The 57,146-nt window shown below is 38.5% G+C and carries 62 protein-coding genes (1 of these 62 running past the window's edge); 19 read left to right on the plus strand and 43 right to left on the minus strand.

Annotated elements, in window-relative coordinates:
• Positions 1–486: 486 nt before the first annotated feature.
• The 5 genes from ADH02_RS08065 to ADH02_RS09610 form a co-directional block, all read right to left on the minus strand.
• Positions 487–690 (minus strand): hypothetical protein, encoded by a 204-nt coding sequence (locus tag ADH02_RS08065; RefSeq protein ID WP_048784025.1) that lies wholly within the window; start codon positions 688–690, stop codon positions 487–489.
• A gap of 29 nt (positions 691–719) precedes the next feature.
• Positions 720–959, minus strand: coding sequence for a hypothetical protein (locus ADH02_RS08070; RefSeq protein ID WP_048784026.1), 240 nt, complete (start codon positions 957–959; stop codon positions 720–722).
• Positions 956–1,255 (minus strand): hypothetical protein, encoded by a 300-nt coding sequence (locus tag ADH02_RS08075; RefSeq protein WP_048784027.1) that lies wholly within the window; start codon positions 1,253–1,255, stop codon positions 956–958. Before ADH02_RS08075 ends, ADH02_RS08070 begins: the two co-directional genes overlap by 4 nt.
• 478 nt (positions 1,256–1,733) lie before the next feature.
• Entirely contained in the window at positions 1,734–1,916 is a 183-nt protein-coding gene (locus ADH02_RS08080; protein WP_048784028.1) for a helix-turn-helix domain-containing protein, read from the minus strand.
• A gap of 37 nt (positions 1,917–1,953) precedes the next feature.
• Positions 1,954–2,097 carry a hypothetical protein gene (locus tag ADH02_RS09610; RefSeq protein ID WP_192831713.1) on the minus strand — a complete coding sequence of 48 codons (144 nt, stop codon included), beginning with the start codon at positions 2,095–2,097 and terminating at the stop codon, positions 1,954–1,956.
• 81 nt (positions 2,098–2,178) lie between these two features.
• Between ADH02_RS09610 and ADH02_RS08085 the strand changes: the two genes are divergently transcribed.
• Complete coding sequence (locus ADH02_RS08085; protein ID WP_048784029.1) at positions 2,179–2,643, plus strand: hypothetical protein; 465 nt, start codon at positions 2,179–2,181, stop codon at positions 2,641–2,643.
• On the opposite strand, the gene ADH02_RS08090 is transcribed toward ADH02_RS08085, so the two are convergent.
• Together ADH02_RS08090 and ADH02_RS08095 are read right to left on the minus strand one after the other, a co-directional pair.
• The gene (locus ADH02_RS08090) at positions 2,633–2,860 is read right to left on the minus strand and encodes a hypothetical protein (protein ID WP_048784030.1); all 228 of its coding nucleotides are present in this window, start codon (positions 2,858–2,860) and stop codon (positions 2,633–2,635) included. The genes ADH02_RS08085 and ADH02_RS08090 overlap by 11 nt on opposite strands.
• A gap of 35 nt (positions 2,861–2,895) precedes the next feature.
• The gene (locus ADH02_RS08095; RefSeq protein ID WP_053087885.1) at positions 2,896–3,096 is read right to left on the minus strand and encodes a helix-turn-helix transcriptional regulator; all 201 of its coding nucleotides are present in this window, start codon (positions 3,094–3,096) and stop codon (positions 2,896–2,898) included.
• Positions 3,097–3,633: 537 nt separating this feature from the next.
• On the opposite strand from ADH02_RS08095, the gene ADH02_RS08100 reads away from it, so the two are divergent.
• Both ADH02_RS08100 and ADH02_RS08105 read left to right on the plus strand, forming a co-directional pair.
• Positions 3,634–4,347 carry a helix-turn-helix domain-containing protein gene (locus ADH02_RS08100; RefSeq protein WP_048784031.1) on the plus strand — a complete coding sequence of 238 codons (714 nt, stop codon included), beginning with the start codon at positions 3,634–3,636 and terminating at the stop codon, positions 4,345–4,347.
• 10 nt (positions 4,348–4,357) lie between these two features.
• A complete protein-coding gene (locus ADH02_RS08105) occupies positions 4,358–5,488 on the plus strand; it encodes a tyrosine-type recombinase/integrase (protein WP_048784033.1) in 1,131 nt (376 codons plus the stop codon).
• A 112-nt stretch (positions 5,489–5,600) separates the two neighbouring features.
• On the opposite strand, the gene rplS is transcribed toward ADH02_RS08105, so the two are convergent.
• The 8 genes from rplS to rpsP form a co-directional block, all read right to left on the minus strand.
• Positions 5,601–5,948 carry a 50S ribosomal protein L19 gene (gene rplS, locus ADH02_RS08110; protein ID WP_048784034.1) on the minus strand — a complete coding sequence of 116 codons (348 nt, stop codon included), beginning with the start codon at positions 5,946–5,948 and terminating at the stop codon, positions 5,601–5,603.
• Between the two features lie 167 nt (positions 5,949–6,115).
• Complete coding sequence (locus ADH02_RS08115; protein ID WP_053091414.1) at positions 6,116–6,463, minus strand: ArsR/SmtB family transcription factor; 348 nt, start codon at positions 6,461–6,463, stop codon at positions 6,116–6,118.
• Positions 6,464–7,204 carry a tRNA (guanosine(37)-N1)-methyltransferase TrmD gene (gene trmD, locus ADH02_RS08120; RefSeq protein ID WP_048784035.1) on the minus strand — a complete coding sequence of 247 codons (741 nt, stop codon included), beginning with the start codon at positions 7,202–7,204 and terminating at the stop codon, positions 6,464–6,466.
• Position 7,205: 1 nt separating this feature from the next.
• Positions 7,206–7,721, minus strand: coding sequence for a ribosome maturation factor RimM (gene rimM, locus ADH02_RS08125; protein WP_005606733.1), 516 nt, complete (start codon positions 7,719–7,721; stop codon positions 7,206–7,208).
• A 12-nt stretch (positions 7,722–7,733) separates the two neighbouring features.
• Positions 7,734–8,075, minus strand: coding sequence for a hypothetical protein (locus tag ADH02_RS08130; RefSeq protein ID WP_048712340.1), 342 nt, complete (start codon positions 8,073–8,075; stop codon positions 7,734–7,736).
• Positions 8,075–9,367 (minus strand): DUF1576 domain-containing protein, encoded by a 1,293-nt coding sequence (locus ADH02_RS08135; RefSeq protein WP_048784037.1) that lies wholly within the window; start codon positions 9,365–9,367, stop codon positions 8,075–8,077. Before ADH02_RS08135 ends, ADH02_RS08130 begins: the two co-directional genes overlap by 1 nt.
• A gap of 523 nt (positions 9,368–9,890) precedes the next feature.
• Positions 9,891–10,136, minus strand: coding sequence for a KH domain-containing protein (locus tag ADH02_RS08140; protein WP_048784039.1), 246 nt, complete (start codon positions 10,134–10,136; stop codon positions 9,891–9,893).
• 39 nt (positions 10,137–10,175) lie between these two features.
• Positions 10,176–10,448: a 30S ribosomal protein S16 gene (gene rpsP / locus ADH02_RS08145; RefSeq protein WP_048711556.1), complete on the minus strand. Its 273-nt coding sequence runs from the start codon at positions 10,446–10,448 to the stop codon at positions 10,176–10,178.
• A 200-nt stretch (positions 10,449–10,648) separates the two neighbouring features.
• Here rpsP and ADH02_RS08150 point away from each other — a divergent pair, with 200 nt between their 5' ends.
• Entirely contained in the window at positions 10,649–13,171 is a 2,523-nt protein-coding gene (locus tag ADH02_RS08150) for a transglycosylase domain-containing protein (RefSeq protein WP_048784041.1), read from the plus strand.
• A gap of 112 nt (positions 13,172–13,283) precedes the next feature.
• Here the strand turns inward: ADH02_RS08150 and ccpA are convergent, their stop codons facing one another.
• Positions 13,284–14,285, minus strand: coding sequence for a catabolite control protein A (gene ccpA, locus ADH02_RS08155; protein WP_048784044.1), 1,002 nt, complete (start codon positions 14,283–14,285; stop codon positions 13,284–13,286).
• A gap of 155 nt (positions 14,286–14,440) precedes the next feature.
• On the opposite strand from ccpA, the gene ADH02_RS08160 reads away from it, so the two are divergent.
• Positions 14,441–15,544 (plus strand): aminopeptidase P family protein, encoded by a 1,104-nt coding sequence (locus tag ADH02_RS08160; RefSeq protein ID WP_048784046.1) that lies wholly within the window; start codon positions 14,441–14,443, stop codon positions 15,542–15,544.
• A 54-nt stretch (positions 15,545–15,598) separates the two neighbouring features.
• Here ADH02_RS08160 and ADH02_RS08165 read toward each other — a convergent pair whose 3' ends face one another.
• Both ADH02_RS08165 and ADH02_RS08170 read right to left on the minus strand, forming a co-directional pair.
• Positions 15,599–16,051, minus strand: coding sequence for a YtxH domain-containing protein (locus tag ADH02_RS08165; protein ID WP_048784047.1), 453 nt, complete (start codon positions 16,049–16,051; stop codon positions 15,599–15,601).
• A gap of 18 nt (positions 16,052–16,069) precedes the next feature.
• Positions 16,070–16,474, minus strand: a complete 405-nt coding sequence (locus tag ADH02_RS08170; RefSeq protein ID WP_048710581.1) for a DUF948 domain-containing protein — start codon at positions 16,472–16,474, stop codon at positions 16,070–16,072.
• Positions 16,475–16,621: 147 nt separating this feature from the next.
• Between ADH02_RS08170 and ADH02_RS08175 the strand changes: the two genes are divergently transcribed.
• A complete protein-coding gene (locus tag ADH02_RS08175; RefSeq protein ID WP_048784050.1) occupies positions 16,622–17,491 on the plus strand; it encodes a mechanosensitive ion channel family protein in 870 nt (289 codons plus the stop codon).
• Between the two features lie 317 nt (positions 17,492–17,808).
• On the opposite strand, the gene cbpB is transcribed toward ADH02_RS08175, so the two are convergent.
• The 10 genes from cbpB to zapA form a co-directional block, all read right to left on the minus strand.
• Positions 17,809–18,285 (minus strand): cyclic-di-AMP-binding protein CbpB, encoded by a 477-nt coding sequence (gene cbpB, locus ADH02_RS08185; protein ID WP_048784054.1) that lies wholly within the window; start codon positions 18,283–18,285, stop codon positions 17,809–17,811.
• Positions 18,275–18,823, minus strand: coding sequence for a YfcE family phosphodiesterase (locus ADH02_RS08190; RefSeq protein WP_048784056.1), 549 nt, complete (start codon positions 18,821–18,823; stop codon positions 18,275–18,277). Before ADH02_RS08190 ends, cbpB begins: the two co-directional genes overlap by 11 nt.
• A gap of 2 nt (positions 18,824–18,825) precedes the next feature.
• Entirely contained in the window at positions 18,826–20,268 is a 1,443-nt protein-coding gene (racE, locus tag ADH02_RS08195) for a glutamate racemase (RefSeq protein WP_048784058.1), read from the minus strand.
• Positions 20,269–20,725: 457 nt separating this feature from the next.
• Complete coding sequence (locus ADH02_RS08200) at positions 20,726–21,451, minus strand: hypothetical protein (RefSeq protein ID WP_048784060.1); 726 nt, start codon at positions 21,449–21,451, stop codon at positions 20,726–20,728.
• Between the two features lies 1 nt (position 21,452).
• Complete coding sequence (locus ADH02_RS08205; protein ID WP_048784061.1) at positions 21,453–22,304, minus strand: ATP-binding cassette domain-containing protein; 852 nt, start codon at positions 22,302–22,304, stop codon at positions 21,453–21,455.
• On the minus strand, positions 22,304–22,669 hold the full coding sequence (locus ADH02_RS08210) for a GntR family transcriptional regulator (RefSeq protein WP_048713660.1): 366 nt from the start codon (positions 22,667–22,669) through the stop codon (positions 22,304–22,306). Before ADH02_RS08210 ends, ADH02_RS08205 begins: the two co-directional genes overlap by 1 nt.
• Positions 22,670–22,849: 180 nt before the next feature.
• Entirely contained in the window at positions 22,850–23,161 is a 312-nt protein-coding gene (trxA, locus tag ADH02_RS08215) for a thioredoxin (RefSeq protein ID WP_048784063.1), read from the minus strand.
• A gap of 76 nt (positions 23,162–23,237) precedes the next feature.
• A complete protein-coding gene (locus tag ADH02_RS08220; RefSeq protein ID WP_048784065.1) occupies positions 23,238–25,595 on the minus strand; it encodes an endonuclease MutS2 in 2,358 nt (785 codons plus the stop codon).
• A gap of 55 nt (positions 25,596–25,650) precedes the next feature.
• Positions 25,651–26,187 carry a CvpA family protein gene (locus ADH02_RS08225; RefSeq protein WP_048784067.1) on the minus strand — a complete coding sequence of 179 codons (537 nt, stop codon included), beginning with the start codon at positions 26,185–26,187 and terminating at the stop codon, positions 25,651–25,653.
• A gap of 6 nt (positions 26,188–26,193) precedes the next feature.
• On the minus strand, positions 26,194–26,550 hold the full coding sequence (zapA, locus tag ADH02_RS08230; RefSeq protein ID WP_160312874.1) for a cell division protein ZapA: 357 nt from the start codon (positions 26,548–26,550) through the stop codon (positions 26,194–26,196).
• A 138-nt stretch (positions 26,551–26,688) separates the two neighbouring features.
• Between zapA and rnhC the strand changes: the two genes are divergently transcribed.
• A complete protein-coding gene (gene rnhC / locus ADH02_RS08235) occupies positions 26,689–27,603 on the plus strand; it encodes a ribonuclease HIII (protein WP_048784071.1) in 915 nt (304 codons plus the stop codon).
• A gap of 382 nt (positions 27,604–27,985) precedes the next feature.
• On the opposite strand, the gene ADH02_RS08240 is transcribed toward rnhC, so the two are convergent.
• The 3 genes from ADH02_RS08240 to ADH02_RS08250 form a co-directional block, all read right to left on the minus strand.
• Positions 27,986–28,888 carry a magnesium transporter CorA family protein gene (locus ADH02_RS08240; RefSeq protein ID WP_048784073.1) on the minus strand — a complete coding sequence of 301 codons (903 nt, stop codon included), beginning with the start codon at positions 28,886–28,888 and terminating at the stop codon, positions 27,986–27,988.
• A 121-nt stretch (positions 28,889–29,009) separates the two neighbouring features.
• Entirely contained in the window at positions 29,010–31,121 is a 2,112-nt protein-coding gene (locus tag ADH02_RS08245; protein ID WP_048784075.1) for a pneumococcal-type histidine triad protein, read from the minus strand.
• A 135-nt stretch (positions 31,122–31,256) separates the two neighbouring features.
• Positions 31,257–32,297, minus strand: coding sequence for a M42 family metallopeptidase (locus tag ADH02_RS08250; protein WP_048784077.1), 1,041 nt, complete (start codon positions 32,295–32,297; stop codon positions 31,257–31,259).
• 166 nt (positions 32,298–32,463) lie between these two features.
• Between ADH02_RS08250 and ADH02_RS08255 the strand changes: the two genes are divergently transcribed.
• The 10 genes from ADH02_RS08255 to ADH02_RS08300 all read left to right on the plus strand — a co-directional run bounded on the left by ADH02_RS08255 (position 32,464) and on the right by ADH02_RS08300 (position 38,340).
• The gene (locus ADH02_RS08255; protein ID WP_048784079.1) at positions 32,464–32,904 is read left to right on the plus strand and encodes a DUF1307 domain-containing protein; all 441 of its coding nucleotides are present in this window, start codon (positions 32,464–32,466) and stop codon (positions 32,902–32,904) included.
• 97 nt (positions 32,905–33,001) lie between these two features.
• Positions 33,002–33,445 (plus strand): DUF1307 domain-containing protein, encoded by a 444-nt coding sequence (locus tag ADH02_RS08260; RefSeq protein WP_048784080.1) that lies wholly within the window; start codon positions 33,002–33,004, stop codon positions 33,443–33,445.
• Between the two features lie 72 nt (positions 33,446–33,517).
• Positions 33,518–34,090 (plus strand): DUF1307 domain-containing protein, encoded by a 573-nt coding sequence (locus ADH02_RS08265; protein WP_048784081.1) that lies wholly within the window; start codon positions 33,518–33,520, stop codon positions 34,088–34,090.
• Positions 34,091–34,162: 72 nt separating this feature from the next.
• A complete protein-coding gene (locus ADH02_RS08270) occupies positions 34,163–34,717 on the plus strand; it encodes a DUF1307 domain-containing protein (RefSeq protein WP_048784083.1) in 555 nt (184 codons plus the stop codon).
• A gap of 71 nt (positions 34,718–34,788) precedes the next feature.
• A complete protein-coding gene (locus tag ADH02_RS08275) occupies positions 34,789–35,322 on the plus strand; it encodes a DUF1307 domain-containing protein (protein ID WP_048784085.1) in 534 nt (177 codons plus the stop codon).
• 29 nt (positions 35,323–35,351) lie between these two features.
• On the plus strand, positions 35,352–35,966 hold the full coding sequence (locus ADH02_RS08280) for a DUF1307 domain-containing protein (protein WP_048784087.1): 615 nt from the start codon (positions 35,352–35,354) through the stop codon (positions 35,964–35,966).
• A gap of 30 nt (positions 35,967–35,996) precedes the next feature.
• Positions 35,997–36,590, plus strand: a complete 594-nt coding sequence (locus tag ADH02_RS08285) for a hypothetical protein (RefSeq protein ID WP_048784089.1) — start codon at positions 35,997–35,999, stop codon at positions 36,588–36,590.
• Positions 36,591–36,658: 68 nt separating this feature from the next.
• Positions 36,659–37,105: a DUF1307 domain-containing protein gene (locus tag ADH02_RS08290; RefSeq protein WP_048784091.1), complete on the plus strand. Its 447-nt coding sequence runs from the start codon at positions 36,659–36,661 to the stop codon at positions 37,103–37,105.
• 26 nt (positions 37,106–37,131) lie between these two features.
• The gene (locus ADH02_RS08295) at positions 37,132–37,749 is read left to right on the plus strand and encodes a DUF1307 domain-containing protein (protein WP_048784092.1); all 618 of its coding nucleotides are present in this window, start codon (positions 37,132–37,134) and stop codon (positions 37,747–37,749) included.
• Positions 37,750–37,782: 33 nt separating this feature from the next.
• Positions 37,783–38,340, plus strand: a complete 558-nt coding sequence (locus ADH02_RS08300) for a DUF1307 domain-containing protein (RefSeq protein WP_048784094.1) — start codon at positions 37,783–37,785, stop codon at positions 38,338–38,340.
• Positions 38,341–38,739: 399 nt separating this feature from the next.
• Here the strand turns inward: ADH02_RS08300 and ADH02_RS08305 are convergent, their stop codons facing one another.
• From ADH02_RS08305 to ADH02_RS08350, 10 genes are all read right to left on the minus strand, one after another.
• Positions 38,740–40,077: an amidohydrolase gene (locus ADH02_RS08305; protein ID WP_048784097.1), complete on the minus strand. Its 1,338-nt coding sequence runs from the start codon at positions 40,075–40,077 to the stop codon at positions 38,740–38,742.
• A 160-nt stretch (positions 40,078–40,237) separates the two neighbouring features.
• On the minus strand, positions 40,238–41,323 hold the full coding sequence (locus tag ADH02_RS08310; protein ID WP_048784098.1) for an ABC transporter substrate-binding protein: 1,086 nt from the start codon (positions 41,321–41,323) through the stop codon (positions 40,238–40,240).
• Positions 41,324–41,350: 27 nt separating this feature from the next.
• Entirely contained in the window at positions 41,351–42,373 is a 1,023-nt protein-coding gene (locus ADH02_RS08315) for an ABC transporter ATP-binding protein (protein ID WP_048784100.1), read from the minus strand.
• 10 nt (positions 42,374–42,383) lie between these two features.
• Positions 42,384–43,163: an ABC transporter permease gene (locus ADH02_RS08320; protein ID WP_048784101.1), complete on the minus strand. Its 780-nt coding sequence runs from the start codon at positions 43,161–43,163 to the stop codon at positions 42,384–42,386.
• Complete coding sequence (locus ADH02_RS08325) at positions 43,156–43,992, minus strand: ABC transporter permease (protein ID WP_048784103.1); 837 nt, start codon at positions 43,990–43,992, stop codon at positions 43,156–43,158. The genes ADH02_RS08320 and ADH02_RS08325 overlap by 8 nt, the downstream gene beginning before the upstream one ends.
• 470 nt (positions 43,993–44,462) lie before the next feature.
• Positions 44,463–46,883 (minus strand): phenylalanine--tRNA ligase subunit beta, encoded by a 2,421-nt coding sequence (pheT, locus tag ADH02_RS08330; protein ID WP_048784105.1) that lies wholly within the window; start codon positions 46,881–46,883, stop codon positions 44,463–44,465.
• 13 nt (positions 46,884–46,896) lie between these two features.
• Positions 46,897–47,952, minus strand: coding sequence for a phenylalanine--tRNA ligase subunit alpha (gene pheS, locus ADH02_RS08335; RefSeq protein WP_048784107.1), 1,056 nt, complete (start codon positions 47,950–47,952; stop codon positions 46,897–46,899).
• A 315-nt stretch (positions 47,953–48,267) separates the two neighbouring features.
• On the minus strand, positions 48,268–48,549 hold the full coding sequence (locus ADH02_RS08340; protein WP_048784108.1) for a hypothetical protein: 282 nt from the start codon (positions 48,547–48,549) through the stop codon (positions 48,268–48,270).
• Between the two features lie 3 nt (positions 48,550–48,552).
• Positions 48,553–49,095, minus strand: coding sequence for an NUDIX domain-containing protein (locus ADH02_RS08345; RefSeq protein WP_048784110.1), 543 nt, complete (start codon positions 49,093–49,095; stop codon positions 48,553–48,555).
• A 129-nt stretch (positions 49,096–49,224) separates the two neighbouring features.
• Positions 49,225–51,309, minus strand: a complete 2,085-nt coding sequence (locus ADH02_RS08350) for a peptidoglycan D,D-transpeptidase FtsI family protein (protein WP_239681754.1) — start codon at positions 51,307–51,309, stop codon at positions 49,225–49,227.
• Between the two features lie 183 nt (positions 51,310–51,492).
• Here ADH02_RS08350 and ADH02_RS08355 point away from each other — a divergent pair, with 183 nt between their 5' ends.
• Complete coding sequence (locus ADH02_RS08355) at positions 51,493–54,072, plus strand: YfhO family protein (RefSeq protein ID WP_048784114.1); 2,580 nt, start codon at positions 51,493–51,495, stop codon at positions 54,070–54,072.
• 28 nt (positions 54,073–54,100) lie between these two features.
• On the opposite strand, the gene ADH02_RS08360 is transcribed toward ADH02_RS08355, so the two are convergent.
• Complete coding sequence (locus ADH02_RS08360; RefSeq protein WP_048784115.1) at positions 54,101–54,709, minus strand: superoxide dismutase; 609 nt, start codon at positions 54,707–54,709, stop codon at positions 54,101–54,103.
• A 174-nt stretch (positions 54,710–54,883) separates the two neighbouring features.
• Between ADH02_RS08360 and ADH02_RS08365 the strand changes: the two genes are divergently transcribed.
• Positions 54,884–56,188 (plus strand): DEAD/DEAH box helicase, encoded by a 1,305-nt coding sequence (locus tag ADH02_RS08365; protein WP_048784117.1) that lies wholly within the window; start codon positions 54,884–54,886, stop codon positions 56,186–56,188.
• Positions 56,189–56,494: 306 nt separating this feature from the next.
• Here the strand turns inward: ADH02_RS08365 and ADH02_RS08370 are convergent, their stop codons facing one another.
• A protein-coding gene (locus ADH02_RS08370; protein ID WP_048784119.1) for a DUF1189 family protein crosses the window boundary here: on the minus strand, positions 56,495–57,146 show its 3' portion. Its footprint extends 140 nt past the window's final position; the window shows 652 of its 792 coding nt (coding positions 141–792); the start codon falls outside the window, past its right edge; it ends in the stop codon at positions 56,495–56,497.

The following is a 57,146-nucleotide window of genomic DNA, read 5'->3' on the forward strand; positions in this document are numbered from 1 at the left end:
TCGATGGCATCTTCGATACTATCTAACGTGTCTTTCATTACTTCAGGATCTAAATCCATATTCTGTACGTCTTGAAACGCTAAACTTAATTCATATAAATTCATTTATAAAACATTCCTTTCTGTGTTCCTTGTGGTTCGATGTGGAATGATTTCACGTTGGGGATATTTTGTACTATCGCCATCGCTGCATCCTCCACTGTTTTTCCATAATCCATGTATTGTTCAAAAATTAGCGGATTTACAAAGTCCGCATCAATATCTAAAATTACTTTTGACTCTGTTCTTTTAATGATTTCGATACGCTTTTTAATATCTCTTCAACCTCCTCGTAGGTTTTAACCCTTGTTTTTCTTATTTGAGGTTCGTATAGATATACCTCGTATGAATCATTTTTCATTCTGATTTGTCCGATGACTTTGTTAGCGTATAAAACGTTTTGCAGTTTTGAATCCAGTAGGTCATCGTTTAAATACACATCTTCCATCTACTCACCCGCAATCTTGAGTGAAGTGGTTAAATACGCTTCTTTCAAAAATTCGTCGATATCATCTTCACCAACGTAATCCCCTTCAATCTCGTAGTAGGCATCACCTACGTATATTTCTTCACCTTTCCAGTCATATCCCCACACTTTTGGCTCTGGAGGGTCAAGGTAATTTGCATGTAAAGTTTCAAACTTATTGCACATTGTGTTATAATCTCCTTAGATATTATTAGTTAGTCAGCGTTACCGCGCTGGCTTTTTTTGTTCCACGAATCCTGAAAATCAGGTTCTACATATTGCCCACTTCTAATTAGATTCACTTTTGATTCGTGTTGTTCAACCGCCTTTCCTACCAAGAGCACAATGCTCATCATTGCGATAATGATTCCAAAAGCTAAAATGTACCATCCTAGCATCCATCTCATGAATGGGATGAATTGTACCCTCGTTTTTCTTCTTCGTTCCGTTCTCATCGTTTTCTCCTTCCGTCCCATATCTTTTGTATTTCATCAATCATGCTCGCTTGATATTTGTATGGGCGTGTATCTGTTCTTCTTGCTGCAACCACCACAGGATGGTTTCTAATCTCGCTTTTGTGCCACGAACTGGAACTTGTTCCAATCGCTTCACATAACTCTTCAGTCGTTATCCACCTTTGATTATTTCTTGAGTCAATAAACGGTTTTATTAATCCAACAAATTTTTCTGGGTTTCTTTTTACGACTTCGAAGAATATCGGTTCGTAATAATCAAGCGTTGATTGTTCCATGGTTTAAACTCCTTTCGTTTTTTTAGCGTTGGCATTCGTATCGTCTTCTTTTTCTTAAAAAACATTCCTTATTTATGAAACAAGTGTTATAATATCCTTGCCTACCTCTTTTGAAATCCTAGTAGGCAGAAAGGATGATGATGATGAAAATATTATTGTCAGAATTTTTGAAAGGTACTGTGTCTCAGTAGAGTTTGGATTCATTTGTAGGTTTACCTTTTGCCTACCGCACCTGGCTAGCAGGGTTCAATAGGGGGAGTTAGCTTTTTCGGTCGTCTTAGCTATACGACCAAACAGAACAATAAATTAGCTGCCGTTGAGAAAATGGCGGAAAAGCTAGTCTCTAAAATCGAGAATCAAAATCTATTTCAACTACAGTGCCAGGGGCGATACTGGCGAAGTGTTGTTGGTTACCGTTATTAACTTGAGCAGAACAATTTCCGTAGCGTGTCTTATATAACGGATAAGACGCGTTTTTTTATTTAAAAAGTTCATTCAAATTAATATCCTCTCCGTAGAAATCTTTTAACTTCTTCAACACTTTGTAACTAGGATTCATAAAATCATTTTCGATTTTCACGTAATACGATTTACTGATCCCTAATTTTTTCGCCAATTGTTCGTGAGTTAAACCACGTTCTTGGCGAAGTTTTTTTAACATTCCGCTTCCTCCTTTCGTGTTGTTTTCAAACTCAACACTAATCGTATTTAGGGGTAATTCTGACTCTAAAACCTTCTGCACTGTCAATATCATCTGCCGTGATGACTGCAATGGTTTTAGGGTCTTTTTCGTCTGTTTCTACAACGATTTTTGTAATATCTGATAATGTTTCGATACTCATTTTCTTTCCTCCTTTCTCTAATTTTCATATTGTTACCATCTATTTTCAGACTTATAATGTGTCTGAAGGGAGGTGTTTTATATGGGTCTAAATTTAAGTAACGTCCGTGCTAATGAAATTAGAGTTGAGTTTTTCAAACGAAATAAAAACAAAAACAATCTAGATTTTTCTGATTACAAACTCGTATATTCATTAAACGGACAATTAATTACTTTCTCTTGTTTTGAATCTTATACAGATTACGGTTATCCAGAAGGACCAATTCTGGAACGAGATTGTGTTACGATGGAATCTCTATTCGAATCAGATGCTAATTCATTAAAGAATACATTCTCCGATGAATTTAAATCTTTTTCATTTCTTTCCGATTCTCACAATCCAGTGAAATCGTATTTGTTAGATGAGTTAATTCAAAAAGAAAAAGTAGTGAACATTGATAGTGTTCCTTCTCAAATCCACGATGTGTTATTTTTAGAAACTGGCTTAAAACTTTCCGTACTTGCTGTAAAAGATACGGATGTTTTTGAGTTAGTTGCTATAATTTAACTCGTGTAGATTTTTCTTCTAGTACTTTGTGTACTAGGTCTAGCATGTTGTATGCACTAGCGTATGACATGCTTTTTTCTTCAAAAATGGCAATAATTCTAGAAGAAATTTCTTCTAATTCTTTCTTTATATCTTCTGGTATTTCTAATTCTTGGTTTAGTCTGTGAAGGTATCCTCCTTCAAGTTTAGAAAGTACTTTATTTAATTCTTTATCCATTTTGATTCCTCTCTTTCTGTTTAATGTATTAAACTTTATTTCAAAAAAATTTTCTGGATTGGAGTATCCAATGCACGAGAAATTTTTACAATCGTTTCGATGGTTGTGTTCTCAACACGCTTTCCTGATTCTAACTCTGAAATTATACTTCTGCTAACTCCAGATTTTAAGGACAGCTCTTCTTGAGACATATTCAACTCTTCTCGTCTTTGTTTTATATTGTAACTAACACTCATTTAATCCCTCCTCTCAGTTCGTTCTAAGTTTAATACATTAAACTAATCGTGTCAAGTGTATTAAACAAAATATTTTTATATTAAGCAGTCTTTCAACTGCTTAAATAAATTCTATCTTTTCTTGTCTCTACTAATCCATAGGAATACTAGTAGGCAAAATAAGAATGCACTTATACCATGTAGCATAATATCCTCATTCATGATATACTAGCAGTGAGGAGCTAAGCTCCTCGAGCTAGAACAGCTGAACAGCTTTTAATTTCTCTTATGCTTGCGTGCTTTTCGAGAATTGTTAGGCTGTTCTTTTTGTTTGCAAACTTTTATCAAGCTTGCAACTCCTACTAGGAATGTTCCTAGTGCTGTTAGAAGTTCGCTGACTTCCTTCATCATGCTCTCCTTTCTGCTTAGTTAAGGTCTTAATCAACCTTACATATATAGTTTAATACATTAAACATGTTTTGTCAAGCAAATTAAACAAAATATTTTGTAAATTTGTTTAGTTTATTATACAATCTATTTAAGAAAGAGGTGTTTTATATGAGATTAGAAGAGCGTATTAAGCAACTAAGAATTAATAGAAATATGACAATGCAACAGTTAGCAGATTTATCTAATTTAACTAAAGGATATATTTCAATGCTTGAAAGGGGCTTAAATCCTTCTACTAAAAAGCCGATTGTTCCTTCATTAGAAACAGTTCAAAATCTTGCCAACGCGTTTAATATGACCTTAGAAGAACTTTTAGAAGGTGTTGAAGGTAATGTGTCTCTCGCTCGAAATGATTCCATCATGACTATCTACACCCAACTCACATCCCCACGACAAGAACGCGTCTACGAATTCGCTTCGCATCAATTAGATGAACAAAATGGAATCCAAGAAGAAAAAGTGGTTTACCTCGTTCGTGGTCGTCAATCTGCTGCAGGATCTATGATTCATGTGGATGATGTAGATGCAGAAATGGGAGTACTCCCCTCTTCAATCGTTCCAAATGGTGCGAATGAATTGGTTCGAATCACAGGTGATTCAATGGAACCGCTCATCAAGAAAGGCTCTGAAGTATATCTAAGATATCAACCGACTGTTGAAGATGGCGAAGTTGCTATTGTGAGAGTTGAAGATGATGGAGTTACTTGCAAGTATCTCTATCGTGATGGGAAGAATGTTATTCTCAAGTCTGAGAATCCAAAGTATGAGGATTTGATTGTGGATGCTGAGAAAGTATCAGTGATTGGAAAGGTTCTTTTATAGGAGGTTTATTATGTATATAGAGGAACGACATGGGAAGGATGGCATCAGTTATCGCTTTTGTGAGAAGTTCTATGACCCACGATTCAATAGATGGCGTAGAAAATCCGTTACGTTCAACAACAAGACTCGTGAGACTAGGAAGAGAGCTCAAGAGATGCTTGCGAATGCCATTCGAAAAGAGCTTGGTAATGTGGTGACAGATAGTCGAACGATTCATTCTGTCATAGAGGAATACAAGAAAATATATAAGAAGAACGTGAAGCGAACCACGTTTTTGTCCGTAGAGACACAATACGAGGAATTTGAAGAATTTATTGGTCCCGAGAGAATTATCGCTACAATCACAACTCAAGACTTGAATCGATTCTTTGATTTTCTTCTCTATCAAAAGAATCTAGCGAATCAAACAACATCGGCTTATAAGTCACGATTGAATAAGTTGTTCCAATACGCTGTCAAAAATGGATACATTGAGACGAATCCAATTGAAGGATGCATCATCGAATATAAAACTAGAACAGAATCTAAGAAGAATCCAAACAAGTTCTTGGAGGATGACGAATACAATTGTTTGATTGAATATACTCGAAAAATCAATCTGAGATATGCGATGCTATTCGAATGGATGTACATGACAGGGATGCGAGCTGGTGAAGCTCTTGCCCTTACATGGGACAAGATTGACTTAAAATCAGAGCCACCAGTCGCACACGTATCTTCAACGCTAGAATACCACCAATTGAAAATCAAGGATGTTTATGCGAGCACTTCTCCAAAAACGACCGCATCGATCCGTTCGGTCTCACTCCCAAATAGATGCATCGAGATTCTTGCTCAAATTGAAGAAATAGAGGGCAACAAGCAAGGTTTCATCTTCACCACATCCAAACACACCCCGATATCAATCACAGCTGTAAATACGTTTTTAAGGACACACAGAGAACGCATGGGCATCGACAAGAATATATCCACTCACATATTCAGACATACACACATCTCGAAGCTTGCTGAGATGGGATTGCCACTCTATTCCATTCAAGCTCGAGTTGGACATGAGAACAGTCAAGTGACTGAATCTATATACTTGCATATCACGAAGAAGATGAAAGATGAAGTATATAACGCAATCCAAAATATGTGAAAAGCTTGCCCCCAAATTGCCCCCAAAAACAATTTTCCCCCAAAAATATCAAACAACAGAAAAATAGACAAAAAGAAAAAGCCTTGATATATTAAGGCTTTTCGTGTGTTTCTTATCGTCTACGTTCTTGGATACGTGCTGCCTTACCACGTAAGTTACGTAGGTAGTATAATTTAGCACGACGAACTTTACCGTAACGAACTACTTCGATTTGTGCTACACGTGGAGTGTGTAATGGGAATGTACGTTCCACACCAACACCGTTAGAAACTTTACGTACTGTGTAAGTTTCGCTGATGCCAGCACCACGACGTTTGATAACAACGCCTTCGAAGATTTGGATACGTTCGCGAGTTCCTTCAACAACCTTAGCGTGAACACGTACAGTGTCACCAGGACGGAATGAAGGGATATCTGAACGTAATTGTTCTTGAGTTAATTCTTCGATTAATTTGCTCATGTTTTTTTCTCCTTCCAACAAACATTCATGACTTGGCCGCTTGTCCAATCAGCGGAATATCGTTATCTCTGAGTGAAGTCTCACTCACTCGAAATATACTATCATACTTGCCTATCAAATGCAAGCAAGATTATCAATTTTTTTGACGATTTTTCTCAATAGAAATACTACGAAGAATGCTCTTCACAACAGTGCTCGCTTGCTAAGTTATAGAGGTCTAATACATGATGATCTTCCAGCGAATACCAAACGTGTTTTCCAACTTTTTCAGCCTTCACGATGTGATGTGCACGCAGTTTTTTCAACTGATGGGAAATCGCAGACTGCTCCATTCCAGTACAGTTCATTAAGTCTTCTACACATAGTGGTTCGCGCTGTGTCAATAGCGTAATAATATTCAGTCTTGTTGCATCCCCAAGCAATTTAAAGAGTTGTACCATTTCACTACGCCCTTCGTCCTTAGACAAAAGTGCTTGAAATGCTTTAATTTCTTCTGCATTTAGATGTTCCGTCATCTAGCATCCCTCTTCCTCTTTTACTTCTTGTAGTAACTTTGCTTCCTCTTTTGAGAGTTCATACTTTTCTAGTAAATCCGGTCTTCTTAAATACGTCTTACGAAGTGATTCTTTCATCTGCCACTCCGCAATTTTTGCATGATTGCCGCTAAAGAGAACTTCTGGAACTTCCATCCCTTTATATTCTCTTGGACGTGTATATTGTGGGTGTTCCAGTAATCCTGTCGAATGCGAATCCCCAACGGCAGACGCATCATTTCCTAATACATCTGGCAAAAGTCGCACCGTTGCATCAATCATAACCGTTGCGGCTAATTCCCCACCTGTTAACACGAAGTCTCCAATCGAGTATTCATCCGTCACAAGCGTACGAATGCGTTCGTCATAACCTTCATAATGGCCACAAATAAATACCAAATGTTCTTCTTTCGATAATTCTTCGGCATCCTTTTGCGTAAATGTCTTTCCAGCCGGATCCATTAAAATCACACGTGGTGTCGTTTCAGGAGACCGCTCACGAATCGACGCAAGAGCCAAATCGATTGGCTCTACTTTTAGAAGCATCCCAGCTCCACCACCGAATGGATAATCGTCGACATGATTATGTTTATTGTTTGAAAACTGGCGGAAATCCGTTGTCTCAAATTCGATTTTTCCTGCTTCGATGGCCTTCCCGATAATCGATTGCGTCATCGGCCCTTGCACCATTTCAGGGAATAATGTTAATACATCAATTTTCATCTTAATCGATCAACCCTTCCAATAAATGGATATAAGCTTTCTTTTCTTCTTTATCAACTTTATAAACGACTGGTTCAATAAATGGAATCAAGAGTTCTTTCTTTCCTTTTTGTTTTACAACCCAGACATCATTTGACCCTGGTGAAAGAATTTCAGTGACTTTCCCAAGCACTTCGCCTTCATCCGTTACGATTTCAAGTCCGATAATTTCGTGGTAGTAAAACTCATCATCTTCGAGTTCTGTCAACTGCTCCTCGGCTACCTTAAGGAGACATTCTTTGTATTTTTCAACATCTTCGATACGGTTCATTCCTTCGAACGTTAACAAATCAAAGTTTTTATGACGACGATGACTTGCTACCGTCACAAATGTAAGGAACTCTCCATCTTTAAAAATGGCTAATTCTGTTCCTTTTTTATAACGTTCTTCAGCAAAGTCTGTCGTTGAAATCACACGGACTTCCCCACGAAGCCCTTGTGTATTTACGATTTTTCCTACTTTATAAAAAGTTGTCATTCCATTTCCTCCTTAAAAGAGTCGTTCTACAATAATCTTAAGCGTCTCATCCGTTACTTCAATATCGTAATCGTCAATACATTGACCAAGGATGCAATAGTTTTTATCACGGTTATGCGATCCCATCAACGAACTGTACATCGAATCTAATTCTAAGTGTTTTTCTACAGATAATCCTGCTTCTAATAAATCTAAGTCTTCCGGTAATTTTGTATACGGCGCTGTGCACGTAATCGTTGCTTTTTCATGCGGTACATACACGACATGCGCTGTTACATCATACAATTCGTGATATAAATAGTAGTCCACCATTTCCTTCACGATACGTTTCACAAAATCCTTTTCTGTTGCCATTATCCCTCAGCCTTTCTTTCGTTTATATCTTGACGAATTCCTTCAAAAATTTCAAAAATTGGTACGAGAACTGCTGCAACGAATCCTCCCGCAAATCCATTGTTATAAAGGTTTAATCCACCATGCATTACAACCACGTGGCTCACAAGTGTAATGTGTACAAACCCTGCAATCACCCCAGCAAGCGGTCCATAATATCCGCTCACCGGCGCTAATGTTGTACCGAAAATCGCAGCCACAAGCGCACTCGTACTGGCTGCATCAACTCCTGTTAAGTAGCAGCCAATCATAATCCCTACTAGCACAGGAACCGTATTTTTCACTTGATTCCCGAAGGCTCCAAAACTCATCGCTCCGATAATACTGCCGACAATCGGACCATTGAGTTGCCCACCATTAATCAGCACATAACCTAATAGGATGAGCCCCATAATACTCATATTGAATGTCACTGTAGCCAAGTTTGTCATCTCTACGAAGTCACTTGGCAGACGTCCTGATAGTTTCAAGAGTAATTTAAAATGATATTTTTCTTTCTTTTTAAAATGAAGATAGAAACTTGTCACAAGTAAAATCACACAAAATGCAATCACTATCCCATATAGAATGAGTGGACTTTCTGTATTCGCAAGCGCCTTTGTTTCTACTTCGATTTCAAATGCATTTAGAAATCCTAGAACGACCATCCCAACAATCCCAGCTGTAAACCCAACGTTATACAAGCTGAAACCTTGATGGAACCCTAAATACTGCGTTGATAATTGTGGCAAAATAAATCCAATAAAGATTCCAAGCGCATACGCCACAAGAATGCTCCAACCACTCGGCAAAGCTCCTCCGAATGCAAGGAAAGAAACAAGTGGTCCTAATGCCGACCCAAACAATCCAACAATCACATAATTTCGATAGTTTTGCTTTGTGACTTTCGCATAAATCCATACGCCTAGCATAAACGGAATACTGTTAAAAAGGTTTTTCCCGAAGAAGGAGAATCCTGCAAGCATCCCCAAACTCCCAATAACCGTTCCGTTAACAGGAATTTCTAATTTCTTGTAACTATAAATATTAATCAGAAGCATAATCGCCACATTCAACAGCGTACTTCCCACAGACGCAATTTGCATATAATCCGTAAACAACTGACTTGGCGAAATTAAAATCGTAATCATCCCATCAAGTAGTCTCTGTGGTGATTCAAGACAAAATGCAAGTAGCATCAAAATAGCGGATAGGCCAAATAAATAATAATATTGTCGATTCATTTGTTTTTTTAATATCGGCTTTTTCTTCATAAGGTCTTCCCTTCAACTATAATTTTACTCATTTATCATACCAAACTCACGAAAAACAATCAAAAACCCGAGTAATAACAACAATAAAAGAACACTCATTATACCGTATACGGTATATCGAGTGATACCTTATACGGTATCACCCACCTTTTCTTTCCTTCTACCTCAACGCAGAAATCCATATACTGTAGCACTAACAATTTTAAGCACACACTCTCTTCTGCCTCTCCCCCTGGTGAAGCTTTGCAGAAATCTAAACTTTTTTATAACGACTAAACGATGACGGAGAAACTTACGGATTTTATACTAGCAGTACTGGGAGATAGCATTCAAAGTGAATTATGGACTCTTAAAAATTCATTTTTTAGAGTCCATTTGAATCTTGAAAGAGATTGAGACTCTAGGCTCAATCCGGTGCCCCAGTACAGCTAGTATAAAGAAATCCGTAAGGATTCGAAGTCATCGTTTTATAATTTTTTTATAGCACAAAAAAAGCCTTGGATTTCTCCAAGGCTTCGTCCTATTAATCTAGGTTCTCAATACTAAGACGCACACGTTTTGGTCCGCGAGTACGAACACTATAAGTAATCGTACGGATTGCGCGAGCCACACGACCTTGTTTACCGATCACACGACCGATATCTTGAGGATTCACGCGTAAAGTATATTCCATGAATTCATCTGATTCAGAGATGTCGATACGAACATCATCAGGGAATTCAACTAATGGTTTAACCATTGACAATACTAATTCACTAATCTCAGGCATTCTTTTCACCTCTCCATCGAATTGTCGACTTTATAGAAATTACTTAGAAAACTTAGATTCGTGGAATTTCTTCATGATACCTTGTTGTGATAACAAGTTACGAACTGTATCAGAAGGTTGCGCACCGTTTGCTAACCATTGTAATGCTAATTCTTCATTGATTGAAACTTCAGCTGGGTTTAATAGTGGGTTGTAAGTTCCGATTGTTTCGATGAAACGACCATCACGTGGTGAACGTGAATCAGCTACAACTACACGGTAGAAAGGACTTTTCTTAGAACCCATACGTTTTAAACGAATTTTAACTGCCATTATTTACACCTCCATGTATTAATCTCACAGTTACATAGTTTAGCAGATAGGAGGATGCTTGTAAAGTATTTTCTCTTTACACCTATAACTTTTTTTATAAAAACTGCTCTAAACCCTACTCCCACTAGTAATAAATAGTATTTTTCATCGTTTTTTGATATAATAAATAAAAATATGTATAAATGAAAAGAGTTGAACTTATGTCAGAACAGAACCAAACTCCAACTTGGCGCGAGGCTCTACTTTCTATTTGGAACAAACCGATTCTTAAAAATATGCGTTTTATTTTTAATATTGCTTATTCAGTCCTTAAAAACATTTTCGTAATCGCTATTCTAGCATTAATGTTGATTGGTGTATTCGGAGGCGGGATTGGACTTGGATACTTTGCAAGTTTGACATCCAATGAAGAACCTCTCACTAAGGAACAAATGAGTGATGCCATCGGAAACCTCAACTTAATCTCAAGTTTCTATTACTATGATGGAACAAAAATCTCTGATGTGAACTCTGATGAATTACGTATTGTAAAACCCTTATCAGAAATTTCGCAATATGTAAAAGATGGAATCATTGCAACAGAAGACAGCTCATTCTATGAGCACAACGGAATCGTCCCTAAAGCGCTAGTCCGTGCTTTAATGCAAGAAGTTGTTTCGTCCGATTCAGGTACATCAGGTGGATCTACGTTAACACAACAATTAATTAAGCAACAGATTTTAACAAGCGAAGTCACTTTCAAACGTAAAGCTAACGAAATTCTATATGCACTACGTCTTGAAAAATACTTTACGAAAGATCAAATCTTAGAGGCTTACTTAAACGTTTCTCCGTTTGGACGTAATCATAACGGATTAAATATTGCTGGTATTGAAGAAGCCGCTCAAGGAGTCTTCGGGGTTTCTGCAAAAGATTTATCTTTGCCACAAGCAGCGTATCTTGTAGGAATGCCTCAAAACCCAATTGCTTACACTCCTTATACTAATCTTGCAACAATGAAAGAAGACGTATCTGCCGGTGTAGAACGTATGAAGACCGTTCTCTTCAGTATGTATCGTGAAAATAAAATCACTAAAGAACAATACGAAGAAGCTCTAGCATACGATATTACGAAGGATTTCCTTCCACCAAAAGAGATTACTTCTGATAGGCAATCATACTTATATCAAGCTGTTCACCGTGAAGCTGTTAAAGTCTTAATGACAAAAGCGGCAGAGAAGAACAAATTAACTTATGACGATATTAGTAACGACTCAGAACTTTTCAACAAGTACTACGATGACGCTGAAAAAGAATTGAGTACAGGCGGTTATAAAGTCACTTCAACGATTGATAAAAAAGTTTATGATGCGATGCAAGAGGCAATGGCTAAATATGGTGACGATATCGGACCGACATACCACACTCAATATGTCGACTCAAACACGGGAGAGACAAAAACTCAAGAAGAACCTCCACAAAACGGAGCAGTTATGATTGAAAACAAAACTGGTAGAATCATTAGTTTTGTTGCCGGTCGTGACTTTGAAAAGAACCAAGTTGACCATGCATTCTCTACTCATCGCTCACCAGGTTCAACGATTAAACCTATTTTAGTTTATGCTCCTGCAATCGAAAATAATTTAATTTATCCTGCAAGTATTGTTCCAGATACAAAAGTTAGTATCGCACAAGGAAATGGTACTTATTGGCAACCAACTAACTACGGAAACACAGTATCGAATACATTCGTGACTGTTCGATACGCATTACTGTTGTCCTTAAATAATCCTGTTGTCAAGATTTACCAATATATGTTAAATAAAGGTTTAAATCCTGGTGAATATCTAAATCGAATGGGGATAAGAGGAATTGGTAAAGATGAATATCAAAATATTGCCCTTTCAATTGGTGGTACAAGAACAGGTCCTACTGTAAGAGAACAGACAAGTGCTTTCACTACTCTTGCGAATCAAGGTGAGCATCATGATTCATATATGATTGAAAAAATTGAAGATTCTAGAGGAAACGTTATATATCAACATCAGGATAAATCTGAACGTATCTTCTCTGACGCTACGTCTTATTTAGTAACTAATATGTTGATTGATATTGCCGCTTCAAAGATTTTATATGACATTAAAGGAAATATGGGCTTCAGTACTGATTTAGCTGGTAAAACAGGTACTTCTGAGTACGAACAAGATAACTGGTTTATCGCTTATACTCCAACAGTAACTCTTGGATCATGGATTGGCTACGACAACTTCTACAATGCACAATATGCTATTACGTACTCGGATGGATACGGCGCTCCTACTGGTAGAAGCCAACGACAATGGACAAACTTAATGAGAGCAGCGTACGAAGCAAATCCAGAATTAATTGGTCAAGAAACTAAATTCACTGTTCCTGATTCTGTATACCAAGATTCAGTTGTCTCAACGACTGGTACGAAATCAGGTACATTTAAAGCTAATAATGGTTCTACTTATTCTGTTAGCGGTGGTATGAAGACTGATTGGTTCAAGAAGGACTTTCCTCCTATGAATCCAAGATATGACTTTATGGTAGGTGCAACACCCGAAGAACTGAGTGGATTTTGGAATAAATCAACAGCAAAACCTGATGATAAAAAGACAACTACTACTCAGCAAAGTAACAACAACCAACAACAAACGCCTCAAAGTCAAACAACTCAAAGTCAAACAACTCAAGAACCTGCAACAACGCAGGCACCTTAAAGATAAACAAACGAAAGGCTGGACATCTGTCCAGCCTTTTTGATTGCTTCTATATAATATAGGAAGAAAGTAAAACAGCCTATCGAAATTTCGATAGGCTGTTTGCTTAACTTTATTTAGTTGTGTGTCGAAGTTCAATTTTATAAGGTAATGTAATTTCAGATTCAACAATCTCTTCTTTGTTCATAATCTTCGTCAATAGACGCATTGCTACGGCACCGATGTCATATAAAGGTGGTGCAATTGTTGAAAGAATTGGACGAGTCATCTTCGTTAATTTAGAGTTATTGCTTGAGATGATTTCGAATTTCTCAGGAACTTTAATTCCTAAGTCGATTAATCCATTTAATAATCCTACAGAAGTTTCGTCGTCAGTTACGATTGCAGCTGTAACGCCTGCTTTATGAATACGTTCCGCTACTGATTCACCAGCGTGATATGTCAATGGCACTTCGTATACTAATTTAGGATCAAATTTAATACCTGCTTTATCTAAAGCAGCTTTATATCCTTCTAAACGGAAATCTACAGAAGCGACATTCTTCAACGCAGCTGTTACAAACGCTACTTTCTTATGTCCGTTTTCAATTAATGTTTCAACAGCTTCTTGAGTTGCTTCTTTAAAGTCGATATTTACAGACGCAATTTCATGTTCCGCATCCATTGTTCCTGCTAAAACGATAGGTGTTTTAGAGCGGATAATTTCAGTGCGTAATTCAGGTGTTAGATGGTTCCCCATATATAAAATACCATCTACTTGTTTTGACAATAATGTGTTTAACACTTGAATTTCTTTATGATTATTTTGGTCTGAGTTCGCTAGAATAATGTTGTATTTATACATTGTCGCAATGTCATCAATCCCACGTGCTAAGCTCGCAAAGTAAAGGTTTGTGACATCTGGAATGATCACTCCAACAGTCGTAGTTTTCTTACTTGCAAGTCCGCGAGCAACGGCATTTGGACGATAATCTAATTCATCGATAACATCTAGTACTCTTTTACGAGTCGCTGGTTTTACGTTTGGGTTCCCGTTTACTACACGTGATACTGTAGCCATGGATACATTTGCTTCACGAGCAACGTCATAAATCGTAATTGTTTGCTTTTCCATCTACAAATCTCCTTTGTGCATCTTTTCATCTAATCATAGGGTAGCACTTTCATAAATCTTTTGCAAGCGTTTCACAACAATTTTCATATAATTTTTGAAACTATTTACATTATTGATGTAATAATATGCTATAATAGATTCAAGGAGATGAAATTATGAAACTAAACCCTACTTTTTTACAATTGGAAACTGAAATGAAAGAAAAACAAAATCCGATTGTTTTTATCCAAAATCCAGAGACCATTCGTCTTTTGACAAAATTTTCAACGGAGCCACATGAACGAATCGTGGCACTTGTATATACACCAGGAGCGACTCCGCTACTCTTCGTCCCAGCATTGGAAAATCAAGTGGCGCAAAAGGCTGAACCTGACTTTATCGTGAAGAGTTACCAAGACCATGAAGATGGCTGGAAACTCTTATCAGATGCGATTAAGGAGAACTTCCCTACACAAACGAATTTTGCTGTGGAAAAAGTGGACTTCTCACTCTTTGCTGCTGAGCAATTAAAAAAACACTTCCCTGACATTCGATTCACAGTGGACTTAACGCCAGTGGTTCAACAACTGCGTCTTGTGAAAGATTCTGAAGCCATTGATAAACTTGTCTACTCAGGAACCTTTGCCGATAAAGCGATTGAAATCGGAAAGAATGCCTTGAAGGTTGGCATTAGCGAACGCGAAGTCGTTGCCATTATCGAATTCGAAATGAAAAAACTTGGTGTCTCTCAAATGAGTTTTGACACAATGGTGCTCTTTGGCGACCACGCCGCAGATCCTCACGGGGAACCTGGAGACCGTACCCTCAAAGAAAATGAATGGGTCCTCTTTGACCTAGGAACGATGGTTGATGGTTACGCAAGTGACATTACTCGTACGGTCTTCTTCGGAAATGACAGCGCGAAAGATCCACGCCATCAAGAAATCTACGATATCGTACAAAAAGCGCACGATACAGCTATTGCAGCAGTGAAACCTGGCATGAAAGCAAGCGAAATTGATAAGATTGCTCGCGATATTATCACAGAAGCTGGATACGGTGAATACTTCATCCACCGCCTTGGACACGGAATCGGACAAAGCGTTCATGAATTTCCTTCAATTATGGAAGGAAATGATATGGAACTCGTTGAAGGCATGTGCTTCTCTGTAGAACCTGGTGTGTATATTTCAGGAGACTACGGCGTACGTATCGAAGACTGCCTAGCCGTTACAAAAGACGGCGCAAAACTCTTCACAGCCGTTAAATACGACTTCTAATCCAAAAGAAAAAGCCTGGGGAATTCCCCAGGCTTTCATTGTTTAACATTCAGATTAAGCTTCTTCTTTAACTTCTTCAGCTTTTTCTTTAACGTCTTCAGCTAATTCAGCAACCACTTCTGCTGATTCTTCTTTGTTTTTAGCAAAGTTTCCTTTTACTTTTTCAACTGTTTCGTTGAATTGACCTTTTAAGTTTTCAGTTTGAACTGCAACTTGGTCTTTTAAGTTAGCTGCTTGTTTAGAAACTTGTTCTTTTAAGTGTCCAGCTTGTTCTTGTAAGTTTACACGAATATCTTGTGTTGAAGTTTTAGCTACTTCAGCGAATTCAACACCTTTTGCACGTGCGATTTCACCGTATTCTGATAATTGTTCTTTGTAGCGATCTGCTTCTCTTGCTAAGTCTTCACGTAATTCTTTACCTGATTTTGGTGCAAATAATAAAGCTGTTACTGCTGCTGCAGATGCTCCGATAAATGCTCCTAATAAAAATCCGCCTGATTTACTCATGTTCAACACTCCGTTTCGTTATTTTACTTTTTTCTTCTTTGAAAGAATCGTTCTTCCAAAATTAAATGCCGCAACTGCACGGCTTGTTTTTGAAAGCTTCACTGCTTTTGTTGCTAGATTACGAGATGATGTATTTACATCAGAAATCGTCACACCTAAATCGCCTGCCGCTATAAACAACGGATTTGTCACTCTAAGTTTGCCGTTCACGTCATCTACAAGTACATTTGCTTTATTTAATAATCCTTCAACTTCAATTGAAAGACTATCCACATCTTTTGTAATGACTTCTAATGAATGATTCACGTTATCAACGGTTTTATTTAATCTTGATAAAATCGGTGATACTTTGACAATTACAAAAACCACTAATGCTAATAAAGCACATGCAGCAATTAATGCAGCAATCTCAACACCTGTCATTGAGCCATTCCTCCAATCTTTAAGTATGAGTTAATGATAACACTTTCTCATGAAAAATACCATCATATTATTTCTTAAATTGCCTATGCTTTCAATCATTTTTTACATATGTTACACTTATTTTATTACTAATAAAGGGTGACAATTATGCACAATGTCTTATGGATAGATTCCATCACAAATTTCTTTACGAATTACTGGAATTCCTTTGATTGGGAATCCATTTTATCAAATATTTTTACGAAGTTATTATCATTAATTTTATTATTCCTACTATTCTACTTTGGAAAGAAGTTTCTACATTTTCTATTTAAGAAAACCATTCTTTCCTCTGTAAAAGTCGTTCGTCAAAACGAAAACAGACAAAAGACAATCGTGAAGCTCTTAGAAAATATGCTCGATTATTTCCTATACTTCATCTTGATTTACTGGATTCTCTCGATTATCGGTGTTCCAATTTCTAGCTTACTTGCTGGAGCTGGAATCGCTGGGGTTGCCCTTGGTCTTGGTGCGCAAGGTTTCCTATCAGATGTCATCAACGGTCTTTTCATCCTACTTGAACGCCAATTCGAAGTTGGAGATGCCGTTCTTATTAACAACATCTCTGGAACCATCGCGAGCGTGGGTGTCCGTACTACACAAGTTCGCGGTTATGACGGAACTCTTCATTACATTCCAAACCGCAATATCACTGTTGTAAGTAACCAATCTCGTGGAAATATGCGTGCTTTAATCGAATTACCTTTAAATAGCAACGTGGATTTAAAATCTGTATACTCAGTCATTGAAGAAATTAATAACCAATATACACGAACCGACGAAGCTCTAACCGCTCCGCCAAAAATCGTTGGACCACAAACCAAACCAAATGGTCAATTTGTATTCACCATCGCTCTAATGACAAAAAACGGCTTGCAACATGCTACCTACCAGCGCTATTTAACACTTTATCAAGAAGCACTGCTAAAACAAGGCATCGACCTCTCATCACCAGTCATCCCATATTCAACCAACTAAAAAAGAAGGCCCACGCCTTCTTTTTTGTTTCCTTATAATCCACTCCATAGGATGCACCACACCCTATTCCCTCTCCTCTCGTTCTTACGGAATGGTACATAAACTCCCTTATTATAGAAAAAGCTACAGCGATTCCGAGGAATTCTATAATAGCAATAATGGGAACTTGCATAAAATGCGAATTAAAGGGCGTAAGGAATTTATTCCATACGCCCTTTTTGAGGCTTTTAAAGCGAGAGACGAAAGACTCGAGCTGGTGCCCCATTATAGCTATTATCTAGAATTCCTAAAAAGGAATCGCTGTAGCGATTATAGTTTTATTTACTATTTTCTTTTTCCACAAAATCATATTCGCGGGTGAGTTCATGTACCATGAAGTTGATGCGCTTTAAAAGCTCCTTCCTCGTCACAATCCCCACAAACTCATCCTCATCATTCCCAATGCAAATAAAACTCTCATCCACAAGCTCATTTAACACATCTTCCACTTGCGTATCCTGATGAATAATCGGAAACTCCGTACGCATCACGTCACGCACTTTGTATTTTCCTAATTGGTTCATATGAATTTGTTCCACACCAGTGATTTTATGTAAAATCATCGCCAGTGAAACAAGACCTACAATTTTATTTTCCTTATTCAATACAGGAATGAGTGAATAACGCACATTCGTCAACACAAGCATCGCGTGTTCCAATGTATGATCCTCTTGAAGAATGGCTACTTTTTCCGCATCGATAAAGAGTTTATCACGGTCTTCAAGTAACAACTCCTGGATTCGTTTATGAATCAAGCGTATACCCTCCCTCATCAGACCACGTATAGTCTAAAACGAGGCCATCCAATACTTCGTGTTTCGTTGTGTAATATGTTAAACGTAATTTGTCTTTAGAAAGAATATCTAGCACAGCATACGACGGTGTCCCCTCATAGCTACCACGAGGATAATTCGTTGACCCAGAGTTGATGCAAAGCACCCCGTTAACATTCTCCGCATTTAGTTTATGCGTATGGCCGTAAAATGCGACACGTGCCCCCATTTCTTTAGCAGCATTGGCTAAATACTCACGTCCTGTGTTCACATATTCGAAGTGACCATGCGCTACAAAGAAATTAATGCCCTCTAGCGTAAACACTTCAGAACGTGGATATTCTGGATCATAATCGCAGTTTCCTGTTACACGAATACAATGCGATAGGCGTTCGTCTTTATAAGGAAATTCTGAATCTCCTGTATGCACGAATGTCACATCACTTCCTGCATAGTGGTCGAAGATTCTCTTTAATGTTAATTCTTGTCCATGGTTATCACTGACAACGACAATTTTCATAATTATTCCTCCGTTTGATTTAACTCATGAGTCCATTTTTCCCACTGGCTAACAAGCAATTCGATGGCTTTCGCACGGTGGCTAATTTTATTTTTAATATCCATTCCTAGTTCTGCAAATGTCTTACCATACTCAGGAACAACAAATAATGGATCGTATCCAAATCCGCTATCTCCTGATGGAAGTGTCGCAATTTGACCTGGGCATTCTGCTTGAACCACAAGTGATTCACTATTTGGTGCAGCCAGCACTAAGCAACAAGTGAAGTGAGCCGAGCGCTCTTCTCCAACGAGTCCGCCAAGTTCTGATAAGAGCTTGGCGTTATTCGCAGCATCGCTCTTTGGTTCGCCGGCAAATCGTGCTGAATACACTCCTGGTTGACCGTCTAACGCGTCCACGCAGAGACCAGAGTCATCCGCTAATACGATTGTTTGAAGTTCGTTAGCAATCGTTTCAGCTTTCAAACGTGCATTTTCTTCGAAGGTTGTTCCTGTCTCTTCGACTTCTTCTAATTCTGGAAAATCTCGAAGGGTCTTTACAGAATATCCCTTTGGTTCGAAAATCTCCGCAAACTCTTTGGCTTTACCAACATTATTCGTCGCAATCACGATTTCTTTTTTCAATTCAACGGGTTTCACTTCTTCTTTAAGTGTCACTTTCTTCACCTTCAGACCTGTTCGATTCAACCAGTTTTCAGCAATTTCTTCAAAGAGGCTTGCTTCTCCAGTTGTATAAATTTCAAGCGTTGGTTCAGGATTCGATTCAGGCGTTTCGCTTAATTTGCAATAATCTAATAACGCGCTCACACTAGAGACTGTTTCTGCCCCTGAGTCAATCAATGTCACGTTTGCTCCGACCACTTTTTGAATCGTTTGACGAAGCAATGGGTAATGCGTGCAGCCTAAAATGACTGTATCGACCTTGGTTCCTTCTAATGGACGTAAGGTTTCACGAACGACTTCTTCTGCTTCCTTCGTATCTGATTGATTTCTTTCAACAATCAGTACAAATTTCGGACAAGCAATATCGAACACTTCAATATCTTTATTCTTGTCATGCATGGTCTTTGGATACACTTTACTAGCAATCGTCGCGTTTGTTCCAAGAACACCGATGCGGTCATTCTTCGTTTGCTTGATGGCTGCAAGGCTACCTGGCTGAATCACTCCAACGACTGGAATCGTTAATGTGTTTTGTAATTCTTCTAGAACCACTGCAGTCGCGGTATTACACGCAATCACAAGCATTTTAATATTTTTTTCTAGTAAAAATTGCACCATTTCTAATGTGTATTGGCGGATTTCTTCAACTGGTCGTGTGCCGTATGGGCAACGTGCTGAATCGCCGAGGAAAATCATGGATTCGTTTGGTAATTGTTTGAGGGCTTCTTTGAGGACAGTAAGACCGCCAACGCCCGAATCGATAAACCCGATTGGTCTTTTCATGGTTTCTCAACCTTTCTTTCTTTAGTCTTCTATAGTATACCATAGTTCGCGTAACGCTGATTCAAAAGTGGTTTGGTTTATGAAAAAGTTAATCAACGGGACTCCACCTTCGGTATTTGAATGAAAAGGCTTTGGAGGGTCTACACTGCGTGCCTTTATCGGATATCTTCATAGTGTTTGTAATAGCTGTATCGGTTCGAGCCATGGTCTCTCACCTACTGAGCCTCAAAGCAGTAGTAAGGAATCAATTCCTAACTACTGCTAATTCGCATCAGTTACGCTCGCTATTACTCACACTATAGAATCCGATAGGCCCTCCGTTTGACTCCTCCAGCCTTTTCATTCAAACACTGGTGCTCATAACTTTTTAAATACGACCAGGTGACTAAAAAGAAAGGAGAGAAACCTCCGCCCTAAACAAAAAGAACTCCTGAGTACAGGAGTTCTAGGATAGATTTTATTCTGGAGCGATGCTTTGGTGTTTTCTTGTCACGAGAATTTGAAGCACCACTAGAATCACTAATGCGATAGAGATAGATTCTACTTTATGTGTTGTAATAAGGTTGATGAATTCTAGAAGAGCTTTTACAAATTCAGGCATTTGGCCATCACTAACTCGTCTAAAAGCACTTCCACCAATTAATGCAGAAAGCATGAACACTCCTGATAATACGAAAATGCCTGTCTTTTGATTAACTTTATTAAGAACAATCCCAATAACATTTGCGATTAGGTGAATCAGAACAACCTTCACGAAAAAGACTGCGATGCTAATCACGATATTTTCTGGGTCAAATAGGTCCCCTAAAATCGATTGAATGGTTACTGTGCCAAGTGAAACTCCATTTCTTAATGGAATTAATAAAGCGTAAATGAGTGTGATGATTCCTGAATCGACAAGCGTTTGAATGAATAAGCTTTCGATTTGTTCTTTTCTTGTTAATCCTAATTGACTTTCCAGGCGGAATTGTTCAACGATATATCCAATCCCGATGAGTAATAGGATAATTGCAACTTCATTATCGAAGTAAATTGGGAAATAAGTACCGAATGTGCTAAGGTCCCCATTTGCAAAAATCTTCATTAAGAAACTTGTAATAATCCACCAAGCTCCTAAGAACATTAAAATTGTTTTCCATCTTCTAGCTAATCCCATGCTGACAACTGATAATAAACGGTTCATCTTATTCATTCTCCTTTCGAGTGATTGAGATAAAGTAATCTTGTAATGTTAATGGAGAAAACTCTAATCCAGGTTGTGCTTCTCCAATAGCACCAATCACCACGCTTCTTGTAAAGTTTCCGATTTGTTCTGTTTCAAGTACTTTCTTATCGGCAACATATTCTTGTACTAATGGGGATGCCCCACTAACGACGTATCCTTTACGAAGAACATCTTCGACCAACACTTCTTCTGTGACCAATCCGTCTTTAATAACAATCACTTTTTCTAAAATTGAAGCCACTTCTTCGATTAAATGCGTTGCGATGACAAATGTACGAGGACGACGGGCATACGCTTCAAGCAATTTCTTATTGAAAATATGGCGGTGGTTCGCATCAAGCCCAAGCACTGGTTCATCTAAGAAGATGTATTCGCTAGGGTTTGCCAGCGCCAAGATAATCTTCATGATACTTTTATATCCTGTTGAGGCTTTTGAGTATTTTTGTTTTACGTTCACATCGAACACTTTGATAAGGTCTTGGGCAAATTCCATATCAAATTCTGGATAAGTCACTTTATAGATAGCAAGGAGATCTTTAAATTTAGATTCTTGCGGGAACCAGTTATCAGAACTTGATAAGTACACTTCATGCATCGCGTTTGCTGTCTTATGAAGTTCCACCCCGTCAAGAGTGATATCTCCGCTTGTCTTTTCAATGCGGCGTGCAATCATATTGAGCACTGTACTCTTTCCGGCACCATTTCGTCCGAGCAACCCGATAATACTTTCAGGTTCAATCGTGAATGTCGCTCCTTTTACCGCTTCTTTTTTTAAAAACTTCTTCTTTAAATCTTTGACTTCGATACTCATTATTGGAAACCTCCTTCGATGATTTTTACTAATTCGTCTTTCGTAATACCGAGCGCTTGTGCTTCTTTTAAGAAGTTTGGCACCATTTGATTGGCAAATTCATTTTGCTTCTTGCTTAAGATAATTTTTCTGGCCCCTTCTGCTACAAACGTTCCAAGACCTCTTCGTTTTTCCAGTATTTGTTCGCTCACGAGTAAGTTCATTCCTTTCAATACCGTTGCTGGATTGATTTGATATCCTGTGGAAATCTCAGTTGTCGACGGTACTTGATCTCCTTCTTTGTAGACTTCATGGAAGATTTCTTCTTCCAGTTGATTCGCTACTTGTTGAAATAACGGGATATCACTTTGAAAATCAAATTTCATAACGCACCTCCTTGTTCATGATCACTTTGTGTTAATCGGTTAGTTGCTTGTGTAACTAACTATAAGACTAAAACAAAAATTTGTCAACACCTTTTCGAAAAAATTTTTAAACAAAATAAAAAAACGCCTGACATACCAAGGAAAAACCTTGATATATCAAGCGTTCGGAGACTTTAGATTTTATAAATATTTTTCTAAAATTTCTTCTAATTGTTCTTTAGCATGGTAGCCAACTACTTTATCAACGACTTCGCCATCTTTTTTGATAAGCAATGTTGGGATACTCATAATGCCAAATGCACGAGCTGTTTCTGGGTTTTCGTCAACGTCAACTTTTGTAAAAGTCACTTTATCTCCCATTTCTTCGTCTAATTGGTCAATAACTGGACCTTGCATACGACATGGACCACACCAAGTTGCCCAGAAGTCTACTAAGACTACTCCATTTTTAGTTTCTTCTACAAAGTTTTTATCTGTTAATGATTTTACCATTCGAATCATCCTTTCCTTTTTCTACAAACCTAGTATAGCAAGCCCCCCACTTGCGACCAACTATTCTGCTCACGGTTTACTTAAAGGTTACGATGGTCGCTCCATTTCCACCCGTATTCATCGGTGCAAATTCAAAACTTGCGACAGAACGGTGGCTACGTAGCACCTTATGAACTCCTTGTTGGATGGCCCCTGTTCCACGTCCATGAATAATCGTCACGCGTGGATAGTTCGCTAGAATCGCAGCATCGAGATATAACTCTAGATCCTTCATCGCTTCTTCGTATCGTTTTCCGCGAAGGTCTAATTCAGAAGAGACGTGACTAGCACGCGCACTCTTCACGATGACTTGTTGCTTGGCTTCTTGCGCTTCAGCGATTGGAGAAAGATCCTCAACGGCAATCTTCATCTTGATGATTCCCATTTGAACCACCCATTCCTTGTCATTCACCTTCTCAACAAGCGTACCGCGTTGGCCAAATGACAGAACTTCGACACTTTGTCCAACTTGCAGCGCCTTCTTCGCTTTTTCTTTGCGAAGCACCTTGTTTTTCTTCAAGGCTTGCTCATGCTTCAAGTCTTTCAACGCCGTTTTCTTCTCAATCATTTCATGCTCTTTAACGGTACTTTGCTTACTTCTTAATTGAAGCTCACGAATTTCAGATAAAATCTTATCCGCATCATCTTGACTCTGCTCAATTAACGTATTTGCACGTTCTTTCGCCTCTTCTAAGAGACGTGCTTTATTCGCTTGGAATTGTTCTGTCTCGCGTTGTAAGTCCTCAAGTAATTGCGTACTCAATTCTAACTGATGACGCATCTTATCGGCATCACGCTGCGCTCGGCGACGTTTTTGTTCCAAGTCACTAATCATCGCATTCAAGTCTTGGTCTTCTTCGGATAGAAGTCCACGTGCTTGGTCGATAATGATACTTGGTAAGCCCAGACGTTTTGAAATATCAAAGGCATTACTACGCCCTGGTACACCAAGTAAGAGTTGGTACGTTGGTTGAAGGGTATCCCCATCAAATTCCATACTTGCATTAATCGTTTTAGGACGGTCATAGCCGTATGCTTTCAACTCTGGATAGTGAGTTGAAGCAATCACATAACTTTGCTTACTTGCAATATAATCAAGAATCGCAATCGCAAGAGATGAGCCTTCTTGTGGGTCAGTCCCCGAACCGATTTCGTCGATTAAAATCAAACTCTTATCGTTAATTTGTTTCAAAATAGACACGATATTCGACATATGGGACGAGAACGTCGAAAGGTTTTGCTCAATCGATTGTTCATCTCCGATATCCGCAAAAATCTCTGTAAAGACTCCCACACGACTATTTTCACCCGCAGGAATATACAGCCCCATCTGTGCCATCAATTGAATCACACCGACCGTCTTCAAGAGGATGGTTTTCCCACCCGTATTCGGCCCTGTAATCACGATGGCTTGGTATTCTTCTCCAAGAATAATATCGTTTGCCACAGCCTTCTCACGCTCTAAAAGTGGATGCCACGCTTGCCAAAGAGCTACGTAATTATTAACGTCGATAATCGGCTCTGTTGCTCTCAATTCATGAGCGTACAGCGCTTTTGCATTCACTACATCCAGACGTGCCAATACATAATGGTTTTGATGCAATGAATTCGTGTATGGCATCAGTTTTTGAGACAACTCCCAAAGGATACGTTCGACTTCACGCTTCTCTTGGATTTGATACTCACGCAACTTGTTGTTTAAATTCACGACCGCTTGCGGCTCCATAAAGAGCGTTTGCCCTGTCGAACTTTGGTCGTGGACCGTTCCGCCAAAGACAGACTTATACTCTGCTTTTACAGGAAGTACATAACGGTCATTACGAATCGTGATAATCGTATCGCTTAAATATTGCGCATTCTTTCCTGTGAGGTATTGATCCATTTGACGACGAATATCTTGTTCCGTCTTTTGAATCCCCACACGAACTCCGTGTAAAGTTGGAGACGCGCTATCTAAAACATATCCGTCTTCACGAATAGAGGCTTCTAGTTCGCTTGTCACCTCTGGAATACTTTCAAGCTTTTCGACCAGACGAGGCACACGTTTTAGTGCGATTTCCTCTTCTTCGACTTTTTCAAAGAAACGCTCAACCTCATGTGTGGTTGTCAACACACGCAGGATATCACTTAATTCGCGTCCATTCAGCCCTGCTTCTAGCTCTAGACGTTTTAGGGCAAAACCAATATCTTTCAATCGTGGAATTGGAATCCCTTGTTTTAGACGGAGTAACTCCACTCCATCTGTTGTTTCTTCGATTTTATGTTGAATGGCCTTTGCATCGACTTCAATCGGAAGTTCCTTAATCATTTGCTTCCCTTTTTCGGAAGTCGCATATTCGGCCAGTTGTGTTCTAATTTTTGAAAATTCTAAAACCTTTTCGATTTTCGAATTCATAACAGTCCTTCTTTCTTAAAAAACGTGGAACAAGTTTGTTCCACGCTTCGAGGTTTTATTTAGGTAATAACCAACTTGATACGAGTTGTGTCACAATTGGTGTTTTTGTGATGATGAAGTTTGGCAATCCACCTTCGATGATTTTTTGTGCTGGTGCCAGTGGAATCATCGCCACAGCGTATAATACAAAGTATATGAATAAGTAGTTCATCAGGAATCCAAGTGCCGCTCCGCCGATTGTATTGAATTGTTTCAATAACGGTAAGAATGTTAATTCGCTAGCGACATATCCAAGGAAACGAACCACTAACCATCCAAGAATCATGATGACTAGGAATGCAACCAATTTATAGAATGATTGGTCGAGTGACATCGCTTGGGCTTCTGTGAAAATCGCTAAGTGATTTCCAGGAATGTATGATGGATATGGGATGTACACGGATAAAAATTTTGCGAACCCTTCGTAAGTGAACATCGCAACTAAGAATGTGATGAAGTATCCTGCGATATACACGAGTTCTAAAGTTAATCCTCGGCGCATTCCGGTATACACACCAACTAATAAATAAAATAAAATAATTAACGTTACCATTGAAACCTACCTTCTCAACAAATCTTGTTGTAATTCAAATTGTTTTTCTAATTCTTGTTTTCTTGAAGCATCAATCGAAGGGCGTTTATGTTGAACGGAGCGCAATTCTTTTTCCAACTGCTCTACACGTTTCTTCAATGCGACCACTTCTTCTTGCTTTTCAAATTGATTCGAGATGGCGTTGATGGCTGCAAGAAGCGCCACTTCTTCCGTCGACAATTTGTCAGATACTCGAGTGATTTGATCTAATTGTTCTTGTAAGACACGCACAATACTTTGCATTTTTTGTTGCGACTTACGACCAATAATCGTATAAGATTTCCCTGAAATCGTTGCTTTTACTCTTGTTTTTGGTTGATTCACAAAAGACCCTCTCACTTTCTCCATAATATCACCTTATTTTACCATTTTTCATTTAAAAAATACACTAATAATCCACTTTTTTAGAGAGTGGACGGATGAATTTTGTCATGGTATGCTAAAAAGAAAAGGGGGAACGACATGAATTCATTAACTTTAATTTTATCACCTGAGCAAATTGCGACCCTTGGAGCAACCTACGCTTCATACACGCAATCTCCTCCACCACACGCAACATTGCGTCTAAAGGTCGACGGTTTATCGATTACGGCCTATAAATCTGGCAAGGTTCTCTTCCAAGGAAAAGGCATTGAAGACTTTATCCAGAAGAACCACCTCGAACAATCGATTGACGCCACTTCAAAGAAAGCTCTCGAAGACTCTACTCTTCCAGAAGGTTTTGCGACTTGGAGCGTTATCGGAAGCGATGAAGTCGGAAACGGTGCTTACTTTGGACCACTGACAGTTGCGGCAGCTTATGTTTCAAAAGAAAACATTGCCACACTAAAAGCGATGGGCGTTCGCGATTCAAAAGATATGACGGACGACCAAATCAAGGCACTCGTTCCAAAAATCAAAGAAGCTGTGCCTTATAAATTACTCACACTTTGGCCTGAAAAATATAACGAAGTCCGACAAGTCAAAAACCTAAACGAGATGAAGGCTCTGCTTCATAACCAAGCTCTCCGTCTCTTAACAGAAAAACTCGCTCCTGAGACTCCAGAAGCGTACTTAATCGACCAATTCTGTAAACCAGACTTGTATTACCGTTATCTCAAAGGCCAAGACCTTGTCGATAAGAAGAAAACATACTTTATTACAAAGGGTGAAAGCCACCATATCGCCGTTGCAGCTGCCTCAATGATTGCCAGATGCGCCTTCCTTGATGGCCTCGATTCACTCAGCGCCGAATACGGATATGAACTCCCAAGCGGTGCCGGTGCCAACGTCGATAAAGCAGCAGCCACTATTTTAAAACACGGTGGCATGGAACTCCTCGGCAAAGTAGCTAAACTCCACTTCGCCAACACCGAAAAAGCTAAGAAACTTCTCTAACCTCTCATCACCAAACGAGGTTAGATAGGCTCTTCGCAGATTCCCAAAAACACTCCTACTTGATAGGAACAAGTTTCTTATGTTCTGACTCCGCAAATGATTACGGAGAATCTTGTGGATTTTATTGTAGCAGTAACGTGAAAAAGTAAAAAATGCGAATTAAAGGGAGTTAGGAATTTATTCCTTACTCCCTTTTTGAGGCTTTTTAGGCGCAAGACCAAGGCTTGCGCCGGTGCAACGTTACAGCTACAATAAACAAATCCGCAAGGATTCGAAGTAATCATTTATTTTTATTAAAGAGCACATCAGAAGCAACATAAGAAGCACTTTTACTAGCACACACAAACAAACACCTTCCTATCAAATAGGAAGGTGTTTTTGGTTAATCTTTCATAATGCGCTTGATAATCTGCGACACGCCTATCCAACCGAGTGCGATAATCAAAAGAATGATTGCCCATCCGTGTCTAAACTCCGTAAACGGAATCTGCACATTCATCCCAAAGAATCCCGTCACAATATCCGGAACCGTCATTAAAATCGAGATGACCGTTAAGAATTTCATCGTGTCGTTCAAGTTATTATTCAATACATTGTTATACGTGTTTGCGATTTGATGCAAGATTTGAAGATGTAACTCTGTCATCGCTACTAATTGATTCGCTTCGATGATGTTATCTTCCAACTGCTCTCTTTCAGAATCGTCGAGTTCCTTGAAGGCTTGTTGCGTCTTCAGTTGCTCTAATACTACCGCATTTTGCTTCGTCGCAGAAACTAAATACATCCCTTCAATCTCCAAGTCAGATAAACGGAACAAATTATCCTTTGTCGTTTTCTTTCGGAGCAATTTACTAATATTTTGTTGCTCTTTATTCAATGTCTCAATAATTGGAAAATAGTTTTCCGAAATCGCAAATAAACTATGTAATAAGAAATTAAATACGCTCCAATGCATATTCTCTTCCAGTTCTTCACGAATTTGATCAATAATATATTCATTGAGCCCATTGGAAATCGTGACAATTTGATTTTGTCGTACGATAAACGTCAACGGAATCGTATCGTAATGATTCTCTTCGCGTGATAAGTTGAGGACATTATAAATGACCACCAATGTCTTCGTTCTGCGATTATACTCCATATGCGCGCGTTCGTTTTTATCCAGCGCGTATTCAATCATTTCGTCATCGATTTCGTATGTATCGTAAATGGATGAATATTCACTGATTAAATCTGAATTAATGTTAATCCAAGTATTGTTTTCGCCAAAATGCATGACTGCCATTTAAATCCCTCCTTCAACTAGAATGCTGTATTAGTATACCATAACTACCGCTAAACCTTCTATTCATAGGAAATAAAAACACGCAACTCTTCTTTATTAAAGAGTTACGTGTTTAAAAGTTCTATTGTTCAACAGTTGTTGTTTCTACTGTTGTAGCGGCTTCTGTTGTAGCCGTTGTTGCTTCTGTGGTCTCTACAGAAGCTGTCGTACTTTCTGTAGTTTCTGTTTTTTCTGTTGTTTCTGTCGTCTCACTTTGTGTCGTTGTTGTTTCTTCGGATGGTTTTTCTTCTGAAGCTTTCACATCTAAAATAGAGCTCTTCGGAGTGCTGTTATCTTTATCCGATTCATCCAGCGCCATTTCAGCGAAGTCTTTTGCCTCTTGGAAAATGCTTTGTTCTTCCTCAGAAGCTGACGTTAAAATTTCTTTTAGATTCTTTCCGATTGTCGCATCGACTTTCCCATCGAATTTCTCATGAGATTCTTTAATCGCTAATTTTGCACGATAAGACTCGATAATGAGTGATTCAACAGGTGTTGTCGCAAAGTTCAATCGTGAACCCATATAACGTTTAATGAGGCTTGCAACTTCTTCACGAAGCGCAGCTGGTAATTCTTGGTCTAAAACGTGTTGTGTTAAGAAGTATAAGTAACGCATTCCTTCGATACTAATACGGTCGTTGGCATCACGTAATGCTTGAACCAATGCACGAATCGCGTTCACTTGTTCTTCTTTATTAGATTCACGCGCTTTTGAAGCTAAGTCTTTCAACTCATCAGCTGTCACGCCGTAGTCTTGTAAATTCAATTCCCCAACCATACGAACCGTTTCTTCGTGAGTTTCGTTCATCTTTTGTTCTTCAGGTGTTACTTCTTCAGCAGCGACTGTCTCGTGGTTAATGGTTTGCGCCTCGAAGCGTTCCAATCCTTTGACGAATCCTTCTGTTGAGTTTCCTTTTAGTTGCACTTGTTCTTTGTATTCGTTTAAGGCTACTAAAATACGGTTCAATGTTACAGGATCATCTTTGTATTTTTCGCTGGCATGAGCTTTCACTTCGTCAATTTTGGCAAAAACAGTCTCCACATTCACATCCCCTGCCACAAATGGAGGAACGATAACTGGAAGTTTATTTTTCTCATAGGCTTCAACACCATCTTTATTGACGATATTCATTGAGTGACTATGGTCGCCGTGCGGAATATCGAAACGTCCATTTACAATGCGAATTGCTGTACGAGAAATGCCCATACGTCTTGCGATTAAATCAATCTCATTAGAAAGTCTCACTTCAGCTGGAATCGATGGATCAGAATTTGGCACCTCGAAACGTTTCAATGGAATCACCCAAGGATGAATGTGGTTCTTATCTTGCCCTTGTTCCATATTTTGGAACGCGAAAACTTTTCCAACATACTCGCCTTGATCGTTTGTCACAGACTCGAACTTAATTGTATCTCGTTCCACGCCGTAAGCATACACGATGTAGTCTAAATATTTTTGAATCTCTGGCGATTGCAATGTCCACTCTTCCGCTTGCGGTGTTGCAATATCTGTCGCAGGAGGCGTTACAGGCTGCGCGCTTGCCGTACTTGGTCTTGTTGGTGTAACAGTCCCAATTGTACTAGCGACTCCTGTGTTGCTTCCACCAGTCGATGGTCTTGAAATTGGTTCATCGTCAAAGGCAAATGAAGCACTGCCGTCCCCACAGTCTAATACATCGTGGAAATGGTCGCCGTGCGGGATACGTAATAACTTACACGTTCTCTTCTTGCTATTTTCATCTTCTCTTGTCACCGTTTGTGCGTTTGCTAATTGCGAACGGTAAATAAAATGGAAGTGGTCACCGTGTCGAACAACAAAACCTAATTCATTTTCGCTTACGATATCATTTGGATTGAAGACGTAATTGTCTTCTACTGTACTCGTTGTCGCACCTGGTTTTTTCTGTTCATAAATAGCATCTGCTGGTGGCGCACCATATACAAAGTGATAATGGTCGCCGTGTTTTTTCAAATAACCATTCTCAAATACTTCTCCGACAATTGTCTTTGGTTTATTGTCTTTAATTTCTTGTGCTGCCTGTTCGTATTTCGCCATACGCTCGGCATCAATGGTTGTCTCCTCAGTTGTTGTCTCCGTTGTTTGGGCTTGTTGCTGGGATAAAACGGCACCCGATGCAAATAACAACCCAAGTGCAACTGCCCCTCCTAAAATAACCTTTTCTTTCTTGTTCATGATTCTCTCGCTTTCCAAATCGTAAAGTTTACGTTTTAGAGTATACTCCCCTGAGGAGACCGTGTCAACAAAATAATTCAAAATTTTTTCAAAACCAAAAAAAGCCTTCCCAGACACTGTTGGAAAGGCTCAATATTAAGCTTCTACTAATGAACTTAAAAGGTAGGCATCGACTAACTGTTGTGTTGCTTCAACCGAATCAAGATGCGTTCTTTCATAAGAGTGGCTTGATTCAATTCCAGCACCGAGCAAGGCGTGTTTCACTTCTGCTCCAGCACGCATTGCTGCTGAGGCGTCACTACCATAATAAGGATAAATATCTAATTTAAATGGAATGTTCTTTTCCTTGCATAGAGATACAAGGTGTTGACGGAAATCAAAATTATATGGGCCAGAACCGTCTTTCACGCAAACAGAAACGGTGTACTCATTTGTTTGTTGGTCATCCCCCATTGCCCCCATATCCACAGCTAAGAATTCGACCGCTTTTTCTGGAATGCTACTGTTAGCTCCCGTTCCAGTTTCTTCAATACAACTGAACATGAAGTGAGTCGTTACTGGCAACGTGATTCCTTCTGATTTGTATTTCTTTAATAAGGTTAATAAAATTGCGGCACTCACTTTATCGTCTAAGAAACGGCTCTTAATGAATCCTGTTGGCGTGATGATAAAACGTGGATCAAAAGATACAAAGTCCCCTACTTCGATTCCTAATGCACGCGTTTCGGCTTCGTTTGTCACTTTCGCATCTAAACGAACTTCCATATTGTCTTGACTACGCTCTACCGTTCCCGCTTCACGGTATACGTGTACACTTGTTTGATGTAATAAAATTGTTCCTGAAACAGTCGTTCCATTGCTAGCAACGTGAACCGTACAGTTTTCTCCTTCAATCATATTCCAAGCAAATCCACCAATACGGTCGAGTTTTAAGCGTCCATCTGGTTTTACTGCGCGAACAATCGCTCCAAGTGTATCGATATGCGCTGTTACCACACGCTGTTTCTCATCAATTGCTCCAGGTACTGTTACAACTACTAATCCTTTTGCTGTACGTGTTGGCTCATATCCCATATCCGTTAAGACATCGATTAAATAATCCTGCACATCTCTGGTATAGCCAGTTGGTGACGGAATCGCCACAAGTTCTTTCAAGAAGTTTACAGTCTGATTCATACTTTCTCCTCCATTTCACTGTAAGATTAGTATAGCACATTGCCGTTAAAATCAAACTGTTAGCAATTGTCAACCTTCATTAGCAACCATTTTTGTAAAAAGTCTTGCATATTATAATCATTAGATTTATAATATATGTATATTACAACTTGAAAGGATGTATTTCATGAAAAAAGGAATGAAATTATTCGCTGTGTTATTTACAGCATTATTCGTACTATTAGGATGTGCGAAAGAAGAAACCGCTACATTTGAACTAAAGCAAGAAGGTCTTGTTTCTACTTTAGTTTATTACTATAAAGGAGACGTTGTTACTAAACAAACAGCAAAATCTGAAATTGATTTAAAAAAACTTCCAATTTCAGAAGAAGAAGCACTTAAAAAATTCCAAGAAAACACTGATTTGTACAACTCAGTTAAAGGTGTAACTGCTACTCAAGAAGTTAAAGATGGCATTGTTACTCAATTTGTGACTGTAGACTACAATATTGCTAAACTTTCTGATTTAAAGAAAGCCATCCCAAGTGATTTTTCTGGTCAAGGTGATAAAGTAAGTTTCAAAGCTTCTAAAGAAGCACTGATTAAAGCTGGCTATACTGAAAAGTAATAATTAAATAAGTAAGACCTGTAAAGCTCTCTCTTGCCGGTTTTACGATACAAAACAAACAGTTATGAGTATATTACAAATCGAAAGGATGAATTTCATGAAAAAAGCAATGAAATTATTCGCTGTGTTATTTACAGCATTATTCGTACTATTAGGATGTGCGAAAGAAGAAACCGCTACATTTGAACTAAAGCAAGAAGGTCTTGTTTCTACTTTAGTTTATTACTATAAAGGAGACGTTGTTACTAAACAAACTGCTAGAAACGAATTTGAAATTTCAAAACTTCCGGTTTCTGAAGAAGATGCTCTTCAACAAATTAAAGAAAACACTGATGCGTATAATGCTGTTAAAGGCGTAACTGCCACCGTAGAATCTAAAGATGGATTTATTATCCAAACATTAACAGTGGACTATTCAGTTGCAAAACTTTCTGAATTAAAAGCCGCTTTCCCTCATGATTTTACAGGTAGTGGCGAAAAAGTAAGCTTCAAAGTTTCGAAAGAAGCCCTAATTAACGCAGGGTATGCTGAAAAGAAATAAATAAGTAAAACCGGTTAAGAGAAGTCTCTCATACCGGTTTTACCATACATAACAAAAAGTGAGGTAAAAATCATGAACAAAACATCAAAAGCATTCGCACTTCTATTTACAGCCGGTCTAGTATTAGCAGGTTGCGGACAAAAGCAAGACTCAACTGCTACTACTCAAGCTCAAACAACAGTTGCTCCAACAACAGCCGCTCCAACAACGGCTGCTCCAACAACTGTTGCTCAAGCAAAAACTGACATGCCAGCAGATGCTAAAAAAACAGTTCTTGAAGCTAGTGACGAGGCTACAAAAGCAGTGATGACGTTATATTATAAAGATGACGTTTTATTAAAACAGGACAGTGTAACTACTTATATTGTTTCAAAAATGGAAGGCGAGAATCCTTTAGAAACACTTAAGAACTCTAGTGCGAAAACAGAAGAAAAACTGAAAGATTTTATTGGTAAAGGTTTTGAGATTAAAACAGATTACAAAGATGATGTTTTCACGATTACTTATTCATTCGATTACACTAAACTCGATATGCAAAAATTCAAAGAAGCAATACCAAATTTAAATCTACGTGATGATAATACTATTGGCTACTCTCAATTTAAAGAGGCACTCATCAAGGGTGGCTATAAAGAAAAACAATAGTAAAATTCTAAATTAAATAGGGAGAAGAGGGTCCTCTTCTCCACTTTTTTTCAAAAATGAAGGAGACTATGTATGAAGAACACTATGAAAGTATCTGCACTCCTCTTTACCAGTGCATTCCTCTTAGGTGCGTGTGGACAAGAGAAAAAAGAAGAAACAACGATTGCTACGACGCAAGCAACAACCACAACAGCTACTCCAACGACAGCTACTCCAACAACTGTGTATAGTTTAGAAGATGCTCAAAAAGCAGTTTTTGAAGCTGCTAGTAACAGTGGTACAGACACAATGACATTGTACTATAAAGATGATGTCTTATTAAAAGAAGAAAAAGTATCTACTTTTATTATTTCAAAACTAGCCGGTGATAATCCTCTTGAGATGCTTAAAAAAGCTGCTGGAGAAACCAAAGAAAAACTAAAAGTTTTTATCGGTAAAGGTGTTGAATATAATACGGATTACAAAGATGATGTTTTCACGATTACTAATTCATACGATTACACTAAACTTGATATGCAAAAACTCAAAGAAGTATATCCGAATTTAAATCTACGTGATGATAAAACTCTAAGCTACTCTGAATTTAAAGAGGGGCTCCTTAACAGAGGCTATAAAGAAAAACAATAGTAAAATTTAAAATTAAATAGGGAGAAGGGTGAACTATTCTCCCCTTTTTTCAAAAATGAAGGAGAATATGTATGAAGAAAACTGTGAAAGTATCTGCACTACTCTTTACCAGTGCATTCCTTTTAGCCGCCTGTGGACAAGATAAAAAAGAAAAAACTACGGTTGCAACAACGACTCAAGCAACGACAGCTACTCCGACAACTACTTATACTTTAGAGGATGCTAATAAAGCAGTTTTTGAAATTAGTGATCGAGTTGGTACAATAACAATGACATTTTATTATAAAGATGATGTCTTATTAAAACAAGAATCTGTAGAGAATTATACACTGTCAAAAATTGATGCAGATAATCCTCTTGAATTACTAAAAAATTCTTCTGCGGAAGACGAACAAAAATACAAAGATCTTATCGGTAAAGGTTTTGAGTATAAATCAGAACACAATAATGACTTTTTCACTGTTACTTATTCATTCGATTACACTAAAATCGATATGAAAAAACTCAAAGAAATTGAGCCAAATTTACGACTAACTGATGACAATACGGTTAGTTACTCTGACTTTAGAGATAAACTTCTCAAGGCTGGTTATGTAGAAAAATAATAATAAAGTTTCAAAATTAGGGGATTATTATGAACAAACTGACAAAAGTATCCGCACTCCTCTTTACGAATACATTTCTATTAGTCGCTTGTGGTCAAGACAAGAAAGAAGAAACTACGGTCGTTACGACGCAAGCAACAACTACACAGGCAACCACGCAAGCAACAACGACTACACTAGCAACAACAACTGCTCAGGCTCTAACAACAGTCGCCAAATCGGATGCTAAAGATGGACAAGTCGTATTTGAACAAATCAATGGAAACAACATAACGAAAGTCAAAATTACATTTAAAGATGGCTTGATTCAAAAAATGGCCACCGATTCCATTATCGATTTTGACATATCAGGCTTGCCAGAAACCTCTAAAGAAGCTTTTAAACAAGCGTTGCAAACACAAAAGCAAACTATGGAGCAAAGTTATAATCAATTAAAAGAGCAAATTAAAGATGTCACTGGTCTAAAGCTTGATATTCGTATGGAAGGAACTAAATACATCCAATCATACGAAGTCGACTATTCGAATATAGACTTCGACAAGCTAAAAGAAATTGATCCTGATTTTACATCTAAGGAAGAAGCAACGAATTACGAGCAAATCATACAGTCACTACTCGATGCCGGTTTTACAAGAGTTGAATAACCATAAACTCATAGAAAGGATTTTTATAGAATGAATACAAAAATCAAACAACTAACACTTTTAGCATCTGCAGGTTTACTACTTGTTGCATGTGGACAAGGTAAAAAAGAAGAATCAACACAAGCAACAACTCAGGCTCAAACAACTCAAGCACAAGCAACTACAACGGCTCCAACTCCAACAACTAAAGCCACTCAATCAGATGCTACTGAAGTTAAAAGTGTATATGAGCTAGTGAATACAAATGTTACAACAAAATTAACGCTTTACTCAAAAGGCAATATTATTGAAAAAACGATTACAGAAGTTATCACAGATTTTAGTGTTGATAATGTCCCAGAAGCTTCAAGAGAAGCTGTTAAGCAAAGTTATGAACTACAAAAATCTATTTTAGAGCAAACCTACGGCGACTTAAAAAATAAAATTACAGAGCTTAAAGGATTTAAGTTTGATTCTAAAAAAGAAGGAGAGAAGTACATCCAGACTTACGAAACTGACTACACTATTGTCGATCGTGAAAAATTGAAATCAGCATATCCACAAGTGGTTTCTTTTGACGATCCTACAGACTTAACAAAAGTAAAAGAAAACCTCATTCAAATGGGATTCAAAGAAGTTCAGTAATGTAACCTAAAAGCAGAGTCCACTTGATGTGCTCTGCTTTTTCTGTAAATAGATGTAAAGGAGTTCTTATGAAAAAATCAATCAAAGCATTCGCACTACTGTTGACTACTCTCTTCTTCCTTTTCGGTTGCGGTGGGACCCAGTCTTCAAGCTATATTCTAAAAAATGAAATGGCACAAACAACCACTACGGTAGACCATAAAGGCGATACCGTAACAAAAATTACAATTTTAAACGAATGGAATCTGAAAGCAATGGGGCCAGATTTTCCAAAACAAAGTGCTCAAGCCTTAGCACAAGCCACTCTAAGTTTATATACAAACTTACCTGGCGTCACTTCTAGCACGTCTTCAACAGACGAGAAAATCACTTTTGAAATTACGATCGATATGGAAAAGGTAGATTTAGCAAAACTAAAAGAACGATTCCCTAACGAATTCTCTATCGAAGGTAATAAGCTAAGTTTCAAATCATTCGAAAAAACCTTATTCGATGCTGGATATACGGCTAAATAACCCATTAGAAAGGTATATAAAACAAAATGAAAACTCTTAAAACATCACTCGTATTACTCTCTTCAATTTTTGTACTTGCGGCTTGCGGACAAAATAATTCAGTAGGCAATGCGACTGAGACAAATCAAAACGCTCAAGAAGCAACACAAGCAAATACTAAGCAATCGAAACTGAACTCGGCTAACAATCAACAGAGCCAAGAAAAAGCAGCAGACAATCAACAAAACAAGAAAAAGTCGAACGCACAAAATAGCAGCAACCTTCCAAAAGACGGTGAAGCTGTTTATAAACTAGAAGATAATGGTAATACTACAACCTTAAAATATTATTTCAAAGACGATATCGTTTATCTTCAAGATGCCGTATATGCGTTCAATCCTAAAGAAATGGGTAAAACCGAAGAAGAAATACAAAAACTTCTCAAAAAAAGACACTCTATCTACGACGGAGTGAAAGGAATTGAATCCACTATTGCACGAAAAGATGGAATTTACTATCACACACTCAAAATTGATTACAACAATATCGACTGGAAAGAGCTTCATAAACGTGCTCCTGAAACATTCCCAAATACTAATCCATCTGCTTTAAAATATAGTGAAGCTGTCCCAAAATTACTTGAAGACGGTTATGTTAAACAATAAAAATAATGATGATTGAGAAAGGATTAAATCACAATGAATAAATTATTGAAAAATTCGCTTGTATTACTCTCTTCAGTTTTTGTACTTGCGGCGTGCGGACAAAAATCTTCAACAAGCAGCACAGAGCAGACTTCACAAGCCGCTCAAGCAACTACAACTGCTCCAACCACACAAGTAGCATCCAATAAACAAGCGGCAACAGACGCTCTACCAAAAGATGGCGAAGCAGTATATAAGAAAGAAGAAAAAGGACGTACTACAACCATAAAATACTATTTCAAAGACGATATCGTATACAAACAGGATGCTGTTTATACTTTCAATCCTAAAGAGATGGGGAAAACTGAAGAAGAAATTCAAAAAATAATGAAGAAAAGACAAGCTCTTTATGATGGTGTAAAAGGCTTTGAAACAACTATCTCTCAAAAAGATGGTATTTACATTCATACTCTAAAAATTGATTACAATAATATTGATAGGGAAGAACTCCACAGACGCGATCCAAAAGGATTTCCAGATACAAAAGCTGAAAACTTAATATATAGCGAAGCCGTTAAAAAATTACTTGATAATGGTTATGTTAAACAATAAACTCAACTAAATGAACAGCAACCAAAGACTCTCTTTAAGGGCCCTTGGTGCTGTTTTCTTGTCTAAATTTTAGGATGTAACAAAAATTATCATATATGATAATTTCTTTTCTCTTCTCTTACTTTTAGCGAGAGCAGTAGAAGTATTCCTGTTTTAACTCGCACAATAAAAAAGTACGAAGATTATCTATCTGATGTATAAAAACAAAGATTACCTCGGTTTCTATAATAACAACAATAGCGACTAGTAACCGATGCGAATTAGATTCTCTTGAAAATTTATTTTCTAGAGAATCTTTGAGGCTCAATCCGCTACAGCTATTGTCGTTATTATGAAGATAACCGAAGTTAATCTAAGGTTTTATAGTACTACATAAAATAATCTTCGTACTGACATTATTTATTTTTCGAATGATAATTGGGCAGATAGTTCTACCGCGCGCTTTTCAAAGGTGACCATTCCCTCTTTCAACGCTCTTTGCAACCCTTCTAGCGAACCATTCACTAGCTTCTTATTATCCACAACTCTTTCCCCATTAATCCATACATCTTGAACATTAGAGGCATTGGCTGAATACACCAAGGCCGCATACGCATCATGCACAGGGAACATATTCACTGAGGATGTTTCGACAAGCACCACATCCGCTTTTTTGCCTGCTTCAAGCGTTCCAACTTCTTTGTCGAGTCCAAGCGCTTTTGCCCCGCCTCTTGTCGCCAAAGCCACGATTTCTTTTGAAGGGAACGCGCTACGATCCTTCAGATGCGTTTTATGGAAATTAGCTACCATTCGCATTTGTGTAAATAAATCCAGCGTATTGCCGCTACTTGGCCCGTCCGTACCTAGTCCAACGGTCACACCATGGTCTAGTAAACTTCGAATCGGTGCGACTCCTTTGGCAGACTTCGTATTGGCGCCGATACAATGAACAACGCTGACTTTTGGATACTTAGCCAGAATTTCGACATCGGATTCCGTCATCAAGATACCGTGTGCTAGAATGACCTGCACTTCGAAAAATCCAAGTGACTCTAAAAATTCGATTGGTGTTTGGTTATAGGTTTTACGGAAATAATCCATCTCGTACGTCATCTCAGAAACATGAAGAGTAATAGGAACTTGGTTTTCTTTTGCAAACGCTAGAATCGCTCTCATCACTTCTTCGGTATTTGTATTCGGAGCATGAGGGGCAATTAATGGGTGTACGAGTTCATCCTCTTTCCATTTATCAACAAACGTTTGGGTATACGCTAAAGCTTCATCTGTATTTTTACTATCGGGCGTCTTCATATCGATAATCGTTTCGCCTACTAGAGAACGCATCTTCATTTCTTTTGCGACTCTCGCAACGGCGTCTTCAAAATAATACATATCACACATCGCAGTCACCCCTGCCAGCTGCATCTCTGCAATCGCATAGGCCGTGCTCTTGGCAATTAACGGTTCATCAACCACTTCTTGTTCTAGCGGAAATAGGAAGCGTCTGAGGCGGTCTGGACAATCGTCTCCTAATGAGCGAAACGGAATCATCCCGCAATGCGTATGAGCGTTCACGAATCCAGGAAGCAGGATTCCACCATGCGCATCTATCCACTCCTCTGCCTTACTCTCCTCAAATTGATCCATCGCACCTACTTCAACAATCGAGTGCTCCTCCATCACTAAATACCCACTTCGGTACTCTGTAAAGGCATCATCCATCGTTAAAATCCATGCATTTTTATAACCGATTCTCATTACTGCCACTCCCTTTCCTGTCTTCTTTATTCTAATTGAATTCCATTATAAGAACAATCAAAACTCGCATTAGAAGAACAAAGTCGCCAGTCTAATAACTCTCTAGCGGCTTCGTCTACTCTTTATTCTGATCTGTCCTTAAATAAAATTCAAAATCCTATTATTGGTTTAAGATTTTATTCCATTGGTCAATCCAAGATTTAAGGTTTTCGTTTACAAGTTTGAAATCAACTGTTTTCGCACGTTTTGCAACGTCCCCATAAGTCATTGTTTTCACTTCGTTATCTGCTAATTTCACATCTTTATTAACAGGAGCTTCACTCAATGATTTTGCTTTTACTGCTTGGTTTTCAGCACTGATACGGAAGTTAACATATTTGTACGCATTTTCTTTGTTTTTCGCATCTTTAACGATGTTCACTGTGTTGTAGTTTGCATAAGTTCCAGATTCAGGAACAACAGAAACGACATTGCTATTTGCTTTTTGTACAGTAGGAATCGCAAAGTCTACAACGACTGCCACTTGCACTTCGCCTGCTTGGAACATATTTGCTAAGTCACTTGATTTAGAATATGTTTTAACGATATTTGGTTTTAATTCTTCAAGCGCTTTGAAGGCTGCTGCACCTTTATCGTCTTTAAGAGCTTTACCGCCTTTATCAGCCGCTACAGATAAGAATAATGGACCACCTGTTGTTGTGATGTCAGGAATTGCCACTTTGCCTTTCAAATCTTCTGACCATAAGTCGCTCCAATCTTTAATTTCACGACCTAATTTTTCTTTATCGTAAACAATCGCAATACTGTTAATAGAGAATGGAATTCCTCCGCCGTTTTGGAACACTTCTTTAGCGCCATCTGTTAATAACGCAAGGTTTGGAATTTCTTTTTCAGTTACGGTTTCAAATAATCCTTCAGTTGTTCCTTTTGTAGAACCTGATTGTGATAATTCGATAACGTCGATGTTGCTTCCACCACTTTGAACTTTTGTTAAACGTTCTGATGCATTCCCAACTTCTAACGTCACTTTAACGCCATTCGCTTCGGCAAATGGATTGATAATATCACGTTCAACGATATCTTGGCTTAATCCGAATGTTGATACGACTAATTCAGTAGATGCCCCTTTGGAAGCATCTCCACCTGCTGTTGTTGCATCATTCTTTGGTAAATTCGCTTGGCTATTTCCGCAACCTGCTAAGACTAATAACGACGCTACTGCAATACCTGCAATTGATTTTTTCATGTGTGTACACTCCTTAATTTTTTTATTTTATAACACAATGACATGATCTTTAGGGAACGCTAGAGAGACTTTCGTTCCTACTTCTAAAACGGCTGGGTTGTTTACAAGAAGCACGCCCACTTCCGTTTTCACTTCATACTGATATGCTTTTCCAATGAAGGTTCTTACTAAAATTTCACCCGATAGAACGCCGTCACCCTCGTTTAAGAGCTCAATATGATCGGGACGAATCGTTACGGTCACATCGCCTTCCTTGGCATGTTCCATCGTTTCTAAAACAAGTCCATTCGACAATTGAACCTTGTGATTTGCTTGAACCGTTCCTTTGATAAAGTTTTCAAATCCAATGAAACGAGCAACAAACTCAGTGGTTGGATGTTGATAAATTTCTTCAGGAGTACCGTATTGTTCGATAATCCCATTATTCATGACAGCTACCTTATCCGATATTGAGAAACATTCTTCTTGGTCGTGCGTTACGAATAAAGTCGTAATCTTGAATTGTTGCTGGATGCGTTTGATTTCTAGACGCATTTGAAGTCTAAGTTTGGCATCCAAGTTACTTAACGGCTCATCGAGTAGTAAGAGTTTTGGTTCAATAACAAGCGCTCTGGCAAGGGCTACACGTTGTCTTTGGCCACCTGAAAGTTGTTTTGGATAGCGATCGCCAAGTTCTGCTAATCCGCACACTTCAAGCATTTTAGCAACTTTCCCATCAATCACTGATTTACTTTCTTTTCTCACTTTCAATCCGAACGCTACATTTTCAGCCACTGTTAAATGTGGAAATAATGCGTAACTTTGAAATACCATCCCGAACTGTCTGTGATGGACAGGCACTTTTGTCATATCCTCACCGTCTAATTCGAAGGTTCCGCTATTTTGACTGAGAAGTCCGGCTACAATACGAAGCGTCGTCGTTTTCCCACAGCCACTCGGACCGAGCAAGGAAACTAATTCCCCTTTTTCAATCGATAAATTCAAATCTTTTAAAATATGATGCTTATTATCATAGATCATATTTACATCTGTTAATTTTACAAATGACATATCTTTCTCCTTATGAAATGGAAGCTAAGCCCAACGTTTTTTCAATCGCAATCATAATCCCCATCGTTACAAACATTAAAATTACGGATAATGCTGAAACAGATGGATCGTAGTTGAATTCCATGTAACTTAATAAAGTCGTTGGAAGCATGGTCACTCCTGGACCAGATAAGAACATCGATACTGGAACGTTGTTAAATGAGTTCACAAACGCTAGCATAAACGCCGCGAAAATTCCTGAAGTGATATTTGGTAAGAGTACTGTCGCAAAAGCTCTCTTCTTCGTACATCCAAGCGTCCACGCGGCTTCCTCCATCGAAACATCAACTTGTTCCATACTAGAGCCAACGACACGAATCACATATGGAATACTAATAAGGAAGTGACCAATGAGCAGTCCAGGTAGAATTGGGAATTTAAAACTCACAACAATCATTTGATAGAGGGAATACCCTACGACAATCCCCGGAATCATCGTTGGCGATAAGAAGAAATCCTTCATTAACTTCTTCCCTTTAAATTTGTCTCTTGATAATACATACGCTGCTGGCACTCCAATGACTAATGCAAGGAGTGTTGCCACAACGCCCACAAGTAAGCTGAGTTGTAAGCTCGACATAAAGGCTTTTGACGTAAGCGCCATAATATACCAGTCGATGGTAAATCCTTTAATCGGGAAGGTAATAATCGCTTCTGTCCCAAAGGAAGTAATCACGATAATCACGAGTGGTAAGAATAGGAATAAGAAGACAACAGTCGCAATCATTGTTAGTAATTTATTTTTACGCAATGTCTCCACCTCGCTTATCCATCGATTTCGCTAAGAGATTCAATGCCTTCATCACGGCAAATGTAATCACAATCATGACAAGCGCAATCACACTCGCACTTGTCCAATCACCAAGCGTTGTCGCGCGTTGGTAAAGTAATGTCGCTAACATCATCTTTTTATTTCCACCTAATAATTGTGGAGTTGTATATGCGGTAAGTGTCCCTGTAAATACGAGAATACTTCCGACAATCATCCCCGGAAGCGATAGTGGCAAAATAATCTTGAAGAAGCCTTTTAAAGGACTTAGCCCAAGCGTTGCCGCAGCTTCAAGTAGATCATCATCAATATTTTCCAGAATCCCTACAAGCGTCATAATCATCGTTGGTAAAAATAAATAAACCGAACCGATAATAATCGAGAAGTCTGTATATAAGAGTGACATTGGCTCATGAATCAGGCCAAACATCATGAGTAAATTATTAATAACTCCGTTTTTACCAAGAATCGTAATCCATGCAAAGCTTCGAATAACAGAGTTTGTTAAAAGTGGGAATAGCGTTAACGCAATCAGAATCCCTCTCCATTTCTTCGATACTCCAGAAATAACATATGCTGCAGGCAAGCCCAAAACAGCACAAAAAATAGTAACGATCAAGGAAATACTAAGCGTACGTCCTAACACCGCCATAAAATAGGAATCTTTGAAAAAATCAATATACAGTTGCAAAGAAAAACTACTTTCTGGGAAAACCGTTGGAATCAAGCTACTTAGCAACGGAAGCACTAAGAAAAAGCATAAAAGCACAATCCCAGGAAAGAGCAACGTATATCGAACGTTCTTTTTCATAACACATCTCCTTGTTCGTTTTTAGACTTATATTATATGCCTAAATTGAATAATTTTCAATACAGTTCCAAAAATTTCCAAACAAAATTTTATATACGCTCTATTTAATTCGTGTTTCAATTCCTTTTCAATCCGACATTACCAAATATGGTAATTACCATATTTGGTAATGTCGTCTTCTCCCCTTCCATCTCAACGAGCGTAGAAGAAGTATTAGCTCTTTATAAACTATCACAATAAAAAAGTACGAAGATTATCTATCTTATGTATAAAAACAAAGATTACCTCGGTTTCTGTAATAACAACAATAGCGACTAGTAACCGATGCGAATTACGGATGCTAGAAATTTATTTCCTAGCATTCGTTTGAGGCTCAGTCCGGTACAGCTATTGTCGTTATTATGAAGATAACCGAAGGTAATCTAAGTTTTTATAGTACTACATAAAATAATCTTCGTACTTACTTTATTTTATCGAATAGATACGTTTTCTAAAGCAACTAATGCTTCTTCTACGCGAGTCATGGCGGACTTAATAACATCCTCTTCCAACGTCGCATTGCGGTTCACAAACAATAATGAATACGCTAATGATTGGAATCCTTCTGGCACGTGTTCCCCTTTATAAACGTCGAATAACGTTACTTTTGATAAGAACTCACCAGCATTTGCACGGATGACATCCACTAACTCAGCATGAGTTAATGAAGTTGGTGCTAAGATCGCGATATCGCGCGTCATGCTTGGATATTTCGCAACAGATTGAATCACTGCTTCTTGTAAGTTTGCTTCAAGTAATGGTTCCACATCTAACTCGAAGACGAATGTGTCTTGTAAGTCTAATGCTTTTTGAACCGTTGGATGAACTTTACCAATTAAACCAATCGCTTCGCCGTCTATAAGAATACGCGCTGTTTGTCCGGGGTGTAATTCTTCGATGTCTGTTAAAGGCTCGAAACGTACACGGTCTAAGCAGTCTAGTTGTGCGAAGTACGCTTCTAGAATTCCTTTTACCACATAGAAATCCACTTTCTCTGCTTTATGGTTCCAGTTCGCACTTGTCACGTCTCCTGTTAAAATACCCGCAATGACTTCGTTCTCGATGAAATCTTCATTGCCAGCAGTACCTAACTTGAACACACGGCCTGCTTCGAATAATTTTACGTTGTTTTGTGAACGAGCCACATTGTATTGAACGGCTTCTAATAAACTTGGTAATAGTGATTGACGTAATTCGCTACGATCTTCACTCATTGGCCAGCTTAAACGCACGCTTGTTGCGTCTTTCTTCGTAAACCATTTTGATTTCTCTGGAGTTGTTAAGGCATAAGTATACGCTTGTGAAAGTCCAGCTCCTTGCATGAATTGACGAGTGTAACGGATGAAGCGCTGTTTGTCTGTTAAGCCACCCACTGTACTTTCAGTTGTTGGTAATGTTGCAGGAATCTTGTCGTATCCGTAAATACGTCCTACTTCTTCCACTAAGTCTGCTTCGATAGAAATATCAAATCTCCATGCAGGGATTGTCACGTCGAAACGAGTTCCTTCTACAGTTGTTGGATATTCTAATTGTGCAAATACTTGTTTCACTTCATCTAGTGTTAAGCTCGTTCCTAACACGTGGTTTAAACGTTCTAGAGTGATGCTTACAACTGGTAATTCTAAGTCATAGCTTTGTACAGAAGCAAATTCTTCTTTCACTGTTCCGCCACCAAGTTCGGCAATCAATTCCGCAGCGCGTTTCCCAGCTTGAACGATTGTTGCTTTGTTAATGCCTTTTTCAAAACGAGCACTTGATTCACTACGTAAGTTATGTTTTTGTGACGCAAGACGAACTGCTTTAGGATCGAATAAGGCCGCTTCTAATAACACTGTAGTTGTTTCGTCTGAGATTTCAGTGTCCAATCCACCCATTACCCCAGCTAATGCGACTGGTTTGCCGCCTGAAGTAATCACGATTTCGTTTTCTAGTGTACGTTCTTCCCCATCTAAAGTCACTAATGTTTCGCCTTCAGTTGCGCGACGAACATGGATGGCTTTTTCAGGTAATTTATCGTAGTCAAATGCATGAAGTGGTTGACCGTATTCCATTAAGATGTAGTTTGTTACGTCCACTAAATTATTGATTGGACGAACCCCAGCTGCGATTAAACGGTTTTGCATCCATTGTGGACTTGGAGCCACTTTAACGCCTTCGATTAAGAATGCGTGGTATGCAGGAGCGTCTGCTTCGTTTTCTACAGAAACTGTAACAACGCCTGGAATTTCAGAAGAAGTTCCTTTTTCGAATGCATCTGGTTCTAAATTGTTCTTCAAGTTGTAAATCGCACCAATTTCGTGAACAGAACCGCGCATGCTTAACGCATCAGAACGGTTAGCAGTGATGTCGAGTTCCACAATCGCTGAATCAAGCGCTAATGCATGAACTGCGTCGCTTCCCACTTCAATGCTGTCATCTGTGAACACATAAATTCCATCTTCGTATTCTTTTGGTACTAAGTTACTTGGCACGCCGATTTCTTGCAATGAACAAATCATTCCTTGAGATTCTACGCCACGTAATTTCCCACGTTTAATTTTATGACCGCCGGCAATGCGTGCACCGTGAGTTGCCACGATCACCTTTTGGCCTGCTGCGATATTTGGAGCGCCACACACGATTTGAAGTGGCTCGTCTTGTCCTACTTCAACTGTAACAACGTGTAAGTGATCTGAATCTGGATGGTCAACGACTTCTGTTGCTAGACCAACCACTAGTCCTTTTAATCCTTCGCCTGGAACCGTTACGCTATCAACTTCAATCCCTGTACGAGACATTTTTTCTCCTAATTCTTGAGGAGTGATTTGTGATAAATCAATATATTCATTTAACCATTCGTATGATAATTTCATGTTCTTCCTCCTCTTATGATTCTTTCGTAAATTGGCTTAAGAAACGCACATCGTTTGTATATAATGAACGAATATCTTCAATACCATATTTCAACATCGCGATACGGTCTTGACCTAACCCGAAGGCAAATCCACCGTAAACACTTGAATCCACACCAGCAGCTTCAAGCACGTTTGGATGCACCATACCACTACCTAATACTTCAATCCAACCTGTTCCTTTACATACAGAACAGCCTTCACCACCACATTTGAAGCAGCTAATATCCACTTCTAGAGATGGCTCAGTGAATGGGAAGTAACTTGGACGAAGACGCACTTCACGGTCTTCCCCGAACATTTCTTTGGCAAATGCCGCAAGAGTTCCTTTTAAGTCTGACATCGTAATGTGTTTATCGATCACAAGACCTTCGATTTGATAGAACTGATGTGAGTGTGTCGCATCATCGTTATCACGACGGAATACACGACCTGGACTTAACATCTTCAATGGGCCTTTTGTAAAGTCATGTTTTTCCATTGTACGAGCTTGTACTGGAGAAGTTTGTGTACGAAGTAAGTACTCTGGAGTGATGTAGAATGTGTCTTGCATGTCACGAGCTGGGTGATCTTTTGGCAAGTTCATCATCTCGAAGTTATAGTGGTCTGATTCCACTTCTGGCCCTTCTACGACTTGGTATCCAAGGCCGATGAAGAAATCTTCTACTTGGTCTTGAACGTGCGCTAATACGTGCGCAGTTCCACGTTCCATTGGACGTCCTGGCATTGTAACGTCGATTGTTTCAGATTGTAACGCTTCTTCTAACGCTTTTGCCTCTAATACTTCTTTAACAGAAGCGATTTTTTCTTCTAAGACAGAACGTAATTCATTGGCAAGAGCCCCCACTTTTGGTTTCTCTTCGTTGGCTAAGTTTTTAATGTTTTTAAGAACTTCTGTGATTGGTCCTTTTTTCCCTAGTTGTTGTACACGAATTTGATCGAGCTCTTTTAATGTTTTCACTTCTTCTAATGAAGCAAGCACATCTTTACGAATCGCATCAAACTGTACTTTCATTTCTTCTAAATTCATTGTATTCCTCCTTATAAAAATAAAAATCCCTTATAGCCAATAGACTATAAGGGACGAAATTTCGCGGTACCACCCTTGTTCCTTGAGACCATCTCAAGACACTTGGACGCTGTTAACGGGGGCGACCCGAACCATTATTCATCAGTGAATCCCAATGGTCACTCCGGAAGTGAAAAGTTTGAAACGTGACTTGGAAGACTTGCAGTCAGGATCTTCCTCCCTGAAAAGCTTTGTTAAAAACCCTTTTCCATCAATGTGTTTTCTATATATGCTTTATCCTATCATAACGACGTGAAAATGAAAAGGAAAATTATTCTAAAAGAAGATTTGAATCGCAAGTATAATAATTAAAAGAATCACTACTGACATAAGCCAAACGTTTAGAAAATGGTTGTACTTTTTTAGTCCTGATTTTGGAGTACGGTATACGTGTACACTTTCTTCCTCACGTTCAGAATGAAACTCTTCTTGTCTTTCATAAGAGCGTCCACGACTGTCTCTTCGCTCTTGCCTAGTTTCTAGTTCTTCTAACTCTCGATTCTGTTTTTCTAATTGTTCTTTATACGATTTTCTCGTTAATAAAGGTTCATTTGGCATTGATTATTCTCCTTTATGCATCCAAGCGTATTGTGCTGCAATAATCGTTTTTGCATCTGAAATTTCGCCTGCTTGGATTTTTTGCACCACTTCTTCTAGCGGCATCCATAAGATTTCAACAAATTCATCTTCGTCTGCAGGTTTCGCATCTTCTTTGATAGTTACATTTTTTGCTTGGAATAATGTGATTTTCTCGTCGCAGAATCCAGGCGTTGAGACCATTTCCATTATCTTCACCCATTCACTTGCAACAAGATTTGTTTCTTCTTCTAATTCACGTTTTGCGGCTTCTAGAGGCACTTCTTCCTTCGAGTCTAATTTACCCGCTGGAATTTCTAAGAAATGCATTTCTAACGGCTTTCTATATTGACGAACGAGTAACATCTTTCCGTCACGAATGACAAGTACCGCTACTGCTCCTGTATGGAACACAAGGTCTCGCGTAGAAGTTTTTCCATTAGGTAGTTCCACGATATCTTGCGTCACTGTAAAAATGCGTCCTGAATATTTAACATCTCGTTGAATTGTTTTTTCTGTAAAGTCCATAATTTCGCCTCCATTTTGCTTTATTATAATTGGTTTTACGTCTTTCAACAATCGATTTTACCAATCTTTAATCGAAAAAAACTGAGTGTTTTAAATCACTCAGTTTTTAGTAGTTTATAAATTAAACAATTATCTATTAGCTTGCCTATTTCCATTTTGATTGAAATAGACTTCATAAACTTTTTTAGCTATCTTTGCCCCAAAGTCTAATGGCGCTCCACCTTTATAATAAGGAGCCACTACTGCTACAGCAATTTCCGGATTATCTTTTGGAGCGTAAGAAATAAATGTGGCATTATCAACAGCTACTTGTTGATATTTTGGAACTGGTCCACCATAAAACGCTTCTGCTGTACCAGACTTTCCTACTACTACTGGTGAAAAATCTTTAAATGGTGCAATAGATGTCCCATTTTCACCATGTGTTACTAAATAGAGACCTTCCTTCACATGGTTTAATACCTCTTGACTAACTTGTAAAGAGTTCATCACTTTGATAGGAAGTGTTGTCTCTAAATTTCCAATGCCACCTGATTTGCTAGTTTCATGAATTTCCTTAACTAATCTTGGAGCTACACGAATACCGTTATTGGCAATTGTTGAAATATATTGTGCTAATTGTAATGGAGTATATAAGTCGAACTGTCCGTACGCAAAGTCCAGTGCAGAGAAAGCATCTGCTGTTCCACCATTTATCCCTTTACCTTCATTTGGCAAATCAATTCCTGTTCTAACTCCTAAACCAAACTGTGCATAATATTCACGCAATTTATCAAATAAACTTAGATTAATATTTAGTCTTCCACCTTTAACATATTCAGATTGGCCGCCCATTTTCATAGCCAATTTAATCATATATACGTTTGAAGACCTTTCCAGTGCTTGAATATCTGTCAACTCGATTTGACCATTCCTGTTAAACCATGAACTCTTCGGCGCTGACGCTTCAAATTCGATGGGTTCATCTAAAATAGTATTATTTTCTAAAGTAATAGCCCCGTCCATATAACCTGAAAGAACTGTTGCAGGTTTTACAACTGACCCCATTCCAAACGAATTATTGATAGCTCCCAAGGCATCATCCTCGATTCCAACCGCTTCAAAGTTTTCGTTATATTTGATTTTTTTACCTGTAATCCCGAGAATATCACCATTCTTTGGATTCATCACAACAATATAAACTCGGTCAGCTGTTTCATTTGTAATTTCTCTTACAGTGTTTGTAGCGATATCCTCTAGTTTCTTCTGGAATTCGGTATCAATTGTTAGAATAAGATTTGACCCTGCTTTTCCAGGGTAAGTTTCATTACTATTGACCACTTCACCCTTTGTATTGGTTTGTGATTTCATGACTGTTTTAGTTCCGCTAAGTACTGTTTCATATTGTTCTTCTAAATAGCTAGTTCCCACACGATCATTGAGTGAATATCCTTGTGCTAGTAAAGATTTTACTCTATCCGCTGGAAGACCCGTTTTTTCAGATGAAACAGTTCCAAGGATAGTCTTCAACATATCCCCCATTGGGTACTCACGATCCCAGTCAGAATCGATATCGATTCCTCGAAGCTCTCCAAGTCGTTCGCTAATTTTAGCAACTTCTTGTTCTGTGACCCCTTCATTTTTAAGTGTCACTGTCGATAAAGCGTACGCACTGTTCATCTTTGTAAAGATAGCAATCACTTGTTTTTCCGCATCGCTATAATTTATTTCGTCGGCAGGAATATGTTCCAATTGCATTTCATACGTTTGACTTGTTGAAAGATTTTCTTTCGCGATTTTCTTCTTCTCATCCGCTGTAAGAAGACTATCAAGTTTATCTGGATTTGTCGCAACCCAGTAATCCTTCAAATCACGTTCCTTCAAATCAGACACATCAACAGAAATCAATGTTGTTAATTTCTTAGCAATCTCTACCATCGTAGAAATTTTTGCATCCGCGGGTCTCGTATAGTTAATGGCAAGTTTAGGCTTATTTCCTACTAGAACACGCCCTTGACTATCGTAAATTGAGCCACGAGGAACAGACTTTTTCGCTGTTGTCGTTTCTGTTCGTCGTACAAGTGCTACGAAATCTTCACCTTTAATTAATTGGATAAACGCTAATCGTGCTACTAAGGCAATAAACGAAAAGAATACAATTAAAAATAATAAATTCAATCGAAATGGAATATGTGATTTTTTCTTTTTCTTTTTAAATTTTCTTTTAGTAAGCATAATACACTCCATAAACTTTCTAGTAACTCATAATAGTATACCACAAATCTTCCCCTAATCCGTATAAAAAGGGGTTAGAAAATAGTTAAGTTTTTTCGAATTAAAGACTAATTTCCCGTGCAGCCTCCGTGTTTTCATGCTATGCTAACAGTAACGATTAGAAAGGAGGATATACATGCAAAAATGATGACAAAGAAGAAATACTATACGATCAGTGTTTTGATTCCAGCAGTGATGATTTTAGCGATTTTTCTGCTATTTTCAATCATTCCCTTTGGACATCACACATGGTTGACGATTGACCTTGGACAGCAATATGTCGACTTCTTTAGTTACTACCAGGACACCCTCCTACATCATCCGGAGCAATTCTTCTATAGTTTTTCGAAATCTATCGGTGGTGAAATGGTGAGTTTATGGTCGTACTATTTACTGAGTCCGTTTAATCTGATCTTTTTACTCATCCCTCGTTCGGCAATCGCCATGGGTGTGTCCCTTCTTATTTTCTTGAAACTCGTTTCTTGTACAGTAAGCTTTGCAGTGTTGCTAGATGTGAAATTCAAGCAAAGAAATGGAACAGCGCTTCTCTTTGCACTCTCTTACGGATTTATGAGTTATCTTTCAGCCAACCAATTTAATGTGATGTGGTTGGATGCCCTCATTGCCCTTCCACTCATCATCCTTGGCGTGGATGCACTCTTACAAAAACGGAATCCGTTATATTATGTATTTCCTTTATCGCTCACCATTTTGAGTAACTACTATACTGGATATATGATTTGCCTCTTTCTAGGCCTCTATTTCCCGTATGCCTATTTAACATCAGTTGATACTTTCTCTTGGAAGATCTTTGGAAAGCAATTTGGACGATTTATCTTTTATAGTGTTCTTTCCGTTGGACTCATTACAGTCATTCTACTCCCAACATTTTATAGTCTACTTGGAAGCAAAGGGACAGCGACTACCATCGCTTGGAGTCTAAAGTCTGAATATAATCCGCTACTTATGGCTTCTAAACTCTTTATCGGTAGTTTCGACTTCCATGAAATGCAAAAAGGATATCCGAATATTTTTGTAGGCAGTCTGGCCTTATTTAGCTTCCTAGGTTACTTCAAAGAGAAAAGGATTTCCCTATTCCAACGTCTCTACGCGTTATTCATTACGGTTATCATCCTCATCAGCTTTAATATTGAGATGCTTGATAAGCTGTGGCATGCGGGGCAATTCCCGAATTGGTATTCCTATCGTTTCTCCTTTCTCTTCAGTTTCTGGATAGTCTTTCTCGGCTACCAATGGGCACTGAAGAAAACAACTATTGGTGTTCGCGAGACATTCGTTTATTTCATCCTTATTTTAGCTGCGGGTATTGGATTTATCCTCTTCCCACAAGACTATTTACAAGGCTGGCAAATAGCGCTTGGCTTCGGGCTCTCCATGGGAATCTTGTATAGTCTCATTTTAATCGGACGTGGCAAAAGAATGCATCAAAAATTCCTGATTTCATTTGTGGTGATTGAACTGCTCTTAAACAGCATCATTACCTTATCTAGACTGGGTTATGAGATGAATTCTGAATTCAGCGCTTACCAATCATCATTAGAAAACTGGTCTACTGTATTACGCCCTGCAGAAAATGAATTTTATCGCAGCGAGAAAACGATGCTTCGTTCGAAAAATGATAGCCTCCAAGTTCCAACTTATGGCGTATCCCATTTTTCATCCACCTTTGAAAAAGAAACGGAACGATTCTTTGATGCAATTGGAGTCCGCCAAGGAAACGCCTATGTGAACTACAGTAATGGTACTCTATTAACGGATGCATTACTGGGTATCAAAAATACCTTTATCGAGACCACAGACGCCACTTATAATGAACGTTGGGAACGAAAAGACTTGGAAGATTTCTCAACAATCGCGAGCTTTGACGAGGGACACATTGTCACAAATCCAAACGCCCTCTCGATCGCATATCCGATGAAAGCTATCTTGAAATCAATGAAGGTGCCAACAAACCACCCGATTACGATGCAAAATCAATTAGCGAATGCTCTTAGTGGAACAACAAGTCCAAAAAATATTTTCACAAAAGTGCCTTATGAGATGACTTTCGAAAATATTAGTGCCTCACCTGTTGTGTATCAGCGGGTTCAATTAGAGGACAATACTCGATTTGGAACAATCACACTGACCTTTACTCCTGAAACCAACGATCCGATTTACTTAGAGATGGCAGGAACGATTGGAGAAGAAGATTTGGAAATGACACTAAATGGTGAACCGTATGCCTTTTATCCGGTTCAATCAAAACCCGTTCTTCTCAGCGTCGCCAAGAATCAAAAAGGTCACCCGCAAACACTTCAAATTATCGTGAAAGCGGATGGTTTTGAATTTTCTAAACTTAGTCTCTACTCGTTAAACACGACTCTCTTAAACGAACGATTAGAACAAACGAAAGCACAAGAGTTAAAACTGGAAACTTTCTCAGCCACTCAATTTTCAGGAACAATGGATGTCTTAGAAGACTCGACTGTTCTTACAACAATTCCTTATTCTAAAGGTTGGAAAGTATGGGTGGACGGCCAAGAAGTGCAAACTTACAAGATTTTGGATAGCCTGCTTGGATTTACAATTTCCAAGGGAGCTCACCACATCGAGTATCGTTATACGACTCCATTCTTACTGGAAGGAAGTCTTGTGAGTCTTGCTTCACTTCTACTACTCAGTTACATTTTATATAAACGCAAAAAGACCGATGCCTCTTAGGAGACACCGGTCTTCGTTTTTTTATAGATTATTTAGCAGCTTCAAAACGGCGAGCTACTTCATCCCAGTTTACAACATTCCAGAATGCTGAAATATAATCTGGGCGACGGTTTTGGTAGTTTAGGTAGTATGCATGTTCCCATACATCTAATCCTAACAATGGAGTTTTACCTTCTGATAGAGGGCTATCTTGGTTTGGAGTAGAAACTACTTCTAATTTTCCGTTAGAAAGTACTAACCAAGCCCAACCTGACCCAAAGCGAGTTGCTGCTGCTTGTGCAAACACTTTTTTGAATTCCTCGAAGCTTCCGAATGCTTCATTGATAGCTGCTAATAAAGCACCTTCTGGAGCTTTTGCACCATCAAGAGATAATTGAGTCCAGAATAAGCTGTGGTTTGCATGTCCGCCACCATTGTTGCGAACAGCTACACGGATATCTTCAGGAACAGCGTCTAAATCGCTAATTAATTCTTCAACTGTTTTTTCGAATAATTCAGGGTGTTTTTCTACCGCTGCGTTTAAATTTGTAACATATGCATTGTGATGTTTGTCATGGTGGATTTCCATTGTACGTGCATCAAAATGTGGTTCTAATGCGTCAAACGCGTATTCTAATTTTGGTAATTCATAAGTCATTACTAAATTCCTCCTAAAATTAAATACAGTTATGAAAACTGTTTCTTTCTTCATTCATCATACCACCCACTAAACACGATACGCAAAAATTATGCCCACTCTCCCAAATCCCCCAAGCGCGTTAATTTATGGTATAATAATCCCGCTACATAGAGAAAGAAAAGAGATGAAAACATGAAATTTACAGATTATGCATTACAGCCCTATTTGCAAAAAGCCTTGGCTGACTTAAAATTTACACAACCAACCCCTATTCAAGAACGTATCATTCCTCTTTTATTAAAAGGAGAATCTGTGATTGGTCAATCGCAAACTGGGAGCGGAAAGAGTCACAGTTTCCTATTACCACTTATCAATAAAATTGACCCTAGCCGTCAAGAATTGCAACTAGTGATTACTGTTCCAAGTCGTGAACTCGCAGAGCAATTAACCGCTGTTGCAGCTCAACTGATTTCATTTAGTGATACAGAAATCTTATTAGAAAAATGTATCGGTGGTACAGATAAAAAACGACAAGTGGCAAAATTGACACAAACCCAACCTCATATCGTGATTGGGACACCTGGTCGTATTTTCGATTTAATGCAAGAGAATGCGCTCTTCGTTCAAACCGTTCAAATGATGGTCGTCGATGAAGCCGATATGACATTTGACTTAGGGTTCTTAGAAACTGTCGATGAAATCGCGTCTCGTATGCCAGAAAACTTACAAATGTCTGTTTTCTCCGCAACAATTCCAGATAAGATTAAACCATTCTTGAAGAAATACTTGGGCAATCCAAAGGTGATTCAAATCGAGAATACACAACTCGTTTCACCAACGATTAAAAACCAATTACTAGTTACAAAGGCTCAAAATCCAATGGACGTTCTTCGTCAGTTACTTGTAATGGGACATCCTTACCTCGTACTTATTTTCGTAAATACGAAGCAAAAAGCAGACGAAGTGACAAAAGACCTTCGCAGCCATAACTTCAAAGTAGCAACGATTCACGGAGATATTCCTTCAAGAGAACGTCGTCGTGTGATGAAACAAATTCAACAAATGGATTATCAATTCGTTGTCGCAACCGACCTTGCTGCACGTGGAATCGATATCGAAGGAGTTTCTCATGTCATCAACTTAGAAATCCCTGGCGAATTAGAATTCTTCATTCACCGTGTTGGACGTACTGGACGTAATGGTCTTGAAGGAACAGCTATCACCTTCTACACACCAGATCAAGAACAAGCCATCCAAACATTAGAAGGAAAAGGCATCTCATTTGAAACGGTTGAATTGAAAAATGGTGAGCTAGTGGAAAGTTATGACCGCTCTCGTCGTGAGAAACGTAAAAATACGCAATCGAAAGACTTAGATCCTCGTCTTAAAGGGATGATTAAGAAGGCGAAGAAAAAAGTAAAACCTGGGTACAAGAAAAAACTTGGCCAAGAGATTCGTCAGAAACAGCGTAGACAAAATCGTACAAAAAATAAATAGTACAGAATATTTTTAATTTAGACGATTACGAAGAATCCTTACGGATATCTTCATAGTAATAGTGACGAGGCACCAGCTCGAGCCTAGTGTCTCTCGCCTTTAAAGCCTCAAAGGGGACGTACGGAATTAAATTCCTACGTCCCCTAATTCGTTTTAATGCAACTTCCCGTCACTATTACTATAGAATCCGTATATTTCTTCGTAATCTCAGTATAGAAATTTAGTCTCTACTATTTATTTTTTATCGATTTTGTCAAAAGAAAAACTCTTAGAAACGACTTGTTCGTGGTTTCTAAGAGTTATTTTTTATTGGTTTTTATTTTGCTGAGCGATGAATTCTCGCATTCCAAGGAGCCAGTTGAATGTCGATGTCACTAGTAGATACATAAACATCCCTACTCCTCCGCCGATTCCTAACACGCCAATCACCATATAGATGGTTGCTGGTAGGAACATAGCAGCAATCGTTAACTGTTTCGATACGGTTGGATGCATTTGAATGTAGGCTCTCATAAACAACGCCGTTAATAATCGTACGACGAAGCTGATGATAATCATTAAAATATAAACGACAATCGTATTATAAACAAAGCCGAATAACATAACACCGATAAATACCATCCACAATTTTGATTGGAACTCTTGAATAAACTGCTCTACATTTGATTTATTAAAGCCGTTTAAGCCTTCATAAGAAAATTTTGAGGTATTAATGATGGTGTCTACAACAATATGGTCTTGTAAAATCCCGATGGATGGAATCCCTTGACTAGATTCAGACGTCACATCATTATCCGTTGACTTCCCACTTGGGTCAAATACAATATTGAAAACATCAGAACGGTAAACAAATCCTGTATTTTCACCCGCCGATAACTTCCCACCTTGAATCGAGAGGTCTGGGAACTGTTTTGCTACGATTCCTAAATTCGTATTCATGCTTGCGATATCTTTTCCT

The organism is Streptococcus sp. 263_SSPC, from assembly GCF_001071995.1.
Taxonomy (GTDB): domain Bacteria; phylum Bacillota; class Bacilli; order Lactobacillales; family Aerococcaceae; genus Granulicatella.

Bases quoted from the DNA above. Each gene is read 5' to 3' on its own strand.
- ADH02_RS08065 (WP_048784025.1), bottom strand. From the start codon at position 690: ATGTGCAATAAGTTTGAAACTTTACATGCAAATTACCTTGACCCTCCA.
- ADH02_RS08070 (WP_048784026.1), bottom strand. From the start codon at position 959: ATGAGAACGGAACGAAGAAGAAAAACGAGGGTACAATTCATCCCATTC.
- ADH02_RS08075 (WP_048784027.1), bottom strand. From the start codon at position 1,255: ATGGAACAATCAACGCTTGATTATTACGAACCGATATTCTTCGAAGTC.
- ADH02_RS08080 (WP_048784028.1), bottom strand. From the start codon at position 1,916: ATGTTAAAAAAACTTCGCCAAGAACGTGGTTTAACTCACGAACAATTG.
- ADH02_RS09610 (WP_192831713.1), bottom strand. From the start codon at position 2,097: ATGAGTATCGAAACATTATCAGATATTACAAAAATCGTTGTAGAAACA.
- ADH02_RS08085 (WP_048784029.1), top strand. From the start codon at position 2,179: ATGGGTCTAAATTTAAGTAACGTCCGTGCTAATGAAATTAGAGTTGAG.
- ADH02_RS08090 (WP_048784030.1), bottom strand. From the start codon at position 2,860: ATGGATAAAGAATTAAATAAAGTACTTTCTAAACTTGAAGGAGGATAC.
- ADH02_RS08095 (WP_053087885.1), bottom strand. From the start codon at position 3,096: ATGAGTGTTAGTTACAATATAAAACAAAGACGAGAAGAGTTGAATATG.
- ADH02_RS08100 (WP_048784031.1), top strand. From the start codon at position 3,634: ATGAGATTAGAAGAGCGTATTAAGCAACTAAGAATTAATAGAAATATG.
- ADH02_RS08105 (WP_048784033.1), top strand. From the start codon at position 4,358: ATGTATATAGAGGAACGACATGGGAAGGATGGCATCAGTTATCGCTTT.
- rplS (WP_048784034.1), bottom strand. From the start codon at position 5,948: ATGAGCAAATTAATCGAAGAATTAACTCAAGAACAATTACGTTCAGAT.
- ADH02_RS08115 (WP_053091414.1), bottom strand. From the start codon at position 6,463: ATGACGGAACATCTAAATGCAGAAGAAATTAAAGCATTTCAAGCACTT.
- trmD (WP_048784035.1), bottom strand. From the start codon at position 7,204: ATGAAAATTGATGTATTAACATTATTCCCTGAAATGGTGCAAGGGCCG.
- rimM (WP_005606733.1), bottom strand. From the start codon at position 7,721: ATGACAACTTTTTATAAAGTAGGAAAAATCGTAAATACACAAGGGCTT.
- ADH02_RS08130 (WP_048712340.1), bottom strand. From the start codon at position 8,075: ATGGCAACAGAAAAGGATTTTGTGAAACGTATCGTGAAGGAAATGGTG.
- ADH02_RS08135 (WP_048784037.1), bottom strand. From the start codon at position 9,367: ATGAAGAAAAAGCCGATATTAAAAAAACAAATGAATCGACAATATTAT.
- ADH02_RS08140 (WP_048784039.1), bottom strand. From the start codon at position 10,136: ATGCCTGAGATTAGTGAATTAGTATTGTCAATGGTTAAACCATTAGTT.
- rpsP (WP_048711556.1), bottom strand. From the start codon at position 10,448: ATGGCAGTTAAAATTCGTTTAAAACGTATGGGTTCTAAGAAAAGTCCT.
- ADH02_RS08150 (WP_048784041.1), top strand. From the start codon at position 10,649: ATGTCAGAACAGAACCAAACTCCAACTTGGCGCGAGGCTCTACTTTCT.
- ccpA (WP_048784044.1), bottom strand. From the start codon at position 14,285: ATGGAAAAGCAAACAATTACGATTTATGACGTTGCTCGTGAAGCAAAT.
- ADH02_RS08160 (WP_048784046.1), top strand. From the start codon at position 14,441: ATGAAACTAAACCCTACTTTTTTACAATTGGAAACTGAAATGAAAGAA.
- ADH02_RS08165 (WP_048784047.1), bottom strand. From the start codon at position 16,051: ATGAGTAAATCAGGCGGATTTTTATTAGGAGCATTTATCGGAGCATCT.
- ADH02_RS08170 (WP_048710581.1), bottom strand. From the start codon at position 16,474: ATGACAGGTGTTGAGATTGCTGCATTAATTGCTGCATGTGCTTTATTA.
- ADH02_RS08175 (WP_048784050.1), top strand. From the start codon at position 16,622: ATGCACAATGTCTTATGGATAGATTCCATCACAAATTTCTTTACGAAT.
- ADH02_RS08190 (WP_048784056.1), bottom strand. From the start codon at position 18,823: ATGAAAATTGTCGTTGTCAGTGATAACCATGGACAAGAATTAACATTA.
- racE (WP_048784058.1), bottom strand. From the start codon at position 20,268: ATGAAAAGACCAATCGGGTTTATCGATTCGGGCGTTGGCGGTCTTACT.
- ADH02_RS08200 (WP_048784060.1), bottom strand. From the start codon at position 21,451: ATGAACCGTTTATTATCAGTTGTCAGCATGGGATTAGCTAGAAGATGG.
- ADH02_RS08205 (WP_048784061.1), bottom strand. From the start codon at position 22,304: ATGAGTATCGAAGTCAAAGATTTAAAGAAGAAGTTTTTAAAAAAAGAA.
- ADH02_RS08210 (WP_048713660.1), bottom strand. From the start codon at position 22,669: ATGAAATTTGATTTTCAAAGTGATATCCCGTTATTTCAACAAGTAGCG.
- trxA (WP_048784063.1), bottom strand. From the start codon at position 23,161: ATGGTAAAATCATTAACAGATAAAAACTTTGTAGAAGAAACTAAAAAT.
- ADH02_RS08220 (WP_048784065.1), bottom strand. From the start codon at position 25,595: ATGAATTCGAAAATCGAAAAGGTTTTAGAATTTTCAAAAATTAGAACA.
- ADH02_RS08225 (WP_048784067.1), bottom strand. From the start codon at position 26,187: ATGGTAACGTTAATTATTTTATTTTATTTATTAGTTGGTGTGTATACC.
- rnhC (WP_048784071.1), top strand. From the start codon at position 26,689: ATGAATTCATTAACTTTAATTTTATCACCTGAGCAAATTGCGACCCTT.
- ADH02_RS08240 (WP_048784073.1), bottom strand. From the start codon at position 28,888: ATGGCAGTCATGCATTTTGGCGAAAACAATACTTGGATTAACATTAAT.
- ADH02_RS08245 (WP_048784075.1), bottom strand. From the start codon at position 31,121: ATGAACAAGAAAGAAAAGGTTATTTTAGGAGGGGCAGTTGCACTTGGG.
- ADH02_RS08250 (WP_048784077.1), bottom strand. From the start codon at position 32,297: ATGAATCAGACTGTAAACTTCTTGAAAGAACTTGTGGCGATTCCGTCA.
- ADH02_RS08255 (WP_048784079.1), top strand. From the start codon at position 32,464: ATGAAAAAAGGAATGAAATTATTCGCTGTGTTATTTACAGCATTATTC.
- ADH02_RS08260 (WP_048784080.1), top strand. From the start codon at position 33,002: ATGAAAAAAGCAATGAAATTATTCGCTGTGTTATTTACAGCATTATTC.
- ADH02_RS08265 (WP_048784081.1), top strand. From the start codon at position 33,518: ATGAACAAAACATCAAAAGCATTCGCACTTCTATTTACAGCCGGTCTA.
- ADH02_RS08270 (WP_048784083.1), top strand. From the start codon at position 34,163: ATGAAGAACACTATGAAAGTATCTGCACTCCTCTTTACCAGTGCATTC.
- ADH02_RS08275 (WP_048784085.1), top strand. From the start codon at position 34,789: ATGAAGAAAACTGTGAAAGTATCTGCACTACTCTTTACCAGTGCATTC.
- ADH02_RS08280 (WP_048784087.1), top strand. From the start codon at position 35,352: ATGAACAAACTGACAAAAGTATCCGCACTCCTCTTTACGAATACATTT.
- ADH02_RS08285 (WP_048784089.1), top strand. From the start codon at position 35,997: ATGAATACAAAAATCAAACAACTAACACTTTTAGCATCTGCAGGTTTA.
- ADH02_RS08290 (WP_048784091.1), top strand. From the start codon at position 36,659: ATGAAAAAATCAATCAAAGCATTCGCACTACTGTTGACTACTCTCTTC.
- ADH02_RS08295 (WP_048784092.1), top strand. From the start codon at position 37,132: ATGAAAACTCTTAAAACATCACTCGTATTACTCTCTTCAATTTTTGTA.
- ADH02_RS08300 (WP_048784094.1), top strand. From the start codon at position 37,783: ATGAATAAATTATTGAAAAATTCGCTTGTATTACTCTCTTCAGTTTTT.
- ADH02_RS08305 (WP_048784097.1), bottom strand. From the start codon at position 40,077: ATGAGAATCGGTTATAAAAATGCATGGATTTTAACGATGGATGATGCC.
- ADH02_RS08310 (WP_048784098.1), bottom strand. From the start codon at position 41,323: ATGAAAAAATCAATTGCAGGTATTGCAGTAGCGTCGTTATTAGTCTTA.
- ADH02_RS08315 (WP_048784100.1), bottom strand. From the start codon at position 42,373: ATGTCATTTGTAAAATTAACAGATGTAAATATGATCTATGATAATAAG.
- ADH02_RS08325 (WP_048784103.1), bottom strand. From the start codon at position 43,992: ATGAAAAAGAACGTTCGATATACGTTGCTCTTTCCTGGGATTGTGCTT.
- pheT (WP_048784105.1), bottom strand. From the start codon at position 46,883: ATGAAATTATCATACGAATGGTTAAATGAATATATTGATTTATCACAA.
- pheS (WP_048784107.1), bottom strand. From the start codon at position 47,952: ATGAATTTAGAAGAAATGAAAGTACAGTTTGATGCGATTCGTAAAGAT.
- ADH02_RS08340 (WP_048784108.1), bottom strand. From the start codon at position 48,549: ATGCCAAATGAACCTTTATTAACGAGAAAATCGTATAAAGAACAATTA.
- ADH02_RS08345 (WP_048784110.1), bottom strand. From the start codon at position 49,095: ATGGACTTTACAGAAAAAACAATTCAACGAGATGTTAAATATTCAGGA.
- ADH02_RS08350 (WP_239681754.1), bottom strand. From the start codon at position 51,309: ATGCTTACTAAAAGAAAATTTAAAAAGAAAAAGAAAAAATCACATATT.
- ADH02_RS08355 (WP_048784114.1), top strand. From the start codon at position 51,493: ATGATGACAAAGAAGAAATACTATACGATCAGTGTTTTGATTCCAGCA.
- ADH02_RS08360 (WP_048784115.1), bottom strand. From the start codon at position 54,709: ATGACTTATGAATTACCAAAATTAGAATACGCGTTTGACGCATTAGAA.
- ADH02_RS08365 (WP_048784117.1), top strand. From the start codon at position 54,884: ATGAAATTTACAGATTATGCATTACAGCCCTATTTGCAAAAAGCCTTG.